Annotated in this window: 52 protein-coding genes and 2 pseudogenes (2 of these 54 cut by a window edge); 14 read left to right on the top strand and 40 right to left on the bottom strand. The window is 57.8% G+C overall.

The genetic code is table 11. The features are described 5' to 3' along the window. Positions 1–455, top strand: partial view of a Crp/Fnr family transcriptional regulator gene (locus KIN_RS15800; RefSeq protein ID WP_159808798.1) — the 3' portion only. It extends 274 nt beyond the left edge of the window; 455 of the gene's 729 nt are visible here — the last part of the coding sequence; the start codon falls outside the window, past its left edge; the stop codon is at positions 453–455. Further along, a complete protein-coding gene (locus tag KIN_RS15795) occupies positions 456–1,838 on the top strand; it encodes an MATE family efflux transporter (protein WP_159808796.1) in 1,383 nt (460 codons plus the stop codon). Here KIN_RS15795 and KIN_RS15790 read toward each other — a convergent pair. Then, the gene (locus KIN_RS15790; protein WP_373281671.1) at positions 1,819–2,766 is read right to left on the bottom strand and encodes a DNA topoisomerase IB; all 948 of its coding nucleotides are present in this window, start codon (positions 2,764–2,766) and stop codon (positions 1,819–1,821) included. The two genes, KIN_RS15795 and KIN_RS15790, sit on opposite strands and share 20 nt — an antisense overlap. Before the next feature lie 50 nt (positions 2,767–2,816). Then, a complete protein-coding gene (locus KIN_RS15785; protein WP_159808794.1) occupies positions 2,817–3,032 on the bottom strand; it encodes a hypervirulence associated TUDOR domain-containing protein in 216 nt (71 codons plus the stop codon). A 325-nt stretch (positions 3,033–3,357) separates the two neighbouring features. Here KIN_RS15785 and KIN_RS15780 point away from each other — a divergent pair, with 325 nt between their 5' ends. After that, entirely contained in the window at positions 3,358–4,275 is a 918-nt protein-coding gene (locus KIN_RS15780; protein ID WP_159808792.1) for a mechanosensitive ion channel family protein, read from the top strand. A 128-nt stretch (positions 4,276–4,403) separates the two neighbouring features. Further along, entirely contained in the window at positions 4,404–4,814 is a 411-nt protein-coding gene (locus KIN_RS15775) for a hypothetical protein (protein WP_159808790.1), read from the top strand. A gap of 93 nt (positions 4,815–4,907) precedes the next feature. On the opposite strand, the gene KIN_RS15770 is transcribed toward KIN_RS15775, so the two are convergent. Further along, on the bottom strand, positions 4,908–5,474 hold the full coding sequence (locus tag KIN_RS15770) for a helix-turn-helix domain-containing protein (protein WP_159808788.1): 567 nt from the start codon (positions 5,472–5,474) through the stop codon (positions 4,908–4,910). A 117-nt stretch (positions 5,475–5,591) separates the two neighbouring features. On the opposite strand from KIN_RS15770, the gene KIN_RS15765 reads away from it, so the two are divergent. Together KIN_RS15765 and tdh are read left to right on the top strand one after the other, a co-directional pair. After that, positions 5,592–6,785: a glycine C-acetyltransferase gene (locus KIN_RS15765; RefSeq protein ID WP_159808786.1), complete on the top strand. Its 1,194-nt coding sequence runs from the start codon at positions 5,592–5,594 to the stop codon at positions 6,783–6,785. Further along, on the top strand, positions 6,785–7,813 hold the full coding sequence (tdh, locus tag KIN_RS15760; protein ID WP_159808784.1) for an L-threonine 3-dehydrogenase: 1,029 nt from the start codon (positions 6,785–6,787) through the stop codon (positions 7,811–7,813). The genes KIN_RS15765 and tdh overlap by 1 nt, the downstream gene beginning before the upstream one ends. On the opposite strand, the gene KIN_RS15755 is transcribed toward tdh, so the two are convergent. From KIN_RS15755 to dctP, 3 genes are all read right to left on the bottom strand, one after another. Further along, entirely contained in the window at positions 7,810–9,165 is a 1,356-nt protein-coding gene (locus tag KIN_RS15755; RefSeq protein WP_159808782.1) for a TRAP transporter large permease, read from the bottom strand. The genes tdh and KIN_RS15755 overlap by 4 nt on opposite strands. Before the next feature lie 5 nt (positions 9,166–9,170). Beyond that, positions 9,171–10,463, bottom strand: a complete 1,293-nt coding sequence (locus tag KIN_RS15750; protein ID WP_159808780.1) for a TRAP transporter small permease subunit — start codon at positions 10,461–10,463, stop codon at positions 9,171–9,173. A 75-nt stretch (positions 10,464–10,538) separates the two neighbouring features. Then, a complete protein-coding gene (dctP, locus tag KIN_RS15745) occupies positions 10,539–11,639 on the bottom strand; it encodes a TRAP transporter substrate-binding protein DctP (protein ID WP_159808778.1) in 1,101 nt (366 codons plus the stop codon). A 334-nt stretch (positions 11,640–11,973) separates the two neighbouring features. Between dctP and KIN_RS15740 the strand changes: the two genes are divergently transcribed. Beyond that, complete coding sequence (locus KIN_RS15740; RefSeq protein WP_159808776.1) at positions 11,974–13,761, top strand: ABC transporter ATP-binding protein; 1,788 nt, start codon at positions 11,974–11,976, stop codon at positions 13,759–13,761. A 94-nt stretch (positions 13,762–13,855) separates the two neighbouring features. After that, on the top strand, positions 13,856–14,866 hold the full coding sequence (locus KIN_RS15735) for a hypothetical protein (protein ID WP_159808774.1): 1,011 nt from the start codon (positions 13,856–13,858) through the stop codon (positions 14,864–14,866). Here the strand turns inward: KIN_RS15735 and KIN_RS15730 are convergent. From KIN_RS15730 to KIN_RS15690, 10 genes and pseudogenes are all read right to left on the bottom strand, one after another. Continuing rightward, on the bottom strand, positions 14,851–16,179 hold the full coding sequence (locus KIN_RS15730) for an ABC1 kinase family protein (RefSeq protein ID WP_174239130.1): 1,329 nt from the start codon (positions 16,177–16,179) through the stop codon (positions 14,851–14,853). The genes KIN_RS15735 and KIN_RS15730 overlap by 16 nt on opposite strands. Positions 16,180–16,261: 82 nt before the next feature. Then, on the bottom strand, positions 16,262–17,608 hold the full coding sequence (gdhA, locus tag KIN_RS15725) for an NADP-specific glutamate dehydrogenase (RefSeq protein WP_159808772.1): 1,347 nt from the start codon (positions 17,606–17,608) through the stop codon (positions 16,262–16,264). Positions 17,609–17,632: 24 nt separating this feature from the next. Further along, positions 17,633–19,282, bottom strand: a complete 1,650-nt coding sequence (locus KIN_RS15720; protein ID WP_159808770.1) for an acetolactate synthase large subunit — start codon at positions 19,280–19,282, stop codon at positions 17,633–17,635. 132 nt (positions 19,283–19,414) lie between these two features. Beyond that, the gene (locus KIN_RS15715) at positions 19,415–20,401 is read right to left on the bottom strand and encodes a 2-dehydropantoate 2-reductase (protein ID WP_159808768.1); all 987 of its coding nucleotides are present in this window, start codon (positions 20,399–20,401) and stop codon (positions 19,415–19,417) included. Further along, the gene (locus KIN_RS15710; protein WP_159808766.1) at positions 20,398–22,038 is read right to left on the bottom strand and encodes an FAD-binding dehydrogenase; all 1,641 of its coding nucleotides are present in this window, start codon (positions 22,036–22,038) and stop codon (positions 20,398–20,400) included. The genes KIN_RS15715 and KIN_RS15710 overlap by 4 nt, the downstream gene beginning before the upstream one ends. A gap of 1 nt (position 22,039) precedes the next feature. Next, positions 22,040–22,912 carry a bile acid:sodium symporter family protein gene (locus KIN_RS15705; protein ID WP_159808764.1) on the bottom strand — a complete coding sequence of 291 codons (873 nt, stop codon included), beginning with the start codon at positions 22,910–22,912 and terminating at the stop codon, positions 22,040–22,042. Positions 22,913–23,028: 116 nt separating this feature from the next. Next, positions 23,029–23,229, bottom strand: coding sequence for a TRAP transporter large permease subunit (locus KIN_RS22705; RefSeq protein ID WP_373281669.1), 201 nt, complete (start codon positions 23,227–23,229; stop codon positions 23,029–23,031). Between the two features lie 120 nt (positions 23,230–23,349). Then, positions 23,350–24,070: pseudogene (locus tag KIN_RS22700) on the bottom strand (TRAP transporter large permease); the annotation flags it as partial. A 73-nt stretch (positions 24,071–24,143) separates the two neighbouring features. Next, positions 24,144–24,680, bottom strand: a complete 537-nt coding sequence (locus tag KIN_RS15695) for a TRAP transporter small permease (RefSeq protein ID WP_159808762.1) — start codon at positions 24,678–24,680, stop codon at positions 24,144–24,146. An 86-nt stretch (positions 24,681–24,766) separates the two neighbouring features. After that, positions 24,767–25,777 (bottom strand): TRAP transporter substrate-binding protein, encoded by a 1,011-nt coding sequence (locus KIN_RS15690; RefSeq protein ID WP_159808760.1) that lies wholly within the window; start codon positions 25,775–25,777, stop codon positions 24,767–24,769. A gap of 155 nt (positions 25,778–25,932) precedes the next feature. Here KIN_RS15690 and KIN_RS15685 point away from each other — a divergent pair, with 155 nt between their 5' ends. After that, complete coding sequence (locus KIN_RS15685; protein ID WP_159808758.1) at positions 25,933–26,445, top strand: redoxin domain-containing protein; 513 nt, start codon at positions 25,933–25,935, stop codon at positions 26,443–26,445. A 36-nt stretch (positions 26,446–26,481) separates the two neighbouring features. Here KIN_RS15685 and KIN_RS15680 read toward each other — a convergent pair whose 3' ends face one another. From KIN_RS15680 to KIN_RS15610, 15 genes are all read right to left on the bottom strand, one after another. Next, positions 26,482–27,336, bottom strand: coding sequence for a penicillin-binding transpeptidase domain-containing protein (locus KIN_RS15680; protein WP_159808756.1), 855 nt, complete (start codon positions 27,334–27,336; stop codon positions 26,482–26,484). A 124-nt stretch (positions 27,337–27,460) separates the two neighbouring features. Beyond that, positions 27,461–28,444, bottom strand: a complete 984-nt coding sequence (locus KIN_RS15675; protein ID WP_159808754.1) for a polysaccharide deacetylase family protein — start codon at positions 28,442–28,444, stop codon at positions 27,461–27,463. A gap of 255 nt (positions 28,445–28,699) precedes the next feature. After that, positions 28,700–28,861 carry a hypothetical protein gene (locus tag KIN_RS15670; RefSeq protein WP_159808752.1) on the bottom strand — a complete coding sequence of 54 codons (162 nt, stop codon included), beginning with the start codon at positions 28,859–28,861 and terminating at the stop codon, positions 28,700–28,702. A gap of 218 nt (positions 28,862–29,079) precedes the next feature. Then, positions 29,080–30,357 (bottom strand): amidohydrolase family protein, encoded by a 1,278-nt coding sequence (locus tag KIN_RS15665; protein ID WP_159808750.1) that lies wholly within the window; start codon positions 30,355–30,357, stop codon positions 29,080–29,082. Further along, entirely contained in the window at positions 30,357–31,301 is a 945-nt protein-coding gene (locus KIN_RS15660; protein ID WP_159808748.1) for an ABC transporter permease, read from the bottom strand. Before KIN_RS15660 ends, KIN_RS15665 begins: the two co-directional genes overlap by 1 nt. A gap of 3 nt (positions 31,302–31,304) precedes the next feature. After that, positions 31,305–32,354, bottom strand: a complete 1,050-nt coding sequence (locus tag KIN_RS15655; RefSeq protein WP_159808746.1) for an ABC transporter permease — start codon at positions 32,352–32,354, stop codon at positions 31,305–31,307. Beyond that, entirely contained in the window at positions 32,344–33,885 is a 1,542-nt protein-coding gene (locus KIN_RS15650; protein ID WP_159808744.1) for an ABC transporter ATP-binding protein, read from the bottom strand. The genes KIN_RS15655 and KIN_RS15650 overlap by 11 nt, the downstream gene beginning before the upstream one ends. A gap of 6 nt (positions 33,886–33,891) precedes the next feature. Next, positions 33,892–34,914, bottom strand: a complete 1,023-nt coding sequence (locus KIN_RS15645; RefSeq protein WP_159808742.1) for a BMP family protein — start codon at positions 34,912–34,914, stop codon at positions 33,892–33,894. 180 nt (positions 34,915–35,094) lie between these two features. Next, complete coding sequence (locus KIN_RS15640; protein WP_159808740.1) at positions 35,095–35,661, bottom strand: PqiC family protein; 567 nt, start codon at positions 35,659–35,661, stop codon at positions 35,095–35,097. After that, a complete protein-coding gene (locus tag KIN_RS15635) occupies positions 35,662–37,755 on the bottom strand; it encodes a PqiB family protein (RefSeq protein ID WP_159808738.1) in 2,094 nt (697 codons plus the stop codon). Further along, entirely contained in the window at positions 37,730–38,341 is a 612-nt protein-coding gene (locus KIN_RS15630; RefSeq protein ID WP_159808736.1) for a paraquat-inducible protein A, read from the bottom strand. Before KIN_RS15630 ends, KIN_RS15635 begins: the two co-directional genes overlap by 26 nt. Continuing rightward, a complete protein-coding gene (locus tag KIN_RS15625) occupies positions 38,338–38,967 on the bottom strand; it encodes a paraquat-inducible protein A (protein ID WP_159808734.1) in 630 nt (209 codons plus the stop codon). Before KIN_RS15625 ends, KIN_RS15630 begins: the two co-directional genes overlap by 4 nt. A gap of 102 nt (positions 38,968–39,069) precedes the next feature. Next, positions 39,070–39,738, bottom strand: a complete 669-nt coding sequence (locus tag KIN_RS15620) for a DNA-3-methyladenine glycosylase I (RefSeq protein ID WP_159808732.1) — start codon at positions 39,736–39,738, stop codon at positions 39,070–39,072. A 199-nt stretch (positions 39,739–39,937) separates the two neighbouring features. Next, positions 39,938–40,342, bottom strand: a complete 405-nt coding sequence (locus KIN_RS15615) for a hypothetical protein (protein ID WP_159808730.1) — start codon at positions 40,340–40,342, stop codon at positions 39,938–39,940. 71 nt (positions 40,343–40,413) lie between these two features. Further along, a complete protein-coding gene (locus tag KIN_RS15610) occupies positions 40,414–43,755 on the bottom strand; it encodes a M10 family metallopeptidase C-terminal domain-containing protein (RefSeq protein ID WP_159808728.1) in 3,342 nt (1,113 codons plus the stop codon). Between the two features lie 368 nt (positions 43,756–44,123). On the opposite strand from KIN_RS15610, the gene KIN_RS15605 reads away from it, so the two are divergent. Next, complete coding sequence (locus tag KIN_RS15605) at positions 44,124–44,480, top strand: MerR family transcriptional regulator (RefSeq protein ID WP_159808726.1); 357 nt, start codon at positions 44,124–44,126, stop codon at positions 44,478–44,480. Beyond that, complete coding sequence (locus tag KIN_RS15600) at positions 44,477–45,262, top strand: transporter substrate-binding domain-containing protein (RefSeq protein ID WP_159808724.1); 786 nt, start codon at positions 44,477–44,479, stop codon at positions 45,260–45,262. Before KIN_RS15605 ends, KIN_RS15600 begins: the two co-directional genes overlap by 4 nt. Here the strand turns inward: KIN_RS15600 and KIN_RS15595 are convergent. The 3 genes and pseudogenes from KIN_RS15595 to KIN_RS15585 all read right to left on the bottom strand — a co-directional run bounded on the left by KIN_RS15595 (position 45,197) and on the right by KIN_RS15585 (position 48,467). Then, positions 45,197–46,603, bottom strand: coding sequence for an alpha/beta hydrolase family protein (locus tag KIN_RS15595; protein ID WP_174239129.1), 1,407 nt, complete (start codon positions 46,601–46,603; stop codon positions 45,197–45,199). The two genes, KIN_RS15600 and KIN_RS15595, sit on opposite strands and share 66 nt — an antisense overlap. A 533-nt stretch (positions 46,604–47,136) precedes the next feature. Next, a pseudogene (locus tag KIN_RS15590) lies at positions 47,137–47,247 on the bottom strand (IS110 family RNA-guided transposase); the annotation flags it as partial. A 350-nt stretch (positions 47,248–47,597) separates the two neighbouring features. Beyond that, the gene (locus KIN_RS15585) at positions 47,598–48,467 is read right to left on the bottom strand and encodes a LysR family transcriptional regulator (RefSeq protein WP_159808722.1); all 870 of its coding nucleotides are present in this window, start codon (positions 48,465–48,467) and stop codon (positions 47,598–47,600) included. A gap of 92 nt (positions 48,468–48,559) precedes the next feature. On the opposite strand from KIN_RS15585, the gene KIN_RS15580 reads away from it, so the two are divergent. Further along, on the top strand, positions 48,560–49,477 hold the full coding sequence (locus KIN_RS15580; protein WP_159808720.1) for a DMT family transporter: 918 nt from the start codon (positions 48,560–48,562) through the stop codon (positions 49,475–49,477). Here KIN_RS15580 and KIN_RS15575 read toward each other — a convergent pair. Further along, positions 49,359–50,201, bottom strand: coding sequence for a DUF898 family protein (locus KIN_RS15575; protein ID WP_279285279.1), 843 nt, complete (start codon positions 50,199–50,201; stop codon positions 49,359–49,361). The genes KIN_RS15580 and KIN_RS15575 overlap by 119 nt on opposite strands. 160 nt (positions 50,202–50,361) lie before the next feature. Between KIN_RS15575 and rpiB the strand changes: the two genes are divergently transcribed. Beyond that, positions 50,362–50,811 carry a ribose 5-phosphate isomerase B gene (gene rpiB, locus KIN_RS15570; protein WP_159808716.1) on the top strand — a complete coding sequence of 150 codons (450 nt, stop codon included), beginning with the start codon at positions 50,362–50,364 and terminating at the stop codon, positions 50,809–50,811. Between the two features lie 29 nt (positions 50,812–50,840). Here rpiB and nrtS read toward each other — a convergent pair whose 3' ends face one another. Then, complete coding sequence (gene nrtS, locus KIN_RS15565; protein WP_159808714.1) at positions 50,841–51,131, bottom strand: nitrate/nitrite transporter NrtS; 291 nt, start codon at positions 51,129–51,131, stop codon at positions 50,841–50,843. A gap of 283 nt (positions 51,132–51,414) precedes the next feature. Next, on the bottom strand, positions 51,415–51,561 hold the full coding sequence (locus KIN_RS15560; protein ID WP_159808712.1) for a hypothetical protein: 147 nt from the start codon (positions 51,559–51,561) through the stop codon (positions 51,415–51,417). Between KIN_RS15560 and KIN_RS22695 the strand changes: the two genes are divergently transcribed. Beyond that, positions 51,508–51,753: an aromatic-ring hydroxylase C-terminal domain-containing protein gene (locus KIN_RS22695; RefSeq protein WP_373281670.1), complete on the top strand. Its 246-nt coding sequence runs from the start codon at positions 51,508–51,510 to the stop codon at positions 51,751–51,753. The two genes, KIN_RS15560 and KIN_RS22695, sit on opposite strands and share 54 nt — an antisense overlap. Positions 51,754–52,022: 269 nt before the next feature. Here KIN_RS22695 and glgB read toward each other — a convergent pair whose 3' ends face one another. The 3 genes in view from glgB to KIN_RS15545 are tightly spaced (at most 46 nt apart) and all read right to left on the bottom strand, a layout consistent with a single transcriptional unit that may run on beyond the window. Next, positions 52,023–54,233 carry a 1,4-alpha-glucan branching protein GlgB gene (glgB, locus tag KIN_RS15555; protein WP_373281667.1) on the bottom strand — a complete coding sequence of 737 codons (2,211 nt, stop codon included), beginning with the start codon at positions 54,231–54,233 and terminating at the stop codon, positions 52,023–52,025. Beyond that, positions 54,230–56,635: a glycogen/starch/alpha-glucan phosphorylase gene (locus KIN_RS15550; RefSeq protein WP_159808710.1), complete on the bottom strand. Its 2,406-nt coding sequence runs from the start codon at positions 56,633–56,635 to the stop codon at positions 54,230–54,232. The genes glgB and KIN_RS15550 overlap by 4 nt, the downstream gene beginning before the upstream one ends. A 46-nt stretch (positions 56,636–56,681) precedes the next feature. After that, on the bottom strand, positions 56,682–57,671 hold the 3' portion of the coding sequence (locus tag KIN_RS15545) for an alpha-D-glucose phosphate-specific phosphoglucomutase (protein WP_159808708.1). It continues 642 nt past the right edge of the window; the window shows 990 of its 1,632 coding nt (coding positions 643–1,632); the start codon falls outside the window, past its right edge; the stop codon is at positions 56,682–56,684.

Raw genomic sequence — 57,671 nt, 5'->3', positions numbered from 1 at the left:
GCGAAATGCAGCATTCGGTTGAGGCCACCACACGCATGACGCTGTGTGTGTTTGACCGAAGCGAGTTCTGGAATTTTTTCCGCAATCACCCTGACCGGGCATTCGACATCACGTGGATGGCGGCTGTTGAGGAACACTTTCTGGGAGAGGCCTTAGCCTCTTTGGGACAGCGGTCCGCGCTTGAGGCCGTTGCCTGGTCGCTCTGCCGCATTTTTCTGCGTGGGCAAGCCCTTGGCATGGTCGATCGGGGCACAATGCCCTTGCCCTTCAAGCAACAGGATATGGCTGATGCCCTTGGACTTTCCCTTGTCCATACAAACAAAACGCTCGCCAAGCTTCGTGAACGCCAACTCGCAAGTTGGTCAGATGGCATCCTTCAGGTCAATGACGTAGAGCCGCTGGCAGAGCTCGCCTTGTGCTCGTCCGAGCCGCCCGTCAAAAGGCCGATCATGTAGATGGCAAATCGCAAACTGACGGAAGGGCCGGTGTGGAAAGCGCTAGCCCAGATCAGCGCGCCTATGAGCTTCGGGATCTTTGCTGTCTTGAGTGTAGGCATCGCAGACGCTTACTTTCTCGGACAGCTGGGACAGAACCCGCTGGCTGCCGTTGGCTATATCTACCCGGTAACCACCTCAATCACATCCCTTGCAATCGGCCTTTCGGCGGGCGCGAACACGGTTGTATCACAAAGCCTGGGTCGGGAAGATGAGGACAGCGTGGCCTGCAGGCTAGCACTTCATGCCTTCGGTCTTGGCCTGTGCCTCGCCATCATCGCTGCAATCGCGTTCTGGCTGGCGCATCCCTGGATATTTGGCCTGATCGGGGCGTCCGACGAGGTGATGACAGAGGTATCGGCGTACACAAACTGGTGGGCGCTCTCGTTTCCGTTTCTCGTGATGATGATGATCACCAATTCCATCTTCAGAGCACACGGCGACGGCACAACATCCGCGGCGATCATGATTTTTTCCGCAGTGATCAATGTTTTGATCACGCCGCTTCTGGTGTTCGGCTGGGGACCGATCCCCGGCTTTGAAACAGCGGGCGCTGCCATGGCAACGTTCATCGCGCAACTCACGGCTTGCGTTGCCGCCGTGACCTATGCGGTGAGGCGCGGGATGCTGGCGCTTGGCGACACGCCTTTGAAAGGGATCCGGGACTCTGTGAAGGACATCGCGAATGTCGGCGCGCCCGCAGCCCTATCCAATGCCATCAACCCGGCCGGCATGGCTGCCGTGACGGCGGCGGTCGCGACGCTGGGGGACACAGCTGTGGCAGGGTTCGGGGCCGCAACCCGTGTGCAATCCTTAGCCATCGTTGTCATGCTGGCGCTGTCATCAGGGATTGGCCCTGTCGTCGGCCAAAACTGGGGCGCTAAACGAGAGGATCGTGCCCGGCTCGCAGTGCGTGCGGCGTGGACCTTCTGCCTAGGCTACGGTGCGGCTCTTGCGGTCTTGCTGACGATCTTTGCGGGGCCAATCGCTCAAATGATTGCATCGGATGAAGGCGCCGCTGAATACACCGCGCTCTACCTGCGCGTCGTTGGGTGCAGCCTCTTTGGATATGGTATCCTCGTCACAGCAAACGCGGCGATGAACGCACGGTCCAAGGCTGGATGGTCGATGGGGCTGAGCCTGTCGCGCATCTTTCTGGTATATCTGCCGGGTGCGTGGATCGGCGTAACACTTCTGGGCTATATTGGCATATTGGTTGCCGCTGTCGCGGCGAATGTGTTCGCTGTTCTGGGCGCGATCTATACGGGACGGAAGACAAAGCTGGTGTCAGCCGAGGACGGCTGGGCCACGGGGTTCAAGCCCCTCAAGACGTCTTCTGCTTGAGAAAACTTAACAGTTCGGCCTCCCCTGCGCGCCAGTCGCCACCGGGCGCTGGATCGATGTCGGCGAGCAACGTTTTCCGCTCATCCGTCGGCAGTTCCGTCAAGTCGACAACAGCCGGATGGATGTAACTGTTGCGCGCAATGGTCGGCGTGTTGTGCAACCGATCTGCCGCGGCCTCTGACATTGACTTTATTGTCAGCTCCTCCTGCACCAAGGCTGTGCGAAAAGCCTCATGCGTGCCATTCCACGTGCGAAAGGTCTTCGCCGTCATACCAGATCCGCAGACCTCCTCGATCAGGCCGTTCAGTTGCTCGGAGCGAACGGCATGGGGGGTGCCCTGATCATCAATCCAAGAAATCAATTCGCACCCAGGCAAATCATGCACTTTCTCAAGCGCGCGCTCCAACGCCTTGCCATGCAGGCGTTTTTTTACATCCGTGTGCCCCTTGGCCAGATAGGACAACTCGATCACGCCGCCCTCGAAGGTGATGTGATCGTTGCGCAAAGTCGTTGCGCCATAAGTGCCGTTTTCCCTGGTGTTGGACGGATGCCCCACCCGTAGCGAGCCGCGGTCGATCAGTGCCAGCGTTGCGGCCACAGCCAGTTCGACATCGCCAGCAGGCGCTTCTAACCCCGCTGATATCTTTCGACGCAAGGACGGCAGTGCTTCCCCGAACTCAGCAAGACGGTCGAATTTGAGCCGGGATTTTTCGGCGGACCAGTCCGGGTGGTACCGGTACTGCTTTCGTTTGCGTGCATCGCGCCCGGTGGCTTGCAAATGCCCTGTCGGCAAGGGCGTAATCCAGACATCGTCGTAAGCGGGCGGCACCGCCAGCGCAGCAATGCGAGCGCGCTCTTCCCGGTCTGCAATGGTCGTGCCATCCGGAGCGGAGTAGGAAAACCCCCGTCCGCGCCGAACGCGCCGGATGCCCGGCTGGTTGTCTGGATAATATGTAAGACCAGGTACGATTGCGAGCCTCAGGCCGCGCTCAGTTCGGTCTCGGACTTCAGCACTTCGTCGCCGTCATCCTGCTCAATCTTATAGGCCGGTGTGTCGTCAGACGCGTCGCGCGTGACTTCGGTGCCATCGATCTTCAACGTGATTTTCTGGGTGTAGACCTTGGCAACCTTACCGGTACCGGTCCCATTGCCCCAGTTCCACTCGACTTTGTCGCCTTCCGAATACTTAGACATCGTTCTCTCCGATTGTATGAATACAAAACGAACGCCAAACCCAAGAACGGGTTCCTGATTTTTATCTTGAGAGGGATGCTGGTGAAGCGCCGGGGGACAGGGACATTGGGGCTTGGCGCTTCACCAGTTAAGTTGGACCGACAGCAAGAGGCGGTCACATTCCGTTAACCGCACGCTCAGGATTTGGTTCCAGGCGGTTCCAAAAAAACTTTCACAAATCGAATATTTTTCATCCTTGCCAGAGGTCACGCCACTTTGAGACTGTGGAACAAGCCAACCAGCCCCCGCGTTCAACCATTAAAGCAGAATGGCAGAGGGCACTGTGATGGAAGACGTTTTCAATCTGCAAGAGGCGAGCAGCACACTCTCAAGTCAACTCGACGCCTACATTACCGGCGCGATAGAAGCATCGCCGAAGATTGTTCTGGCCCTCTTCATCATCTTCGTCACATGGGCGGTTGTCGCCGTTGCACGGTTCATTTTGCGTCGGGTCTGCGCCCGGATGCGGCTGCGACGCAATCTGGTGGATGTGCTCAGCATGTTGACCAGTACCACAATCTGGTTGACCGGCTTGCTGATAGCTCTGGCCGTTGTTTTTCCATCCATCACACCGGGCAAGGCACTAACCACTTTAGGCTTGGGCTCCGTGGCGATCGGCTTTGCCTTCAAAGACACATTCGAAAATTTCCTCGCAGGCATTCTGATCCTTCTGCGGGAACCTTTCGCGATTGGCGATCATGTGGAGTGCGAAGACGTCGAAGGTCAAATCGAAGAAATAACGATCCGTGATACCCGCATCAGACAAACTGACGGCCAGTTGGTTGTCACGCCAAACCATCACTTGTTTCAAAATCCGGTCACAGTACGGACCGACAAGGACCTGCGGCGGACGACCATTATTTGCGGCGTGGCATACGGCGAGAATGTCGATGAGGCGCGCAAGGTCATTCAGGATGCTGTGGCCCATGTGGATACGGTCCGCGACGACGTGAAAGATGTGGAGATTTACGCCCAGTCTTTCGGCGCATCCTCTATCGATTTCGAAGTAACGTGGTGGACCGGATCGAAACCCCACGACATTCGCGCCTCGCGCGATCAAGTCATCGCTGCGGTCAAAAGCGCGCTGGATGAGGCGGGCATCGAAATTCCATTCCCCTACCGGACACTCACCTTCAACGAACCTCTTCCCATAAAGAACATGTCAGAAGAAGACAGCAGCGCACCCAAGCGGAAAGCAAGCTAGCTTCAAACTTATTGTTCCCGAAAAGGAAACGGTATTTCCGCGAAACCATCTTCGGGTTTCGACGTTACTCCAACAGACGGACGAAGCGGTGGGTTCTGCCCCACCGGCTCAACGGAAGGAGACGAAGTATGCAACGCGTCGTTCTCAGCACTTTGGCCGCGACTGCCATCGCGACCGGTGCGGTCGCGTACCAGACGATCTCGCAAAGCGTGTTCGAGAACGTGGAGCGTGTTCTTGAGCGGAACAGTTTCGAAAATTCGGTGACATCGCTAACGGACCAACAGATCCTAGAAATACATCTCGCGGCGACGAACACTGACAGCCCGTCGGATGAAAAAGCGTTGGTGCTGGCGGCTTTGGATGGCGATGCGATACCAGAACGTGACTTTGCCACTGTGCGTCGTGACGTGGACGGCTTTGTTATCGCTGATGGTCAAAGCGCCATTCAGAATGATGCGCAGATTTACACCGTCGCCGTCGGATCCGATGCCGTCACCGACGAACCGGTACCAGCAGAGCCTGTCCTCGACGAATCCTAGGGTTCCAACAGATTTTTCAGTGAAGAGTGTTGTGTTACTAAGGGTCGCCTTCGGGCGGCCCTTTATCGTTTCCGTTTATTGTCTTGGCGGTCGCTAAACCTTCGGCTGTACGACAAGCAAGACGGCTTCGCTGATCCCTTTCGCTTCATTGGTTATGGTGTGTTCAGTATCTGCTCTATACCGCAACGTGTCGCCAGAACCGGCAGAAACCGTGTTTTCCCCGATAGTTACCGAAAGCGCACCGGTAAAGCAGGTCAGATGCTCCATGGTTCCACGTGCATGGGCACGGGATTGCAACACACCACCCGTCTTCAAGCTCAGCTTGTGCCACTCCACAGGCAAATTCGCGTTTTTTGGGTTCAGCATTGCGATCTGGCACAGCCCGTCCGCCGTCAAACGGGTTGGTGCAGACTGATTGTGAACGTGCTCGATGACAGGAGCCGTATCGCGGCCACCGTCCAGCGCCGACAGATCCAGCTTCAACGCGGCTGCAAGGGACCAGACAACCGCAAATGTCGGGTTGGCCGCGTTCCGTTCGATCGCAGACAGCATCGAGCGCGACACGCCACTAATCGCCGCCAGTTGTTCAAGGGTCAGCCCGGCCGATTTCCGCGCGTCGCGGATCAGTCCAGCAATATCAAGGGCGTTTTCTCGGCTCATGGGCCAATTCTCTTACATGTGTCGTGCTTGTCAAGAAAATCCAATATATTAGATTGATTCTTATATATTGACATTCTCCGCAATTTATCGCGGAGATGCGTCTGAGGAGAATGCTCTATGCCCATCAGCTTCATCGACCACATATCCCAGACCCTGTCCGAAATTGACGCGGCAGGTCTTTACAAACGGGAGCGTGAAATTCTGTCCCCGCAGGGCGGCCGCATCGCGCTGGCAGATCATGAGAACGTGATAAACCTCTGCGCGAACAACTATCTTGGACTGGCAAACGATGCGCGTCTGATCGACGCGGCCAAGCAAGCCATGGATGATCTGGGGTATGGTATGGCCAGCGTGCGGTTCATCTGCGGAACGCAGGCGCTTCACCGGCAATTGGAACACCGGCTTGCTGAGTACCTGCGCAAGGACGACGCGATCCTTTTTGCCGCATGCTTTGATGCGAATGGCGGGTTGTTCGAGCCACTGCTTGGTCCGGAGGACGCGATCATCTCGGATGCGCTCAACCATGCGTCGATTATCGATGGCATCAGGTTGTGCAAGGCCAAGCGCTACCGCTACGCGAACTCAGATATGGACGATCTGGAAACGCAACTGAAGGCGGCGAAAGCCGACGGTGCGCGGTTCATCATGATCGCAACAGACGGTGTGTTCTCAATGGATGGCTATCTGGCGAAGCTACCAGAAATCACGACACTGGCAGATCGCTACGGCGCGCTGGTGATGGTTGATGACTGCCACGCTACAGGCTTCATGGGGCCACAAGGGCGTGGGATGCACGCGCATTTCGGGGTTGAGGGCAAAGTTGATATCCTGACCGGCACGCTGGGGAAGGCACTGGGCGGCGCAATCGGCGGCTACATCGCCGGTCCGCAGCAGATGATCGATCTACTCAGACAGCGTGCGCGGCCATACCTCTTCTCAAACGCCTTGCCCCCATCTGTCGTTGCCGCGTCACTTGTCGCGCTTGATCTGGCGGAGGACGGCGACACCCTGCGCAAGGACCTGTTCGACAATGCCCGCTACTGGCGCGAGGGACTTGATCGGCTCGGGTTTGATCTGCTGGAGGGGGAGCATCCCATTATACCGGTCATGCTGGGTGATGCGCGGTTGGCCCAGGATATGGCGCGTGACCTCTTCGAACGTGGCGTGCACGTCTCGGGCTTCTTCTTTCCTGTGGTGCCAAAGGGACAGGCCCGCATCCGCACGCAAATGAGCGCGGCGCTGACGCGGAACGATCTGGATCAATCTCTTGAAGCCTTTGAGGCGGCGGGCAAAGCCGTAGGCGCGATCTGATGCGGGCGTTAGTCAAAACCCGCGACGCGCCGGGTCTGGAAATGCAAGATCAGCCGGTTCCCGAAATAGGTCCGGATGACGTGCTGATACGGATCGCAAAAACAGGCATCTGCGGGACCGATATTCACATCTGGAACTGGGACGACTGGGCCGCAAAAACCGTTCCGGTGCCGCTGATCACCGGTCATGAGTTTGCAGGCGAGATCATCGAGATGGGTCGCAACGTGACAGATCTTGAAATCGGCCAACGGGTCAGCGGCGAAGGGCACTTGATCGGGAAGACATCTCGCCAGTCCCGCTCCGGGAAATTCCATCTGGACCCAGCGACCCGGGGCATCGGGGTGAACGAGCCGGGTGCCTTTGCCGAGTATCTCAAACTGCCCGCCTTTAATGCCGTTCCCCTACCCGACGAGATTGACGACGACATCGGCGCGATCCTCGATCCGCTGGGCAATGCTGTCCACACAGCGCTCAGCTTCGATCTGATCGGCGAGGACGTTCTGGTCACGGGTGCCGGGCCCATCGGCATCATGGCTGCAGCCGTCGTGCGCCATGCGGGCGCGCGAAACGTGGTGATCACAGATATCAATCCAGACCGCCTTGCGCTGGCCGAAAGTGTGGCGGACGTGGTCCCGGTCAATGTTGCCCACGAGGACCTGAAGTCCCTGATGCCGCGTCTTGGCATGCAGGAAGGTTTCGACGTGGGACTGGAGATGTCCGGCAATCAGGCGGCCCTTGATCAGATGGTCGACGCGCTGGTGATGGGTGGGCGGATTGCGCTTTTGGGTATCCCGCCCGGCAAGAGCCCCGTGGACTGGTCGCAGATTGTCTTCAAGGCGATCACACTCAAGGGCGTCTACGGCCGCGAGATTTTTGAGACGTGGTACAAGATGATCGCGATGATCCAGAACGGCCTCGACGTGCGTAAGGTGATCACGCACAGGTTTCCTGCCACAGAGTATGCGACAGGGTTCGAAACGATGCGTGGCGGGGCCAGCGGGAAAGTGATCCTCGACTGGCGGGGCTAGCCGTAGACGATGTTGGGCAACCACGTGATGATCTCGGGGAACATCATGCACATCACCAAACCCACGATCTGCAGGAACAGGAATGGCAGGGCGGACTTGAAGATGTCCGTCATCGGAATGTAGTCCGGCGCGACCCCTCGCAAATAGAACAGCGCGTAACCAAAGGGCGGTGACAGGAAGCTCATCTGCATATTGACGAGGTACAGCACCCCGAACCACAGGACCAGATCATTGGGATCGTCCAGCCCGAACGCCGCGGCCCCAAGCGCCTTGATAATTGGCACAAAGATCGGCACGCAGAGCAGCAGGATACCGACCCAGTCGAGAAACATGCCCAGAACGACCAGTAAGACCTGCATCAGGATCAGGATGCCCCATGGCCCAAGACCCGTTGCCGCAAGGCTGTCCTGAACGAATTGCTGCCCCCCTTCGAGCACGTAGAGCCCCACAAAGATCGTCGCCCCAAACATGATCCAGATCACCATGGCGCTGGCCTTTAGCGTCGTCAGACAGGCCTCCCGGATTGTCAGCCAATCCAGTTTGCGGTGGATGGCCGCCACGATGAAGGCGCCAAATGTCCCGATGCCCGCAGCCTCCACCGGGGTCGCGACGCCCGTGAAAATCACACCCAATACGATAACGATCAGCGCGATGGGCGCGGACATATTCCCCATCAATTTGACCTTCTCGCCTGTCGTAATCCGCTCTTCCATCGGGATCGGCGGTCCCAGCTGCGGATTGATGTAACAGCGCAGCGTGACGTAGAGGATATAGAGCCCCGACAGCATCAGGCCGGGAATAACGGCACCGATGAACAATTCACCCACAGATTGCTCGGCCACAACGGCGTAGATGATGGCAAGGATCGATGGCGGGATCAGGATGCCTAAGGTGCCGCCTGCCATGATAGAGCCCATGGCGATCTTCGGATCATAGCCCCGTTTGAGCATCGCGGGCAGAGCGATGATCCCCATCGTCACCACCGCGGCGCCAATCACACCCACCATCGCCGCGAGGATCGTAGACGCGATGATGGTGGCCGACGCCAGACCGCCTTTGACGCTGCCGAGAACCTTGTAGATGACGTCAAACATCTCGTTAATGATGCCTGCACGTTCCAGCATTGCTGCCATGAAGATGAACAAAGGGATGGCGGACAGCTGATAGTTCGTCATCAGCGGAAATATCCGGGACGGTACGATGTTCAATGCGCGCGCGTCGCCCAGAATGAACAGGAACACGCAGGCCAGACCACCCGTCACAAAGGCCAGCGGCAGCCCCGCCATCAGCAGAGCCAAAAGCGAGCCGAACATGATGAGCGTCAGAAGCTCAATACCGATATCAATGCCCATATGCCCTACTCCCCGCGTGCGATGGCGCGGATGTCCTTGCCAAGTTTGGATATGCCCTGAAGGACCAGAAGAATGCCGCCCATCACCATGACCCACTTCATCGGCCAAAGCGGAACCTCCCATTCGTTGAAGCTGATTTCACCCCAGCGGATATTCGGGTTGGTCCATTGCTCGGTTCCAAACCCGGCCACTAGTTCAGCCAGCGTCAGGTCCCCCCGCGCCCAGTCTGAGACAACCGAATTTCCGGACGGCACTGCAATGGCATCCATCGCGAAGATCCAGCTGGTCACCAGCAACGTGCCCGCGAAAATAAAGAAGAAAATCGAGGTCAGCAGATCGACCCATGCCTTGTTTTTGCGGCGCATGGGGGCGTAGAAGATGTCGACGCGCACATGGCTTTCGGTGAGCATGGCGTAGGATCCCGCGATCAGGTACTGCATCCCAAACATCAGGTACATCGCCTCATGCGCCCAGTTCGTCGGACTGCCGAACACGTAGCGTGCAATCACCTCATAATAATAAACGATGACTGCAATGGCGGCCCAATAGGATACGAACTCGCCGCAGAACAGGGACAGACGGTCGATCCAGTTCTCCGCGTAATCGGCGTCTTTCTTTTGCTCTTCCTCCACCGGCACTTCGACCAGATGCGGCACGTCGGTCATGGACGCGTTTGCGCGCCTGACCATTGACGGGATCAGGAGCGCATCAATGACCATGAAGGCCAGAATGACGTAGAGCGCGTAGAGCGCCGCGTTCTCCCAAAACACGCGATCCGCGCGGGCCGTTTCCAGCAGAGGCCCGCGTTCCTTTAGGTCCGTGCGGGCCTGTTCCAGATTGGTCCGGCTCTTTTCCAGACCGTCTTCCGCCCGCTGTAATCGTCGCTCCGCGCTGCGTTCCGCGAAGGAACCCTTCTCCGCCTCTGCAAGCGCCGTCCTATAGCGCTCGATGTCCGCGGCCCCCGTTTCGAGCCGTGGTTCTTCGCGGGTGATTATGCGCTCGGCGATGCGAACCTGATTGGCTGCATTCGACTGAACGGTCCGCGCGGTCTGTTCCGCGCTGTTGGCATAGAGAATGGCCAGAAAGACAGGGATATAGAGCAGCCCCAGAAGGCTCTTGAGATAGAACCGGTGCAGCCCGATGATGCCGCCGGACACCCAAATCATGTAGGCCAGCGGAACGGAGTATTTCTTGACCCCGCTGGTTTGTCGGCGAGACAAGACCATTGCGACAAGCGGAAAGACGATCAGGCCAACCCAGTACAACCAATGGGGCAGCGTGAAACTGAGGCTGGGCATGGATGCACCCTGTTCTGTGTATGGAAAGGCCACCCGATATTCGCAAAAATCAGGTGGCCAAATGGTCTGAAGCGATCAGAGGTCCAGTTCGAGACCTTCGATCTGCTCTGGCGTGACGTAGCCGAGTGAGCCTGACATCATATAATCAAGCTGGATCTTGAACACACGCGCCGCATCCTTGTCGCGGTTGGCGTAGTTGAACCAGATCGGCACCGCGACCTCGGTCATCAGTTCCACGTCATCTTGGGTCAGGCGCGTGACTTCCGTCCCATCGGCCTCGAACTTTTTCCAGGCTTCCTGATCCGCGGCCTGAATGGCGGCGTGGTGCATGTCGGAATAGGTGTGTGTTTCCATTTCGACGAATTGCTTCATCTCAGGGCTGAGCGCATCCCAAGCCGCTTGTCCGACGGTGATATCCATCAGGTCGACCGGCTGATAGAGCGACATGAAGCCTGGAGGGCCCATGGAGATGTATTGCGTGACCTGGCTGAATCCGAGCGCATAGTTCACGGCAGGTCCGACGTAGTCCGCCACATCAATCGTACCTTTTTCAAGCGCCGGGAAAATCTCGGAGCCCGGCAGAACGGTGGTTTCAGCACCAATCTCGGCAAACACCTCCGCGACCATCCCGCCCGGAACGCGCATCTTACGCCCCGCAAAATCATCAATCGACCGGATCGGAACCTTAGAGTGGATGATGTTCGGTCCGTGATGAACCGGCCCCACGTAATGCAGTCCTTGGGCGGAATAGAGTTCCCGCGCAATTTCAAGACCACCCAGCCCATAAAAGAACGTGTCCCACTCATGGGGATTGCGCAGACCCAAAGGATATGAAGTCAGAAAGGTGGCCGCAGGGATGATGCCTTGGGCGTAGATGGTGAACGGATTGACCGCATCGAGAACGCCATTTTTCACCGCATCATAAAGCTGGAAGTCACCGACAACGTCATTCGCGCCAAAAGGCTGAAAGGTAAGCTGGCCGCCGGTCTTTTCCGCGATTGTTCCGCACCAGTCTTTGAAAATCTGCAGCCCTGCACCGCCCGGCCAAGATGTCTGAATTTTCCAGGTTGTACCGTGGGCATCTGCGCTGGCGATATGCGGCGCGGCGAGGGTCGCGGCGCCCCCGAGGGCAATACTGCGAAGCGCGTCGCGGCGGGTCTTTGTTGTCGGTGTCATGTTTATCCTCCCAGATACTGATCCCAGCTTTGGAAACAGGCCTTCCGCAGTGGGACACTCGAAGGCTAGATCAATTTTTTTCAGATTGGTAACATTATTTATCCAATCCGCTGGTTTCGAATGATGAGCGTGCGAGCCACGCGGCCTTTGATGTTTCAAAATCGCCACGTCACATCGCAAAGCACTTGTCTGCGCGGCCACATTATCCATATGTGATCGGCGCGCATTCGGGGCATCCCGCGCCACGGACAGCGCGCGCTGGACAACAGAGGTCCTTTCCGGTCTAACCATCGGAAGCGAAGACGATTTGGCAAGCGGGTTCTATCGAGACAGCATGGCTTTAGATCAATCGACGCGGACGCCTACGGCGCCACAAGACCCAAAGGCACTCTTGAAGCGCCTTCTGATGGAGAATGTGCCGAAGCATAAAAGGCTGTTTCTCCTCTCTTTTCTATGCATTTTCGCCGTTGCCATCGCGCAGGGCGCATTCGCCTTTTCCATGCGTTTCATGGTCGACGACGTGTTTGTTGCAAAGAACGTGACAGCGGTCTGGCTTGTGGGCGGCGGGATCATCGCGATCTCGGTGATCAAGGGCATCGCAGTTTTCCTGCGCATGATCATATCATCGAAGGTAAAGCGGTCCATCCTGTCCTCACTTCAACGCAGGCAGTTCGACAAACTCATCCGTACGGAGATGTCGTATTTCGCAGGGCGTCACCCCTCAGAATTCATATCTGACATTTTCTACAACGCACGCGGCTCTGTCGGTGCGGTCATGACGTTGACAATCAAGGTGACCCAAGACGCGGTGATGCTGATCGTATTGTCGGCTGTGATGATATTCCAAGATCCGCTTATGTCGATCGGGGCGTTTGTCGCCGTACCGTTCGTGTTTTGGATTTTTAGGAAGATCACCAAGCGGATCAAAGAATTGGCTAAAGTGCAGGCCCAGCTTCAGGCGTCTCTCACATCCTCCGGGGTTGAAGCGGTTCAGGGAGTCCAAACAGTCAAATCCTTCGGGCTTGAAGAAAAGCTGTCCCGCCGCTTCGCCAAGGCTATTCAAACCTTGGAACGGCGCGTTTTGAAGATCGCCCGGACGCAAGCTCTGTCATCCCCCTTGATGGAGATCGTTGGTGGCATCCTGATCGGATCGTTTCTGATGTATGGCGGCTGGCAATCCGTCAGCTCTGGCACCACACCCGGTGAATTCATGGCGTTTTTGACCGCCTTCCTTTTGGCTTATGAGCCCGCCAAACGGCTCGCGGCCATCACTGTGAAATTACAAAGCCAGATGATCGCTATCGAACGGCTTTATGCGTTTCTCGACATGCCCGAGACGACGGGTATGGAAAAGCGGACCGCAGTGTTAAAGTCGCCGAGGGGCGAGATCGAGTTCAACGACGTCAACTTCTCCTATCCGGAAAACGGCCCGGCGCTTCATGACGTAAGCTTCACCGTGTCGCCGGGGGAATTCTTGGCCATCGTCGGTCGATCAGGCGCGGGTAAGACCACGATTGCAAATCTTTTACTGGGGTTCCTGACGGCAAAATCCGGCACGATCACATTGGACGGTATCGACATAAGCACAGTCGATCCCAAGGAACTATCCAAGAATATCGCGCTTATCTCGCAGGATGTCTTCCTGTTTGACGGTACGATCCGCGACAACATTCGGGACGGCAATCCCAATGCAAGCAATGAGCAGATCGAAGAAGCGGCAAAGGCGGCGGAGATCCTTGGGTTTCTCGAAAAGACAGACGCAGGTCTCGACACTGAGGTCGGCACAAACGGATCAAACCTCTCAGGGGGGCAACGCCAGCGGGTCGCGATCGCGCGGGCACTGGTCAAGGACGCACCTGCGATCATCTATGACGAGGCCACATCCGCGCTGGACGGAGAAGTGGAACGGTCCATCGTTGCGAACACGCTGCACGGCAATCAAGATCGGGCCATCATTGCCATCGCCCACCGGCTGTCGACCATCCAGGGTGCCGACCGGATCATCGTGATGGACGCCGGCAAGGTCATTTCCGTCGGTACGCATGACAGCCTGAAGGACAGCTGCGACGTCTACCGTTCGATCTTCAACCTCGACACCCTAGACGAAAGCGCCGTCGCCTGACGGATCCCTGATGTCGAAGCCCAAACCCTCGAAACTGTCGCCTGAGCACATCCAAAGAAAACTCGCGCAGATCCTTTGGCGCGCGAGCCACCGCATGAGGCATCGGCGCCATCTGCGGAAGCATTCGGCGTCGGCGGAAGCCCAACGGTATCGTGCGGGCCGTGATACCTTCGTGCTCTACCGGATTATCGGAAACGATCTACCACCCCGCCATCAGGACGGGCAGTCACGCCAGAACATCGAGTTTATTCTGCAGAACGAGCCGCCGCTGGAAGACTGCGAAACATGGTGGGTGATCAATCGTATTTTTGATGAAGCCAACCGAACTCAGTTGATCGAGTTACTTGACCGCCACAAGCAGCGCTACATCGAGATCCCATTTGACTGGGATGCATATCGTGGGGTGAAGATGGACACCTCCCTCTTTCCGACGCCGGATTTTCTGACCAGCGATGCCCACGCCGCACTGGACGCCGACGCGCAGGAACGGGCCGTGCTGGCGCATAATCGCCGCAAAAACCTCTATATCATGAACAACAACGGGGCGCGGAATACGGCTCTGGATCACGGTCGGAACTTGGCGAAATGGGTTCTTCCGTGGGACGGGAACTGCTTTTTAACTGAAGACGGTTGGCGGAAAATTCGCCAAGGCGTGATAGACTCAAACGATGTGCCCTACCATCTCGTGCCCATGGCGCGGGTCGACAGCAATTCGGAGTACCTGAACGAGGAGACCGCACCGAACGCGACTGAAGAACCGCAGATCATCTTCCACGCGAAATCCAGGGAACGCTTCAACGATGCGATCCCCTATGGGCGGCGCCCCAAGGTCGACCTGATGCGACGGCTGCAATCGAAAGGTCCGTGGTCATTTCGAAAAAACGATCCATGGGACGTTCCCGCCGCAGAGACCTGTCCCGACGCTTGGCGGTTCGTGCTGTCTCCGGGATGGGTCGGTCGCTTGAGTTCCGGCGATGTCCGGCAAGAGAAGGGCCGGAATTCCGCCGAAACGCGCATGCAGCGGCGCAATCAGGCGATATTGGCTGCAATCGCGATGGTCGACGCTGAGCTTGAAGCACGCAGCACGGTTCAGTCCGAGACGTAAGGCTCAAGCAACTCTCGGACATTTACACGCGCCCGCAATCTGTGTGCGAGCAAGTAGAGACCGGCAAACTTGCGTTGCATATAGAAAGCGTCAACCGGCGGCACATGAACAAATTCCTGATCCATACCCAAGGCTTGCCCCGCTTCGTGCAACTGGTCCGCAATGTCCGTATTGGCGAAATCAAATGGCCCATCATGGCGCAGCGCGGAAAACGCGATATCGATCATCTCGACGATTGTATCCCGATGATGGGGCGCTGTGTCATCGTCGAAAAAGCCGATTGCGCGAGCGGCCGCATGGATATCCGCGCGTGACCCGCTCAAGCCTGCCAAAAGAAGCGTATGGTAACTGTTCGCGACGTCAGAGGGGAATCTGCGGGCCGCCCCGAAATCAAGCAGGACCACACGTCCCGAGGCCGGATCATAGCGATAGTTGGCGAAATTCGGATCGGTCTGCATAAAGTGAAACTCGAAAAGCTCGCGCAAAAGTAAGTTGATGAGGATCGCCATAACCCGATCCCGCTCGGCCTGCGGGGCGTCTGCGACCTGTTCGATGGGAACGCCGTCGACATAGGACATCGCAAGCACGTTCGGTGTTGTGAGTTCTTGGTGAAGCTCAGGCAGCACAAGGTCGCCATCCGCTGAAAGCAATTCTCGAAATGCCTCGAGATAGCGCCCCTCTTGCTCGTAATCTGCCTCTTCATGCAACTGCCGCTTTGCCTCAGCCAGCAACGGCGCCACGTCAATCTTTCGGGTGAGCAAACCAGACATTCGGATTAATGCAGCCACATTGTCGACGTCGCTGTCGATGCTTTTGCGAACGCCGGGATATTGAACCTTGATCGCAAGATCGCGCTGGTCCTTTGTCTTGGCGCGATGAACCTGACCGATAGAAGCCGCAGCGATGGGGTGCACGTCAAAGGTTTCAAACTGGCGCAGCCAGCCCTTTCCCCAATTCTCGTTGAGCACAGTCTTGAGTTGCGCGGGCGGCATGTGATCAGCATCGGCACGCAGACGTGCCATAATGTCTGCAAGCTCTGGCGGAAGCATGTCGCCCGCATCCATGGACATGAGCTGACCGACTTTCATCGCCGCACCGCGCATGCGCGCGAGTTGATCGGCAACGCGGGTGACATTGGACGGGGTCAGTAAAAGATCTCGCAATTCCGGTCTACGCCCTTGGGCGAACTGCCGCGCCCCGTCCACAGCCATGCCGCCCATGACGCCGGATGCCATGCCCCCCAACCGGGCGAGACGCGCCAATCTGCTGCTTGGCACGGCCACGGGTCTGCTTTTTTTCTGAGAGGTGCTCACGCTAAGACCGATCTTCTGACTGAGGGTTGGGCTGAGATGTAGCCCACTGGTCAGGTCCGGAAAGCTGCTCTGAAGCAAATCGCTAGAACACACCCTGCGCCATCATTGCGTCGGCGACCTTCTTGAACCCGGCGACGTTAGCGCCCTTGGCATAGTCGACCTTGTCCCCGTCAGTGCCCGCATCCGCACATTTGTCATGGATGTCTTTCATGATCGTCTGAAGCTCATCCGCCAGTTCGTCTCGGCTCAGATCCCGCCGCATCTTGTTTTGACTGATCTCTAGGCCCGACACCGCAACACCGCCGGCATTGGCCGCCTTCCCCGGCGCAAAAAGCAGATCGCTGTCCGCGACAACTTTCTTGCCCTCGGACGTCGTTGGCATGTTGGCACCCTCGATCAATGCGATGCAGCCATTGTCGATCAGCGCCTTCACACCGTCAGCATCCAGTTCGTTCTGCGTGGCACATGGCAGGGCGATCTCGCAGGTCACCCCCCACGGGGCCTCGTCTGAGTGCCATGTCGCATCGAACTCATCTGCGTAGGCCTCGAGGCTTGTACCGGACTTCGCTTTGTGGTCCCGAACCCAGTCGATCTTTTCTTGGGTCAAGCCTTCTTCGTCGTGGATGTATCCGCCGCTGTCAGACAGGGTCACGACCTTTCCACCCCGTTCAACCGCAAGCTCGGCGGCATATGTGGCAACGTTGCCCGCGCCTGAAATAACAATCGTCTTATCCTCAATGCTGTCGTCTTTGTGGTCCAGCACGTGCCCCAAGAACTGCACGACGCCATACCCGGTCGCCTCTGTCCGCATGGCACTACCCCCATAAGACAAGCCTTTCCCGGTCAGGACACCTTCGAACTGATTGCGAATGCGCTTATACGCACCGAAGAGCCACCCGATTTCCCGCGCGCCGACATTGATGTCCCCTGCAGGCACATCAACATCAGGTCCAATATGGCGGTAAAGCTCAAGCATGAAAGACTGGCAAAATCGCATGATCTCAGCATCCGAGCGCCCGCTGGGATCGAAATCCGCGCCACCCTTCCCGCCGCCCATGGGCAGGCCAGTCAGCGCGTTCTTAAACGTCTGTTCGAAGCCCAGAAATTTCAGCATGGAAAGGTCGACGGTTGGATGAAACCGTAGCCCACCCTTGTAAGGACCTATGGCCGAATTGAACTGCACCCGGTGGCCGCGATTGACCTGAACGATATTGTCGTCATCGCGCCACTCCACCCGGAAACTGATCACCCGATCCGGTTCCGTGAGGCGATGCAAAAGCCCCGCGGTACGGTAATCCTCGTTGTCGTTGATGAGCGGCAAAAGGTCCGGCACCACCTCGCTGACAGCCTGATGAAACGCATCTTCATGTGGCGTGCGGTCTTTCAGATCGGACATGAAATCGTCCAGATCAATCTTCGATTGGCTCATTGGAAGGCTTTCTTTGGGGAAGGGTCAGAGGCTGGCAGTCACATGCCCAAGCCGCTCGGTCAGTTTCATGTTTTCAGAGTAATCCACCGGCATCACGACAAGCGCAGGCCCGTCATGATCGAGGGCTGCGCGCAGGTGGCCCTGCAGCTCGTCCGCACTGTCACACCGCGACGCTTTCCACCCGAAACTTTCGGACATCTTGATCCAGTCCGGGTTGGTAAAAGTCAGGTCGGTGTGGGTGCCGAACTCCTGCTCCTGCTTCCATTCGATGAGACCATAGGCGTTGTCTTCCCAGACCAGCATCGCGATATCGGATCCCAGCCGTGCTGCTGTCTCCATCTCTTGCATGTTCATCAGAAAATCCGCGTCACCTGCGAGACCTAGAATTTTGCGACCCGGACAAGACAACGCGGCGCCGATCGCACCCGGCAAAGGCATCCCCATGGAGCAAAACCCATTGGAGATGAGGCAGGTCCCAGGCTCATGTGCCTGATAATGTCGGGCCACCCACATCTTATGGGCGCCCACACCAGACAGGAGTATATCTTCTGGTCCAAGACAAGCACGTACATCGGCAATCGCCTTCTGCGGTGTGATCGGGCCCGCACCGGTTTCATCGGCATGGGCCGCAAACTCGTCCTGCATCTTCTCGCGCAGGGCCTTTTGCTTTGAGAAATCGTAACTCAGTTCAGCGGAACCGGCGCGGACGCAAAGCTCTTCGATCGCGTGGGCCAGATCGCCAATGACTTCGACCTCGGGAATGTAGTGCTTGTCGACCTCAGCCGGGATGAAATCGATATGGACGATCTTCGCTGTGTCTTTCGAGTTCCAGCTTTCCGGCGGATACTCGACCATATCGTAGCCCATGGTGATGATGACGTCCGCATCCTCGACCACGGGCATCGGGAAGTCGCGCTGGCCCATTCCGATGGTAAAGAGACATCGCGAATCTTCCAGATCCAACGCGCCTTTGGCCATAAAAGTCATCAGAACGCCGATCCCCGTGCTTTCGCAGAATGACCGTAAGGCCTTGCTGGCGCGGGTACGGATTGTGCCGTTGCCTGCAATGATCAGCGGGCGTTTGGCCTGAGAGATAAGCGCCCACGCATCATCCAGCGCCAGTTGGTCTGGCGCTGGTCTGCGAACGTCCACGCGCTTAAGGGGCACCGCATCGGTTTCCATCGCCGCGATATCTTCTGCAATTTCGATGTGAACGGCCCCGGGCTTTTCAGTTTGTGCCACCTTGACGGCCTTACGGACAATCTCGGGGATGGCATCGGGGTGAAGCACCGCCTGAGACCACTTCGTGACCGACCGGAACATATCGACGACATCCATCACCTGATGGCTTTCCTTATGCAGCCGGGTCGTGGCCCCCTGCCCTGTAATGACCAGCATAGGTGCGCGGTCCATGTTGCCATCGGCCACACCGGTCATCAGGTTGGTGGCGCCCGGACCAAGCGTGCCAAGGCAAACACCGACAGTTCCTGTAAGACGCCCGTGAACCGCCGCCATAAAGGCCGCGCCCTGTTCGTGCCGGGTCAGAACGAACTCGATCGAAGAACTTTGCAGGGACATCATGAAATCGGCGTTTTCTTCGCCGGGAACACCAAAAATACGCTTGATGCCTTCCGCCTCCAGGCATTTCACAAACAGATCAGACGCTTTTGTCATGGTGTGGTCTCCCCTCTTTTCACACGCGGCCAAAGACGCGCAGTGTGCCGCCGTCTCAAAGCAACCAACGTAGCGCAGGTTTGTTTCTAATCTCGGGAAAAAACTTGTTATGCCGCAGGGTCGCCTAGGCGATTATTGCAGCAGCTGACCGGCGGATAAGTTCAGATCTACGCGATCCTCAGCCGCAAAAGCGGAATTCACCAATTGGCAGATCTTTGTGTTGACCGGCGCATGCAACCCGTGTTCAGCCGCCCGGTCCACAATAAAGCCGTTGAGCCACGCGATCTCCGACGGGCGACCCGCATGATAGTCGGCCACCATGGAACTGCGCGCTGCCGGGTCAATGCGCAACATCGCATTGGCAACACGAGAGAAAAGAATGTCCGGCAACCGTAAGAGTGAGGGCAAAAGCTTGGGATGCACCTTGCCTACACGTTCAAGCCGCACGCCGTCAGCGCGGGCGACGGCGATCCCCTCGGACATCGCAACAGACAGTACGCGGCGCCATTGGCGATCCTGAAGCTGCGTCTTCAAACCGATCCCGGACAGAAGGTTGAGGGCGTTGTTCAGGTTCATCAAAAGCTTCGTCCATTGGATGCCTTCGATGTTGGGATTCGTTGCTGCATGGATTTCGGTGGGCTGGAAAGTCTTCACAAGATCAGCGCCCGTCTCGCCAAGAACAACTTCGCCTTCCGTTACCTGGGAAAACGAACCGGCCGGCGACTGGATGACATTGAAGCCGAACATGCCCGCCGTGACCCGTTCGGCCCCAAGGGCCCCTGCCAAGGTTGTCGCATTGGTCACGCCGTTTTGCAGACTGATCACGCGTGCGTTCTGTGGGGCGCAGGCCGTGATAGCGCGGGCGGCATCTTTGGTGTCACCCGATTTCACGCAGACCAGTACGGTTGAGGCCTGCGCCAAGGCTCCCGGCTCTGTGGCCCGTGTCACGTGCATGGCGGGAACGGCCATCGGTTGACCGCCTAGGGCGCACACAGTGAAGTTGCCTTCAAGCGGTGCCATCGCTTTGGCGCGTCCGATCAGGGTCACAGGAGTCCCAGATGCGGCCAGCATTCCCCCGACAAAGCAGCCGATCGCGCCCGCACCGAAAACAACAATCATCCCGCCGCGCGCCCGACCCGCCGCCCGGAATGAATGCAGCCACCCAGAAAAGTTCCTTCCAACGCATTGTTGCCGTGGTATCCGCCACCGCCAAATCCCGAAGCCTCCCCGGCCGCGTAGAGCCCTGCGATGGTAGCCCCGCCGGGTGCGAAAACACGTCCGTCCAGATCGGTGTGAAGCCCGCCTAAGGTTTTTCGCGTTACGACATGCAATTTGACCGCGATCAGCGGCCCGTTTGCCGCATCAAGGATCTTGTGGGGCTTCGCGGTTCGGATCAAACGGTCCCCAAGATAGTTGCGCGCCGTTCGAATAGCCGAGACCTGCGCGTCCTTGGTAAAGCTATGATCGATCTGGGCGTCGCGTGCCTCTATCTGGGTCTTTAAGCGATGCGGATCTATCAGGTTGCCGCCCAACTGGTTCATACCCGCAACCATTGCGTCGAAATCCTTCGCAACAACGAAATCCTCCCCTTTCTCTTTGAAGGCTTCAACTGCAGGCGTGGCCCCTTTGCCCAACCGGGATTTCAGGACCTCACCCCATTTGGCGCTCGTCAGATCAGGGTTCTGTTCCGAGCCGGATAGGGCAAACTCTTTCTCGATAATCTTCTGGGTCAGCACAAACCACGTATGATCATGGCCGCGCCTGCAGATTTCTCGCAATGTGGACAGTGTGTCGAACCCCGGCAGGCACGGCGCAGGCAGACGGTCCCCAGTCGCATCAAACCACAGCGAGGACGGTCCAGGCAGAATGCGAATACCGTGATGCGGCCAGATCGGATCCCAGTTCTGCACGCCCTCGCAGTAATGCCACATGCGGTCGGTGTTGATCAGTTCCGCCCCGGCAGTGCCCGCGATGTCCAGCATCAACCCGTCGACATGATCCGGGACGCCTGACACCATTTTGGCTGGCAAGGATCCGTATTTCTCATCGGGCCAGTTGCGCCTCACCAAATCAAAATTTCCGCCGATCCCGCCCGATGTCACGACCACCTGATCCGCGCGAATATCGAATGTGTCGATCACATCCCGGTTTGTTTTGGCACCCCGGACCGCATCGTCTGGGGCAAGCACTTCACCGGTGACGCCGGTAACCGCACCGGCCGTGATTTCGAGTCCCGTCACGCGGTGACGGAATCCGAACGTGATCTTTCCCTGCTCCTCCGCTGCCAACACGTCATCAACGAAAGGCTTCAACACACCCGGCCCTGTGCCCCACGTGATGTGAAACCGCGGTACAGAGTTTCCGTGTCCGCTCGCATGTGACCCCCCGCGCTCGGCCCAGCCAACCACAGGAAACCAGCGCATCCCTTTTTTGTGCAACCAACTGCGCATCTCACCGGATGCAAACTCGAGGTAGGCCTCGGCCCAGGCCCGCGGCCAATGATCTTCGGGACGGTCGAACTGTGCCGATCCAAACCAATCGCCAGAGGCCAAAGCAGGGGTATCGCGCACACGCATCCGCCGCTGTTCGGGCGTGTCGATCATGAAAAGCCCGCCCAGGGACCAGAACGCCTGACCGCCCAGGTTCTGGCGACCTTCCTGATCCAAAATGGTAACGGTCTTGTCGCGCCGGACCAATTCGCTTGCGGCGACCAGACCAGCGAGACCCGCGCCGATGATGACGACATCGCTCTGCATATCAGGCCACCCCTTTCAATCTGTAGCGCATCGCAAAGACCGCGGGCAGAGCGCCCAGATACATCAGCACGCCGTAGATTGCGGCAGGCAAGGCAATGGCGGGCAAGACCTCGGCCCCGCCGGTCAAGAGACCCGCCAACGTGATCCCAAGCGTCGAATTCTGAATGCCGGTTTCGATCGAAATGGCCGCCCGGTCCCTTGGGGGCAAACCGAGACCTTTTGCAACGATCCAACCCAAGGCCAGCAAGGACACGACCATAGCGCACGTGATCCCGCCGAGTGTCGCAAGATTGTCCATCAAGACGTCCCAAGACGCCGCTAGTGCGCCAATGACGACGAGCACGAAAAGCAACGCCGCAAGGGCAGACACCGACCGTTCAATCCGGTCCGCCAACGCGGGGGCCAGCTTTCGGAAAACCATGCCCAACATGACGGGGACGGCGGTGATCGCAAACATCACCAGCGCAAGCCCGGTTATGCTTACCGAAAGCGCGCCCTCGTCCAGAAACACTGAGGCCCAGAACACCACGAGCGCCGGAACCGTGACCACGGACAGCAAACTGATCAGGCCTGTGAGCGAAATGGAAAGCGCCAGCGTGCCACCCGCCAGCTTCGTCAGCATGTTCGAGGTCACACCGCCGGGGCATACCGAGAGGATCATGACACCAAAGGCCAGTTCGCCGGATAAACCGAACGCCTTGACGAACCCGAACGCCACGACCGGCAGCAAAATCACCTGAGCGCACAGACCTGCGATTAGCGCACGACCTTGGCGAAACACTCGGACGAAGTCCGCGACCGTCAACCCAAGCCCCAACGAAAACATGATAATCGCAAGCGATATCGGCAAAAACACCGAAATAAGCAAATCCATCCAGACCTCCCTCAGCCCATGACCTTCCCAACCGCCATCCTTGCGGGAACAGCGAGGTTGTCAAATGAAGTCGGTCGCCCCGGAAAACTCCGTTACGTCGCGCGAACGCTTGGATGTCAGTCGAGAAGCGATGGAAGTGTCAGCGACACTGCAGGCACATAGGTCACCAGCATCAAGGCCCCGAAGATCGCCAGATGAAACGGCCAGATCGTTTTAAGCGCGTCTTCGATCGGAACCTTGCCGACGGCGCAGCCCACAAACAGGCAGGTTCCCACCGTTGGCGTACAGAGACCCAACCCGAGGTTCATCAGCATCATGATGCCAAACTGCGTCGGATCCATACCCAGAGACTTCGCAATCGGCAGGAAGATCGGCGCAACCGATGAGGATCATGACCATGGCTGTTGTCCGGACAGAGGTCTGGATCGCAAGTTTGAACGCTGGCCAGTCAAGGGATCTGTAGACAAGCCCCGTCAGGACCAGCGCATAGATCGCTCCGAACGCCCCGGACCGGTGACGGTGAAGACGCCAGACAACACCGCCGACGATGATGACGGCGGTGATGAAACCGGGCAGCGCCGCGACCGCGGACACCAGAACCGCGCGCCATCCGGGAAACGCCTCGGACGGGTAGTTGTGTTTGACGGCCAGCACATAGGCGGCAATCGCGAGGCATACGCACATCAAGATACCCGGCACGACTCCCGCCAGAAACAGCTTGGAAATCGAGATGCCCCCGCCTGCCGCCATCGAGAAGATGATCATGTTATGGCTGGGTGGAATAACGACACCTGCGATGGACGACGTAGCGGTCACATTCACCGCGTAGTCCGGGCGGTAACCCTTTTCCTTCATCACCGGGATCAGCAACGACCCAAGCGCCGAGATATCGGCAATCGCAGAACCTGATATGCCGCCGAACAGCATGCTGGAGAAGATGTTCACAGAAGCAAGGCCGCCGCGGACATGCCCCACCAACGTGGACGCGAACCGAACCAACGGCCGCGCGATTCCGCCGCGCAGCATCAATTCGCCTGCGAAGATGAAAAACGGGATCGCGAGCAGTGAGAAGACCGAGATGCCCGAAATGATCCGCTGGAACGTAATCAGAAGGGGGAAGCCCTCATAGGCGAATATCAGCGTCGCAGAAATCCCCATTGCAAAAGCCACCGGCATGCCGACGGCGATGCATAGGCCGAACACCCCAAGGAGAATTGTCAGGCCCATCCGGTCAGTCGCCTATGCCAGAACGCGGTGCAATACCGGCATCCTCACTGGCTTCTTTCCGCTCTAGTCGACCCAGCACACGTGCGGCAGCGAAAAGACAGATCAGTGCACCGCAGATCGCGACCGGAAGGGTTCGGACAGACTCAGGCACCTGCAGCATTGGAAGCTTCGTGTCCCAGCCAAATGCCATCAATTCCAGACAGGCAAAGAACATGACGACACCGAATGCACAAACTGCCAGATCGACCGCCAACCGCAAGACCCACTGCACCTTTGCCGGCATCGCCTGACAGATGAAGCTGACCTTGAGATGAGTGTTCTCCCGCACCCCGGCCGCGGCACCCAGAAACACGATGTAGCAAATGAGAACGAGCGACAGTTGCTCGACCCACGTGGGCGTGTTGTTCAGCACATAGCGGCCGAACACCAGCCATCCGAATGCGGCGAGCATGAAGGCCATGAGACAACTTCCGACAAAAATACACAGACCGCTCAACCCGTTCAGTGCCGTACTGAGCCATCCGCAAATTTTGCGTGTCATCGCATGTCACCTGCCGCCTGCAAATCTGCCTCAGTGCAAAACCGGACTGCCGGACAGACCGTCAGCCCGAAAGTCATTCTACCTTGTCAGTCCGCTTCGCGGATGAGGTCCACCAATTCGGTCAGGTCAGGGTTCTCATCTAGGAATTTATCATAGACCGAAGACATCGCATCCTGAAACGGCGCCTTGTCGGCGATCGTATTCACGACGGTTCCGCCTGCTTTCACAGCATCCATGCTTTGCGTTTCGCGCGCACGCCAGAGTTCGCGCTGGTATTCCGCGCTGGCTTTGCCCGCCGCCTTCACAATCGCCTGATCATCTGCAGACAGGGTGTCCCATGTCTTTTTGCTCATGCAGAGGCATTCGGGAATGATCAAATGCTCCGAAAGCGAATAGTACTTGGCGACCTCGAAATGGTTGGTCGACTCGTACGAGGGCGGGTTGTTTTCCGCTCCATCGACCACACCGGTTTTGAGGGATTGGAACACCTCGGCAAACGCCATCGGGGTTGCATTGCCCCCCATGCTTTCGATCATGACAACGAAGAGATCATTGTTCATCACCCGAACCTTCATGCCCCCGAGATCGGCAGGTGTGTTGATCGGCTTGATAGAATTGTAGAACGACCGGGCGCCAGCATCATACCAACCAAGCGCAACCAAGCCCTTGTTCTGGAGATCTCCATCAATCGCAGCACCGGCTTCACCATCCATAAGGCGGTACATCTGATCCATGCTTTTGAAGATGAACTGCAGGGAGACAACGTTGGTCTCCGGCACCACCTGCCCCATCGGACCAAGGCTGAACACACCAAAATCTATCGCGCCGAGGCGCACCTGTTCGATGGCATCGGGCTGCGATCCCAACACGCCGCCATGAAATATCTTGCCGCCAACACGTCCGTCTGCCTGTTGGCTCACGTCTTTCAGAAATTGTTCCACCCCATGCGAGACCGGGTAATCCTCAACGTGGATATTCCATCCCCGCATGCTGTCTTTCGCCACCGCAGGCCCCACGCTGGACAATGCCAGAACTCCGGATGCCATCACGGCGGTGCCTAGGCCGATGGCCCTGCACGTTTTCAAAACACTTCTCATTTCTCCTCCCAACGGTCCGATCGGACCTGTCCTGTGCCAGCAGCTTTCTCGGATGAGCGGTTCGTTGACAGCACTGGGACGCGAACATACCAGTTGGATGGAGCAAAGAGTTTCAGCGACGCCTTGCAGCGCTGACCAGCAGGAAAGATTGTCCGATGACCAAACCGGAAGCAGGCGGGCCGGTGCCGCATCTCACGTTTCCGAAACTTGGCGGGGGCGAGATCGCAATCGGCGGTGCGCGAGACAGATGGACGCTGTTTGTCGTCTATCGCGGCAAACACTGCGGCAGGTGCAAGAGATACCTGACGGGTTTGGAGAAAATGAAGTCCGACTGGGAAAATGCTGGCTTCGAGATCGCCGTCGTCTCGGCAGACCCGAAAGGAAAGGCACAAGCGGACAAAGACGCATTTGGTTGGAGCTTCGACATCGGGTTCGACCTGTCCGAGGCGCAGATGCAGGATCTCGGTCTTTATATTTCAGACCCTCTGTCACCGGACGAGACAGATCGCAGGTTTGCCGAGCCCGGTGTGTTTTGCATTCGTCCCGACGGGACCTATCAGATCGTGGCCCTGTCAAACGGGCCGTCCGCGCGCCCTGATTTGACGGAATTGCTGGATGGCATGATCTTCACAATCGAAAACGACAAACCAGCACGCGGAACGGCGTAGGCACCATTCTGATCAGATCAGCCTTTCGCGCGTGGATCAGCCGCCAGCCGCAGGGGCGATATCGAGCGCATCTAGAACGAACCGCACTGTACTCACCCGCAGCCGCACATAGTCGGAACTTGGCATATCCATATTAAGCGCGAATGCATATCGGTCCCCTGCCCGGTCCACCCAGCCAACATACCATCCAATGTCCATACCGGTCTCATCGTAGTGCCAACCAGTCTTGGCGTAGAGCGTCCAATCCGCCCCGTTGTCCGCCATCATGATCTCGAGCGCCTTCGCGTAGGTTTGATTGGAAAGCGGCAGGCTTTGCTCGGCCAGCTTACTCAGGAAGTCGATCTGTTCGGACGCCGAAATCTCAAGTGGTCCTCGAAGCCAATAGGTCGTGAGGTTCTCATCGCTGCCTATATCGTGATTGCCGTAGTCAAACCGCGTGATCCAAGCAGCCATGGTCTGGTGCCCGATTTGACGCGCGAAGTGCTGATAGGCCCAAACGGCGGAATTGCGATATGCACTTGGGAGCGTTTGATCCTTGTTCCAACTGTCCAACCATCGCCTCTTTCCATCCCATTCGATGATTGTGTCGGTATCCACCACACCTATTTCCAGCGCGATCAGCGTGTGCGGAATTTTTGAGGTCGATGCCGGAATGAAGCGTGTCGTCGCGCGGCCCACATTACTGATCCAATGTCGCCCGTCCGACAAACGCACAACCACCATGGTCGAGGTCTCCGGATCAACCCCTGCTTCCGCGACAAGCGCCGAGATATCTCGCATCTCGGCGCGTGCCACATGCGGCAGAAGCGTCGCGAGGGCAGTCACGAGGAGCCAGTTCAGCGCGGTCCATGTCTGACGGCAGCTGGTCGCTTGGGAAACGGTGGCGGTCATAAGTATCTCCGGTAAAACATTCATATTTCAGCCGCGCGGACTGGTAAGCGCGCAAAAACCAGCCGCGATCCAGAGCGGGCGCCGATCAAACACCCAGTCGTCCGGATCGCAGTACCCTTCGTGATCATCCAGGCGGAATGAGGCCGCGTTCCGCAAAGAGCGCACGAAGGTATTCTTCTCCCGAGACTGGGGCGACAAGATCCGCGGGGGACTTCCCGCTTAGATGGGCCAATGCCGCGACACGGCCCTGACCATTGAATTCTGTGTCCGGTATCATCGAGGCGATGTCGTCTTCATAGGCATCCGGCGCGGGTATGATCGACCAGCCATCGGCCCGCAGCGCCGCCACCAGATCATCAACAAAGAGCGCGGCAAGATCGTTTTCATTGAGCAACAACACATGCCGTGGCGAACGGCCCAAGATCTCTTGGGCGATGCTGTTATAGAAAGTAACGGCATCCATCAGTACCTCGACATAGGTTTCGCGTAGCACATCAATATTCATAGGGTGCTTTGCCGCAATGGCTTCTCCAACCAATGCCTGAAGATACCAGTCGTGATTGTCGATGGTCACATATCCATTCGCCAGATTGCGGGCCTTCAGGCCGTCCCGCACCGCAAGACGCTTTTGGCGCGTATCGCCTTCGTCCAGATAGGGGTAACGGAAGTAGGGCAAAACGCCCTCGAACGCATCAAGCTTGCCAGCGGCGGTGTCGACATCCGCGAGATAGTCTTCCGGCGTTGAAGACCTGAGCCACGGGTGATTGTGGGAATGATTGGCAATATGGTGCCCCGCAGCAAGATACGCATTCAGTCTGGCCTTGCCCGCAGGCGCTTCGTCTAAATGTTTGGTGGTCACGAAGAATAGCGCACCTTCGACCCGCGCCGCTTCCAATGCGTTGATCAATGTCTGCGTCCGGGCCGAGCCGCTCATCAGCGGACCGTCCCCACGCGGCGCATCGTCAAACGTCAAAGCGATCTCTTTGCGCCACTCGATCAGCGATTGCGCTTCGGCTTCATCGGAAAAGAAGATGACCGCAAAGAGGAAACCTGCTGCCGCCGCCAGTATCTTCTGTTGAAGATTTAAAGAAAGGCTACCTGTTAACACGTCTCATGCTCCAATTGAGTGGGAATAAGATGGGGTCATCCATCGACCGCGAAAACCGAGATATGGACACTGAAAATCAGGATAAACCAGCGCAGCCAGTATAAAGCCTGATCATAATGGGTGCGAACGCGCGGCGGGCTTTGCTGAGTTGGGATCTGTGTTTAGAGAAGGATCAGAGGGACAATGCCGAATGCAAAGGTCAGGCTCAAGACCTTGCCGATCGATTCTGCCGCTGGCGACAAATCCGCCCCGCGCTCACATGCCACGAAGTTCAGCATATGGGGGCACGGAGGTCAGAAAAAGGATCATCGCCAGCACATAGGAGGCCCGCATATCTTTCGGACCCAATTTCAGTACGCTCACGCACAGAAAAAGCGCGAGCACGCAGCGAATGGCTGAAACAGTATCCGCGAGCATCTCGCGGGTCCCGGCAATTGAGATGGCACGTCTATTGCACGTCGGATCTGTTCGACTTTGATCCAGATCTTGTCGCCAATAAAAAAGAGACGCCGCCGAGCGCAGCCCAAAAGGGTGCCATATTCGTTTGCGTAGACCCGCGGTTAAGGGTCACAAGATTTAAGTGGCGTCGGACTGCGGACCCGGCGACGAGCTGCCGTGGTTAGCAAACCTAGATATCAAGAGATGCAGTGACGCCTGCGAATGCGGTCGGGACGGCCTTTCAGTGTCAGGGCGGCATCTCCGCGCGGCGACCTGCTGATGATCCGCCCGTTCGCGATCACACAGAGCCGGTTCGCCCTAAGCCTTAGCGCCTCGATCGGATCGCCTGCATCCAAAATGGCCAGGGATGCTTTTGCGCCGATCTTCAGCCCGTAGTCGCTCAGACCCAGTGTTTTGGCGTTGTCGACCGTCACCATATCAAAGCATTTCCGCATCTCGTCCGGGCTTGTCATCTGTGCCACGTGCAACCCCATGAAGGCGACATCCAGCATATCGCCCGTCCCGAGGGAATACCAAGGGTCAAGCACGCAATCCTGCCCCCAGCCTACATTGATCCCCATCGCCAGCATCTCTTTCACGCGGGTCAGCCCGCGCCGTTTTGGATAGGTGTCGTGGCGCCCCTGCAGAACGATGTTGATCAACGGATTGGGGATGGCCGAAATCTCGGCCTCCGCGATCAGCGGCAACAGCTTCGACACGTAGTAATTGTCCATCGAATGCATAGAGGTCAGATGCGAGCCCGCGACCCGGCCCTGCAGTCCCAGACGTTGAGTCTCATAGGCCAGCGTCTCGATGTGGCGCGACAGGGGATCATCAGTCTCATCGCAATGCATGTCGACCTGCAAACCCCGGTTTGCGGCGATCTCACACAGTTCTTTGACCGAGGCGGCGCCATCGGCCATGGTCCGTTCGAAATGCGGGATACCGCCGACCACATCGACGCCCATATCAAGGGCGCGGATCGTATTCTCCCGAGCAGTTGGGTCTCGATAGAAACCGTCCTGCGGAAAGGCCACCAGCTGTAAATCAATGTAGTCTTTCACGGTGTCGCGGACCGCCAGCAACGCCTCAACCCCCAAAAGACGATCATCACAAGTGTCCACGTGGCTGCGGATCGCCAACAGCCCCAAGCTTGCGGCCCAGTCGCAATAGTCAAGCGCCCGCGCGACGACGTCCTCCTGCGTCATAATCTGCTTCAACTCACCCCACAGCCCGATGCCTTCAAGTAAAGTCCCTGACGCGTTGATCCGCGGCAGGCCATAGGACAGCGTTGCATCCATGTGAAAATGCGGATCGACAAAAGGCGGGCTGACCAGATCGCCGGTCGCATCGATGGTCTCACCTGCTTCGGCATCGTTCAGGATCTCGATTGCGGTGATCCGTCCTGCCGCTATGCCGATATCCGTAACAGTCCCATCCGGAAGCGTGCCGCCTTTCACAATGAGATCAAACATCAGCGTTCTCCTTTGTTGAAAGGCACCATCAGCGCTGCGGGCACCTCGGCCCTGCGTGACATGACGACAAGCGCGAGGATCGATAGAATGTAGGGCATCATCAGGAAGATTTGGTACGGAACGTCGGCGCCAAGGCTTGTTTGCTGCATCCGGATTTGCAACGCATCAAATGCCGCGAACAGAACAGCCCCCAATAGGGCTTTGCCCGGCCTCCAAGATCCGAAGACCACCAACGCGATACAAATCCATCCGCGCCCGTTGACCATTTCGAAAAAGAAGCTGTCAAAAGCCGACATCGTCAGAAATGCGCCCCCCATTGCCATGAACCCGCTGCCCACTGTGACGGCCCCCATGCGGATCGCAGTCACGGAAAGTCCTTGGGCTGCGACAGCCGCCGGATTTTCCCCCGCGGCGCGGACGGCAAGACCCAGCGGCGTGCGGTAAAGTACAAGGCTGACCACAAGCACCAAGCCGAAAGCGAGATAGGTCAGCGGTGTCTGCGAGAAAAGCGCGGGGCCGATGCCCGGAATGTCGGACAAAAACGGGATCTCGAACGGTTGGAATGCCTCGATCTTGGGCGGGCTCGTGACCTCGGGCAGCGCGAGCCGATATGCGTAATAAGTGCCCGACGTGGCAAGCAGGGTGACACCCAGACCGACCACGTGTTGCGATAGGCCAAAAGGCACCGTTAGCACGCTGTGCAGCAAACCGAATGACATCCCTACACACATTGCGACGCCTACACCGGTCCACAATCCCGTGCCCGAATAGACTGCCATCCAGCCCGCGAAGGCCCCGGAGACCATGATCCCCTCGATCCCAAGGTTGAGCACCCCTGCCCGTTCACAGATCAACTCCCCCAACGTGCCGAGGATCAGCGGGCTGGCAATCCGGATCGCGGCGGCCCAGAAACTGACGGACATGAGAATTTCAAAAATCTCCATGGCCTACCCCCGCACGATCCGGAACCGCATCAGCAGGATGGCCAGAACCATCAGCAACAGCGCCGTGGCCAGCATGATATCTGCCAGATAGGTGGGCACGCCTGCTGCCCGGCTCATACTGTCGGCACCCACGAATATCCCGGCGACAAACAGCGCCGCAAACACCACTCCGATCGGATGAAGCAACGCCAGCATCGCCACGATGATCCCGGTGTATCCAAAACCCGGCGATAGATCGAGCGTCAGGCTACCCTTCACCCCGGCGACCTCTGAAAATCCGGCAAGCGCAGCCAGACCACCGGACAAAAGGGCCGTTTTGATCAGTACGCGATTGACCGGGATACCGGCGAAGGCTGCGGCATTCTTGTTCAATCCGACCGCGCGCATCTCATAGCCCAGCGTGCTGCGCGACTGGATGATCCAGACTGCACCGGCCGAGATCAACGCCAGTCCAAATCCCCAATGCAGGCGCAGCCCGTCGACCATGCGCGGTAGGCGGGCCTCGGGCAGCAACCGTGCTGATTTGGGCCAGCCCATACCCATCGGATCCTTCAGAGGCCCTTCCAGAAGCATCGAAATGAACAGAAGAAAGATGAAGTTGAAAAGCAATGTCGTGACGACCTCATCTACACCGAACCGGGTTTTCAGGACCGCTGGCACCAGCAGAAGACAAGCCCCGGCCAGTACTGCGAGAACCGCAAGCAGCGGGAGCAACGCCAATGATGGCCACTGCAAGACCCCCGTTCCAAGCACCACCGTGACGAGCGCCCCGGCATAAAGCTGTGCCTCCGCGCCGATGTTCCAAAACTTCGCCCGGAACGCCACAGCGACGGCCAGCCCGGTGAAGATAAGCGGCGTGGCGCGGTTCAAGGTCTCGAGGATCGCGAATTGCGATCCGAACGCCCCTTGCAAGATAAGCCCAAGAACTGAGAACGGATTGGCCCCCGCCAGCATCGCAAGACCGGATGCGATCACGACAGTCACGGACAACGCGATCAGCGGGGGCAGCAGTCTGCGCGGCCATGTCTGATCTTCGATGGCTTCAAGACGCATGGGGCATATCCTCGTCGAAGCCCTGCCCGGCCATCCAGATGCCAAGCTCGGTCGGGCTCATCTGGCCACGCGCAAAGGCAGGAGACAGCCGCCCGCCTGCGATTACATGGATAACATCCGACAGCGCCATGACCTCGTCCAAGTCCTCGGATATCAGCAGCACCGCAGCCCCCCGATCCCGCGCTGCAAGGAGCTGTTCATGCACATAGGTGACCGCACCGATGTCGAGACCCCGCACCGGCTGGTTGGCCAGAATGATCTGCGGGTTGGTTTCCAACACCCGTCCCAAGATCAGTTTCTGCATATTGCCCCCAGACAAAAGCCTGATCCGCGTGTCAGGTCCGGGACACCGCACGTCATATTTGTCGATGACGTCTTGGGCAAACTCCCGTGAAGCGCGCCAACTGAGCCAGCCGCCCTTGCTGAAAGGGTGCGACGCATAGCGTTCCAGAATAGCGTTCTCGGTCAGGTCGAAATCCGCGATGGTTCCAACCTTGTGTCGATCCTCTGGGATGCGGGCGATCCCGTTCCTGATCGCCTCTTGCGGGCTCCATCGACGCGGCACCACATCGTTCACATCTATGCGGCCCTCAGAAGGCCCCCGCATCCCGCCTATCAAATCGGCCAGCGCGGCCTGCCCATTTCCCGATACCCCCGCAAGGCCCGTGATCTGGCCGGCTCGAAGCGACAGGGAAACCGATTTGAGACCCGGCGCGTTTCCTACGTCGGGCGTTGTGACCTTGTGCAGCTCCAGCAAGGTCGCACCGGGTGTCGCCGCCACCACGTCGGTTGCGGGTATGTCCCCGCCCATCATCATGGAGGCAAGGGCTGCCCTGTCGGTCTGATCCGTCTGCACTTCACCCACCAGTTTACCGTGACGCAAGACAACAACCCGATCCGAGATTGCCATCACCTCATGCAGTTTGTGAGAGATGAAGATCACAGACAGTTCGTTTTCCACCGCCGTCTTCAGCGTCGCGAACAAATCGTCGGCTTCCTGAGGCGTCAAAACGGCTGTCGGCTCGTCAAGGATCAGAATGCGCACATCCCGGTAAAGCGCCTTAAGAATTTCGACGCGCTGGCGTTCGCCAACGGTCAGATCCCCGACACGCGCATTGGGCGAAACTGCCAAATGAAACCGTTCGGATAACGCCTCAATACGCGACCGCGCGGCAGACTTGTCCAGCATCGGGCGAAACAGAGGCTGGACGCCCAGCGTGATGTTTTCCTGAACGGTCATGTTGTCGGCCAGCGTGAAATGCTGATGCACCATGCCCACACCGGCATCCAGCGCCGCGCGGGAATTTCCGGGCGGCAGCGTCTGGCCGAACACTTCGACAGTTCCGCTGTCGGCCATGTACTGGCCGAAGAGGATGTTCATCAACGTGGTCTTGCCTGCGCCGTTCTCGCCCAGAAGGGCCAGAACTTCACCGGCGCCAAGCGAGAAGCTGACGCGGTCATTTGCCGTCAGCGTCCCGAAGCGTTTGGTAATGGCGTTGAGACGAAGAACCGTCCCAGTGTCCTTGCCCATGGCGAGCTAGGACGATTTCGGCTCTTCGTCGTTGATCTCGACCGTGAACGCGCCGGATTTGATCTCCGCCGTGCGCTGTTCGACCAATTCCATAGCCGCTGCAGGCACCTTTCCTTCGAACGTCCCCAAGGGCGCCAGCGATGTGCCGCCCTCGTTCATGAACGAGTAGACGCCGTAGTCAGCTGCCGTAAACGTACCGGCGGCGACTTCCGCGATGGCTTTGTCCAATGTTGGCTCAAAGTGCCAGATCGCTGAAGCGACAACGGTGTCAGGATAGTCGGCCTGTGTATCAATGACGTTCCCGATCGCCAAAATGCCTTTTTCCTGCGCCGCGTCGGATACGCCAAACCGCTCGGCATAAAGAACGTCCGCGCCGTTCTCGATCATCGCAAATGCAGTTTCCTTGGCTTTCGGCGGATCGAACCAGCTGCCGATGAAGCTGACCTGAAACGTGATGTCTGGGTTCATTTCCCGCGCGCCCGCCATAAAGGCGTGCATAAGCCGGTTGACCTCAGGGATAGGGAAGCCACCGACCATGCCGATATTGCCAGCCTCCGTCATCGCGCCCGCAATGATGCCGGACAGATAAGACGCATCCTGAATGTAGTTGTCGAACACCGCAAAATTCGGCAGCGCGGGGTCTTCCTTGAAGCTGGAGCCCATCAGGAACGCCACATCCGGGTAGTCCGCCGCCACTTCGCGGGCTTCCTGCTCGGCGCCGAACACCTCGCCGATGATCAGTTTGTTGCCCTGCTCGGCGTATTCGCGCAGCACGCGGGCGTAATCCGTGTTGCTGACATTTTCCGAGAACGTATAAGCAATATCGCCCCGATCTTGCGCCGTCAGCGCGGCCTTGTGAATGCGGCTGACCCATTGCTGTTCCACCGGAACCGTATAAATGCCGGCCGTTTTGATTGGATCAGCAGCCGCGACACGGGACGTGCCGATCAGCAGTGATGTGGCCGCAGTCGTGGCCATGAAATGACGGCGTGTGAGTTGAGTGTGGCGTTTGTTTTTCTGGATTTGCATCCGAACGATCCCCCTGTCGCTTGGTTTTTTTTGAAAGTAGCAACCAATCCGACACCAAGGTCAAGCCCGCGCATGGACTGCCTGCACCCGCGGCCCATCCACAAAACAGCAAACGGCCAAACCGCCGAATTTATAGTCAGCCGCGAAAAATGTGGGGGCGTCGAACCACCGCAAATGGGATTAGCGCAGGGCGCGCTTGGCCATCTCTTCCGACAATTGCCGCCATGCGCGGGCGTGGGCATCGGCAATCGACTGATAGCTGGCGGCATTCACGCTTTCCGTAATCGCGAAGGGTGTGACTGTCTCGCGGATCGCGCGGTCTGGCGCCGCGACCGCGTACTGCCCTACGAAATCAAGCCGCCCATCGGCAGACACGAGCATGGTCGCGATCCGTACTGTCAGTTCGACCTGTGCGGGATCGGCCAGCGGCCAGGGATCTGCCGCGACCCTGGCGCCGGTGATTTGGGACAGGTTCGTCACCAAGGACTGGACCAAGGCACTTTCGGGATCTTCCGCCCACAAGATATCCGTGCTCGACCGAATGGCCCCATCGACGCCGCGGACGCTGATCTCTTCGGACGCGGCATAGCTGGGCAATGTGACCTCAATGATCTCAACCGTGGAAACCCGGGCGCTGGCGCGTACCTCTGACGGTGTCGCGTCCGGCAGATAACGCGCCGTGCCCGGCCCAAAACCGCATCCCGCCAGTGTAAGGGCGCCTAGCAAGAGAGCAAATCGGGTCTGCATCTATCGTCCAATCAAAAGAGAATTCGGGTTGCGTTCAATGGCACGTGCGAGAGACGAGACCGCCTCCGCGGCCTCCTGCACCTCGCGTAGCGTCGCGAGGGTGTCATCGTTGAAACGAGACCGCCCGCCATAGGCGGCGGCCAGCGCGTTTAGGCTGGCAAGTGTCTGATTCAACTGGCTGGAGAGCGCAGGCAAATCTGCGGCCGCCTGCGAGATCGCTGCAGCCGCCTGATCGGCATTCGCCAGCGTGGTGTTTAGGTTGGAAACGGCATCGCCTTCGCGCAAAGCGGCAAGGACCTGTCGCACCTCTTCCAGCGCCCCGGATAGGGCAACGGGCACGTCCTTGGCCTCGTCCGCGCCAAAAAACGCGTCGGCGGTCTGGACGAAATCGGTGGCGCTTGCGACGAGGGCGTCCAGCGGAAGCGCGTCGGCCTTAGCCACCAGATCAGACAAGCCTTGCGTCAAGTCAGGCAGACGGGTGGACGTATCTTCGAGCCCCGATGCAATCTGGTCGGCCCGTTCGAGCGCGCTTACCAAGTTTTCGACCGCCTGACTGTTTGCAACGTCACCCACGATCTTTTGGATGTCCGCGCTGGTTCGGCGTAAATCACCGACGGCCAGCCGCAAATCGTCTGACGCGATAATGGCGCGCGTGTCATCCAAGAGGGCGACGGTTCGGTCCGGCAAGGTCTGCATAGCCTCCGCCCCGACGACGCGATTCACGTTGTCCAGAAGCGCGATCACGCTTTCCAGCATCTCTTCGACAGGCAGCGCATTGATCCGTTCAAATACCCCTTCGGCGCTGGCCGCAAAGCTGCTCGTCTGTGCAGGCGCGTCGGGCAAAATAGGCGTCCCGTCCTCATCGCGCCTCAGCACCACCGTGTTCATATCGGGCAGCTCGGCGAGCTCAATCACCAGATTGCCACCCAGCAACCCATCGCTTGCCACCCGCGCCCGCAACCCTTCGGCGACACGGGCGGATAGAAATTCGATGATCTGCGCATCGTCTGTTCCCGGTGGAAGACCCAGCTTATTTGGCCGCAGGGACAGCGTCGTGCGAAGCCGCACATCACTTACCTGCTCGTCATCCTCAACAATCACCGAAAGATTTTCGACCTCGCCCACCCGAATGCCCCGGTATCGCACGGTCGCACCTTCGCTCAGGCCCGCGACCGAGCCTTCAAAGAAAGTCACAGCCTGAAATGTCCGCTCGGCAGCATCTTCAAACAGGCTGTCGCGGGCGGTTGCCTCGTCGGGGAAAAGCTCGAACACGTGCCCCGGACTGACCGGTGTGCCACCTGCGAGCATCGTTTGGAAACTAACGCCGCCCTGAATGAGGGAGGCCAGCCGATCCACGTCCAGCGTCACACCCCCCGTCCCAAGGCTGAGAGAAAACCCGGATACATCCCAGAACCGGGTGGAGCTTGTGATGCGACTGTCATGGGGCTCCGAGATGAACGCGGGCACTGTGATCGTGTTTCCGCTTGCCGACAGACGCGGGCGCCCGACGCGCCCCACTTCGATGCCGCGTAAAAGAATGGGCGCCCCTTCGACAAGCTCTACATCCTCACGGGCGCGCAACATGATCCGCAGGCCAGCTTCGCTGGGTCGGATCAATGGCGCACTTTCAAGACCGGCAAACCGTTCCTGCGGATTGCCCGTGCTGGCATCCCACGTGCCCTCAATATAGACACCGGACAAGACAGTTCCCAAGCCGCTTACGCCCTGGGTTGTCACCTCGGGCTTCACGATCCAGAACTGCGCGCCGCCATCAATGAAAGGCGCAATCTGCTTGCCGACCCGGACCGAGATGATGACTTCGCTCAGATCATCAGAAAACTTAGCATCCTCAACCACGCCGACCGAAACGTCGCGGTATCGCAACTGCGTCTGCCCAACCTCGACACCATCCGCGCTGGAAAACGCAATTTCGATAAGCGGTCCGCGGCTCTGATAGTTCTGCCACGCAATGCCAAGCGCAATGACAACAGCCAAAAGAGGCAAGAGCCAGACCCGGGATAGACGCGGGCGCGGGCGATCCTCGATCTTCAGGTCGGCCAGATCTTTTTCAGGTTCCAGCGGAGGTCTCCTCAACCCTGTCCCAGATATCGCGTGTATCGAAACTTTGCGCAGACACCATGGTGAACACAACGGACAACGCAAAGCAAACCGCGGCGATCCCGGGATTGATCGTTGCGATCAGATCGAATTGCACCAGCGCCGCGAGGATCGCAACGACGAACACGTCAATCATGGACCAGCGACCAATGAATTCAACGACCTCGTGCAGATGCAACAGACTGTGCGGGTTTTGCATCCGGCGCGGAATGCAGAAGGCAAGATACCCGATGGCGATGAATTTCCCGACGGGAACCAGAATACTGGCCACGAAGACAATCAATGCGACACCGTAGGAGCCGTGTTCGACCAGATCGATGATCCCGCCCATGATGGTACTTTCCTGCCGGTCGCCCACTGTCGAGGTGATCAGCATCGGATAAGTGTTCGCGGGAACGTAGGCGATCAAACCCACCGCCATCCATGCCCAGACATGCTGGAGGCTGCGGGGGGTTCTGCTGTCAATCCGGGAGCCGCATCTGACGCACCGGGTCTGGCCTTGGGAATTGGCGCGACCACAGGATTGACAGCCCACGAGCCCTGCGGCGCGCGCCGTGATCATGCCCCCGCCCGATCAAGCAGCGACCAAAGCGAATACCGGCACATCAGCGTGTCCTTCAGCGCCACGACCAGAACAATCGCCGCGAAGGACCAGAACGCTGGCCCCACACTCAGCGTCGCAAGGCTGGAGAGTTTCACAAGCGCGACAGCCACCCCCACCATGAAAATCTCGGCCATAGCCCAGGGCCGCAAACGCTCTGCAAGGGCAAAGCTGACCTTAGCGTAGGGCAACGCAGATCTGCCGAAAAACAGCGGCAAGAACGCGTAAATCAGCGCCAGAAGCCGTGTCAGCGGCAGCACCACAATCGAAACGGCAACAGCAAAAGAGAGAGGCAGCATAATGCCTTCGGAAAACGTCATGACCGTATCAAAGACCGAGGCGCGGCTGACGAACTGACCCGATTGCAGCTGCAGGAACGGCGTGAAGACGACGACAGTCATGAGAACCGCTGCAGTCAGGGCCAATGCAAGGACCTGACCAATGGCGCGCGGGCGCGATACCAGCAGCACCGTCCCGCATCTGGCACATTTGGCCCGCGCCGCGACGGAGAGCGTGGCTTTGCGATGCAGAAGATCGCATTTTGAGCAGACGATCAAATCCTCCAGATCGACTGGTAACGATGCCATATGATTTGCTCGCGTGACTGTGCTGGTCGGAAAAGGATAACGCGCAGCGCTTGAGGGCGCTATGGCAAAGACACCCGATCAGCTTTCTATATACCGCACCGGTCAGCCACAGCTCGTGGCAAGAACCCGGCTGATTGCCTTGAGAGAGCGATCCGATTGACCGCTCCATGTGTTGACTGCGTTTTGGACCGCCGCTAGGGCGGCCTTCGACGTGGGCGGCTTGTCGATGACACCCTCGGCAATCAACCGCGCGGTGACGTCTTTTGACAGGATGTAGCCATCGGCACCCATGAACCGCAGAAAGTATTGCCCGGTGGTTCCGCCAAGGCGGGTTCCGTCTTTTTTGAGACGCTCCAGCAACCCGGAGAACTCGGCCTGAGGCCAGTTGCCGATGAAGGCGCCGAAGCTGCCATGTTCTTTCGCGACGTCCTGAATGAAAACGGCGTTTTGCTGAACAGATTGGATCTTTTGAGGATAGCGGACGATGGAGGTGTCCTTGCATAGCTCGTCGAAGCGGTCCTCGCTCATCAGCGCGTTTCGACCAATGTCAAACTGCGCGAAGGCCGCCTCAAACCCCGGCCACATGCGATCGACGACTTTCCAGTTGAACCCGGCTTGGAAGATCGCACGGGTCATTCCCGCCAGCCAACGGTCATCCGGGACTAACGCCAACTCTGCGGGGGGTTTCGGCGGTTCGAACCCGTCAAAGATGCTGACCTCGTCACCTTTGCGGCCCACACTGATTGCGAGAATTTCATCAAATGTCCGCATAGCAACCAACCTCTCGTATCACGCGGATAGCCACAGGGCGCAGCCCAACGCACCCTCGCCAAGCTAATGCAGTGCGTGTCGGTTTGAAATGTCCAATGCTGAGACAGCGTCGGTTCACCAATGCACCACGCGGATCCGATAAATGATCTCTTCGGCGAATAAAGCAGTCTTATCTCACTGTCGAAGAAGCGGCAGCTTCTCAATACATAGCGGTGTTGAGCGTGATAGTGACGGACGATCCCTTCTCAACCTGTGCGCTGCCACGCGCAAGCAGCCAACCGTCTTCCCGCTCCAAACGTGCAATGATCTGTAGCGTCGGCGATGCGGCAGAGCTTTCCGGCAAGGGAACGGAAAAAACTATCGCTTGCTCTCCGCCATCGCTTTTGATCAGCGTTGATGTGACGCTGTGCTTCGGGGTGGTGTCCGGAATTGCCGGGTCATCGATGTAAATCGCGATCTGACCTTCCGGTATCTTTGCACCGCCCTCGAAATTGACTGTCCCGCGAAGATTGCTTGGCTGAGCCATAGCCTGTGCCGCAACCGCCAGAGCGGCAACAGCCCCGGCGGCCAGAACGATTTTCCAACGATTGATGAGATGCTTCATCGCAAACTCTGCCCCTGTCTTCTTTGGTGACGGATGGGGAAAGGTACCGTAAGGCCCCTTCCCCCAACTCATCAGATCACGATGAAGTTGTTCGCCGACAGATCCAGATCTGCGCTCAATTGCGCGAACTGTATTGCCTCAACCTCGCCGGCCCCGTCGGCGTCATAAGACAGCGCGCCATCGTCTGTGTCGTAGATGATGCGGTTGTCCATATCTTCGCTGACGCCTGTGGCGCTTTGATAGAACGCGCCGAACGACAGGGCGCCGACCTCGCCGATTTCCGTGAAGATGAGGCTGTCCAGAAGGATCAGGTCATCCTCGACGTTGAAATCCGTGATCCGGTCGACGTTGTCCTCGCCAAGTGCTGTCGAGAACCGGAAGGAATCCTCGCCCCGGCCGCCCGTCATCACGTCAGCGGCCAGCCCACCATCCAACAGATCGCTCCCATTGCCACCATGAAGCCTGTCCTCGCCGGACTCCCCCGGTTGGGCCGGTGCGGGTGGTGCCTCGACAGAGACGTTCAACTCGTAGGTGGACCCTTCCGGAATGGCTTCGGTCCAGCCGCCTTCTTCAGATTCCGGCGTCCAGCTGCCTTCCAGAATGTAGTAAGTCCCGGTTTCCTCAACGACGAAGACGGTGCTTGAGTCCCGGATGCTGGTGGAGCCAGGGTCGCCGCCGCCATCGTCATTCTCGGCCACGATATCACCGTTGCTGTCCAGCAGCCTGACCCAGCTGTCATGGACATTGGGATCAGCAATGCCATCAATATCGATTGAGATGACAGTCCCGGCGGCCAGATCAATGCTGTAATATCCGCCCAAACCATTGCCTGTGGCATTAACGGTGGTGTGCGGCACCGTCGTTGAGTCGAAAATGTCCGGATCTTCCGTCAGAGAGAAGTTGTCCGAGATGTCGAAGGCCGTTGCGATCGAATTGTTCGTCGCGTCAGGCCCAAGCGTAGTGTAGCCGCTGCCCATGCCGATTGTGGGTGGCGCATCGCCTTGATACGCGAAATCACCAAGCAGCGTATCATCGCCACCGCCGCCTCTGATCCGGTCGTCACCGCCCTGACCCGTCAAAACGTTGGCGGCGCTGTCACCTCTCAACCGGTCGTCAAATCCCGAACCGGCGAGATTTTCGATTGATTTATAGGTGTCGCCTTCGGACCCATCGCGCCGCAGGTTCAGTCGAACCCCACTGATCGCATCTGCATAATCCGCCGTATCGCTGCCAGCGCCACCATTCAGAATGTCAGCGCCGCCGCCGCCCGTCATGATGTCGTCACCTGACCCGCCGGACAATTCGTTGATACCATCATCGCCGATAAGATGGTCGTCAAAATACGAGCCAACGGCGTTTTCCAAATCGACAAGGATGTCGTGGCGGATCGTTGTGCCGCGCCCGACGATCTGGACGGGGCCATCCGCGTCGCCGCCTGTGGCTGTGCCACTCGCAAGATCGACCGTCACCCCGCTGGAGCTTCCGGCGTAGACAACCGTGTCAGTGCCCTCACCGCCATCAATATAATCCTGGCCAGAGCCGCCGATCATCGTATCGTCGCCACCCTCGCCATAGAGAATATCGCCGTCATTGCCGCCATCGAGGGTGTCATCGCCATCGCCGCCGGTGAAGTAGTCACCGCCACCCTGGCCCCAGAAATGGTTCGCCGCGGATGTGCCGACGAAACGGTCTATCCGGTCGTCAGAGCCGATCAGGTTCTCGATGCTGTAAAACGTATCGCCCGATGCCGTGCCACCGCTGGCAAAATTCATTTCGAGGTTTACGAGCAGTTGGAACGGGCTTTCGCCGCTGTAGTCAACGGTGTCGATGCCATCACCGCCCCGGAAGATGTCGATGCCTTCCTGCCCGCGCAACATGTCGTCGCCGTCGCCACCATCAAGGATATCATTGCCTTGTCCGCCGAGGATGGTGTCGTTTCCGGCCCCGCCGTAAAGGGTATCATTCCCATCATCACTCTCGGTCTGGTCCTCAAGATCCTCGATGGCGATCGTGTTGTTGATGTCGCGGCTGGCAAGGGAGTCGCGGCCACCTATGATAAGATCGTCACCGCCCATGCCAAAGATCGTGTCGTCCCCTGCGCCGCCATCGAGCGTTTCGCTGCTGTCGTCGCCGAAGATGATGCTGGTCAGGGTGTTGTCGCCGACACTTGGGAGTTCCTCTCCACCATTGTCATCTGGCTGCGGCGTCGTTCCGTCGACATAAATGATATTCTCGACGTTGGCGATTTCCTCAATGTCGAGATCGCGCGACATCAAAACGACCGTGTCGTTGCCGCCGTTCTCTTCCTCCCGCACGATGTCGTCGAGGGAGTCCACAAAGTAGACATCGTCGCCACCGTAACCTGCCATTCGGTCGCCACCACCACGGCCGTCGAGAACGTTGGCGCTGTCATTGCCGATCAGAATATCGTCATGGTCACTGCCGATACCGTTTTCGATGTAATACTCGGTCTCATCGGTGTTGTGTCCGTCGAAGATCGATACGTTGTTGTTGTGACCATTGACGCTTGAGAACTGCCCGGCCCGCAGATCAAGAATTGTGCCTGCCGTCGAGCCAGAGAAATCGACCGTATCGGTTCCGCCCGTGTCATGAATAACAAATCCGATGTCGCGCTGCATTCCCGATGACGTCAGTTCGTATCCATATTCCGTGCTGTTGAAACCATAGACGTTGTCGCCAGTATTGAGGTCGATGGTTTCATATGTCCGCACGCCGTCCTCATCAACGGTCGAGAAATAGCGCCGAATGACGGCTTCGATATCCGCGATAAGCGGCGTTGACGCCGACCAGCGGGTTTCTTCGCCCACGTCAATCCCGTCGAAATAGGACATGACACTGTATTGCTGCCTGTCGTAGGTCCACGTCGCATTGTTCAGATAGTTGATCTGAACGCCGCCGGGACCGCTGTAATTGTAGAGGCCCGGGTGATTCAGACCGAACTCATGACCGAATTCGTGAACAAAGGTATCAAAGACGTAGCCACCGATATCCGTCAGATTGGGTTCAGTATCATGGAAGCGCTGACCGACACTGACATACCGGTTGCTCGAAAAGGCGCTGCCATCACTCGGCTCGCCAATCTCGGGGCTAACAATCTGCATCCAGTCGGTTTCGGGATCGAAAGGCGCATCGTCCACAATCTCGAACTCCAGAGGTGTGACGGAGGCCCACATTTCAAGGGCACCAACCGCTGCGGCTTGATAGTCGGGATGATTGTTGAGTTCTTCTACATTGATCACCAGCGGTTCCGCGGCAAGATCCGGCGACAGGCTGCGGGGCAGCGCGCCGAGGTAGTCGAGATAAGCATCGTAATCTTCGCTTTTCCCATAGGGGTTGTCTGGGGTCTGATCGTTAATCCACCATTGGTCATTAATTTGGGTTTGAGACGGCATTTTCCGCACTCCCTGTGTCAATAATTAAGGCCCGTTGAAGGCCAATATGTTTTTGGGGATCGCCAACTCTGAAAAGTGCCCTGCAGCGCATGTGCAGGACTTGGCATCGCGTTAATAATGGCTTGGTATGGTAAAGGAGACTAATATCTTACCCGTGAAGTGTTTTTCATATTCGCATTGAATTCAACATGGTAAACGAGCATTCCGGCCCATCAGCGGAAATTAGCCCGCCGCGACACCCGCTTCGAAAGGCTGAGATACGAGCATCCCTGCCACTAAGGGCTTAACCGCACATTTCTGATCAACGCGCATTGACTTAGAGTTCCTCGAACACGCTACGAAGGACTGCAAGAGGAGGCTTGATTAAGATGAAAATTGCAGAGGCCGCGAAGTCCAGCGGGCTGTCGGCGCATACCATTCGATATTATGAAAGCTCCGGTATGCTCCCGGATATTCCGCGCGGTTCTAGTGGACACCGCGAGTTTACGCAGCGTCATATTGAATGGATGACATTACTCTACTGGCTGCGCGAGACGGGAATGTCGTTGAGGCAAATGCGCCGTTTCACAACGCTCGCAAAATCAGGCGATGCCGGGATCACCGAGCGACGGCAAATTCTGCTGGAGCATGCAGACACGCTGAAAGCCAAGCGCGCAAATCTTGAAAAATGTGAGCGTATTCTGGCCGTGAAAATTGCCAGCTATGACGACGGAAAGATCCCATGAAATTCGCCTATCTCATCGAACCACCATTCAATTACGTTGACGCCAGAGGTCACGTCACCGGATGCGATGTCGAATTGGCGAGATATATTTGCAAAGACCTGAACGTGAAATTCGAGCCTGTCGAGACCGAATTTGCGCAACTCTTACTAGGTATTTCAGCGGGGCTCTGGCATATGACCACCGGGCTTTTTGCAACGGACGAGCGTCGGGAAACCGCGAGCTTCAGTCGTCCGATCTGGGCTTTGTCAGATGGACTGCTCGTCCGCGAAGGCAATCCTTTGGACCTTGGCGGATACCGTTCGGTGGCTGGACATGGTGACGCTCGTATCGCTGTTGTCCGAGATCAGGTTCAGCATCGTTCCGCGATCCATCTTGGTGTTGCCGAACACCAGGTCGCAGTGTTTGAAACATACACGGAGGCGGCGAAAGCGGTACTGCAGGGAGATGTCGACGCCTATGCCAGCGTAGCGCGGGCGCATAGCGGTTTTCTCAATCAGAACCCCGATTGGCCGGTGGAATTGGTTCGGGTGCCGCCGTCAGAAAAACCTCCAGCTTTTGGCTGTTTTGCGTTCGCCTTGCAGGACGATGAGTTAAGACGTGACGTCGATGCCGTACTGGAAGCGTTTTTGGGAACATCCGCACACCGGGATATGATCGCACCCTTTGGATTTTCGGATGCAGAGGTGGAGCTTATCTGCCCACCCCTGCAATCGCAATCAGACGCCGCGCTTGCGCCGCACAAAGCCGAGGCCACCAAGAGCGAGCCCCAGCATCCAGACTGACGCAGGCAGCGGAACCGGAGCCAGCGTTGCACCCAGAACCTCGTAGCGCAGGCCATCAGCCGTGCCTTCCCCGAAGCCCGTCCAATAGCTGTGATCTTCCCCAAAGGTGCCGTCCTCGTTCACAGACCAGACGCCATCGCTGCCAATCTCCAGCAGGTCCAGATAGGCCACCTTATCGGCATCACCTTTCAGTTCGACGTCCAGCCAAGATGTCACAAAATGCTGCGCGACATTGTTCATGAAGACCGAGTCCCACACTGCATCCGTGTAGTGTTCCGAGACGTTGAACCCGAGACTTTCATTGAAATAGAAGCTCTCTTCCGGGGCGGGGATCGGGGCGGCGGTGTTATGGCCGCCTCCGTCAAATGTCAGCAACGCGCGGTCTACGCTTGTGGCGCCTTCCCAGATCGCGCGCACGCCCTCTTCATAGAGCGAGGTCTCGTCCTCCGAGCCTGCGATGAACAGCATCGGAACCTCGATCCCTGCCAGCCCTTCGGCGTCCCAGAACCCGGTGTTCATGCCCCATGGCCCGATCGCAACGGCTGTCTTGATGCGGGGATCAGGAAGCGCCTCGTGGGTCTCGCTGCCCGCCTGATGGATGCCCAGCGTGCCTTGTGGCGCACCCCATGGATAACCAACCGAGGTTTCCGTCACACCGCCGCCAGCGGTGATGATCGCACCATAGCCCCCCATGGAATAGCCAAGCAGACCGGTGTTTTCCGCATCGATAAGTCCAGACAGGTCCGAGGTCGGATCGTCATTGATCCGAGCCATCTCGTCCAGAACGAACAACTGATCCAGCGACCGGTTCACCAGCGTTGATCCAAACGCGGCCTGCGTGCGGTAGGTCGAATCCGTATGATCAATGGACGCCACGACATACCCCTTGGAGGCGATGTTTTCTGCAAGATGAGACATCAGGAAACGGTTTCCGGGATAGCCATGGCTCATGATCAGCAGCGGAAGCGGCTCGCTTGTGTCCGCCGGGGCCGCATCACGCATTGCCCGACCTTCAAGGGTCACTTCCGTCGTTCCGTCCCGCAGATAGGCTTTGAGAGATGTGTCACCCGTCGCCCCCTCGGCTGCAGGGTACCACATCTCAACCGTCAGGGGGCGATCGTATCTCGGAAACTCTGTGGGCGTCTCGCCGGTTGGATCAACAGCCAGAATGTCGATCTGATCCTGATTAACCAACTCAATCTGTCGGACCCCCACAGGCAGGTCGCCATAAGCGGCAAGTTCGGGCGCATCCCGCGATTGACCGTCGATCCGGTTCTCAGCTGTTAGAGGGGCTGCGGTTGCGACGGCTATGACGGCGGTTGTCAGGGCGATCTGCTTCATTCAGTTTTCTCCTCGGAGCTTCGTTGATTTCAGAGAATGTGCACCGTTTAAAAACCAGCTCGCTGCTTGGGGGTCTTCCAAAGCAGGCGTTCGCAACAGTTGCATGACTGATCGTGATATCCCACCCGCGAACTTACGGGGTTCTTGTCACCGGCGTCGACTGAATTCAGCGGCCCGTCTCACCACCAACACGGAAGCTGCCATTGGCGCAACCGCAGCGAAAGCCCGCTTCTCTAATCGGGCGTTTGGGTCAAGTTCATTTCATCTTTTCATTTCCGTGCTGTAGGGATCGTTGTCTCTCATCCGGGTCACACTTCTCTTCGCAGTCATTGATGGTCCGGTTCGGTTGGACCGCTGCATGCATGTGTCGGATTGGGTGTGGAGCGCCCCACTTAGTCTCGCGCTTCAAGTTGCGCAGTGAGCTTTTTCGGCGTCATCTATTACCAGGCAGGGCATGTTCAGATGCCCGAGAGGGCACAGACCTCGTCCGGTGAGGGACGATCCCGTCTTTGGCTTCAGGAAGGGGTATCAGGTCATGCAATTCCCTCCATTTTCCCATGACGGAACTCGGTGTTGTCAGCCCACATGCGGTGCATGATGACGGCCAGCTTTCTGGCAACGGCGACCAGAGCACGGCGGCGGCCTTTGCGGCGCATCAGGCGTAGGCCCCAGCTCTTGATTTCGGAACTCGCAACAGAGCGCTCAAAGATGTGTTTGCCGTCAGCGCCAATCACGCAGACAGCCACCGACCGCAACGACACATCCAAACCCGCATAGTAATCCATTTCGTTCTCCTCAAATTGCAGAAACATCCTGCAACTCTATCAAGAGCCTGACCCATCAACCCGGTCAGCCCGATTACCCATGCTTCGTCCCGCACTTCTGTCATCTCCAGGAGTTTTGGCTCCGCTGCATCGCCGCAGGTCCCCTCTGAACCCCAAAGTGCATAATGCTGCACCATGCAACAATGTCCGCAATACAGAGAGCGAATGGACTATAGCGATTTCTGCCAGTCCGCAAAATCATGCGCTTGATCCTTCAACCACCCAGCAAACGCCTGTGCTGGCACGGAAACGTTCGATCGAGACATAAGGAAGTAGTCCTGGCTGTCCAAACGCGGTCCATCAACGCCGACCAACGCCCCCGTTTTCAGTTCATATTCTGCAATGACATCATCGGCCACAGCCATTCCCAGCCCCAAACGCGCCGCCTCAACAGGCAAGTCGCATCTGTTCAAGGTGATCGTCGGCGTGGCGTCAGGATAGGGTAGCCCCGCTTCCGAAAACACGAGCCTCCACCAGTGATCATCCGCTTCGTGTATCAATGTACCGCCCGCAGCCTCAGCCAACGTAGAGATGCCCAAACTTGGCGTTGACACAAGAATGGTTCTTGGCGAGACCAGACGCTGGCGTTTAAAGCCCCAGTAGTCCGCAAACCCCCAGACAATGGCCATATCGGCAGTGGGTGAGATAACCCTTGGTGGATCGTGATGGGTTCGGATGTTCAGCGAAAGCTGGAGGTCTCTGAAAGAGTCTTCACACAATCGCGGCAAAATCCACTGCCGCAGAAACGTGGCTTCAACGTCCAGCGTCACGGTGGGTCTGCCGGGCGTTTGCTCTGCTTTTTCCGTTGTAAGGTGCCTGAAACCCTCTGTCACCCTTTGCGCATATCGCGTGCCTGCCTCTGTCAGAGACACCGCGCGGTGCGACCGGTCAAACAGATCAAACCCAAGATCATCTTCAAGCCGTCGAATAGCCCGGCTGATCGCAGCAGGGGTCACGCCGAGGGCGTTGGCGGTTTTGGAAAAGCTCTGGTGCCGTGCAGCTGCTTCAAAGGCGCGAAGGGCGGTGAGATTGGGGAGCATACCCCAACATTACAAAAAGTAATGCAAAAGGGAAGAATGATCGTTTGAGAAATCAGATAGCAACATTGAGGTTGAGGAAAACAGGACCTGCCATGCCGCTTTCACATCTTCTTTTTGTTGCATCCGCCTTCCTACTCGCACTTGGCTCCGTTTTGGCAAAATATCTGCTTTCCTTGGATAGCAGCCCAACTTCTGCAATCGACCCTCTGCCATTCTTAACGCTGCAACTGATCGGAGGTGTTGTCTTCTTGGTCACCGTTCGGCTCGCAAAAGGATGGAGAATGGAGCCCTTTGCGCATTTGGTTCGCCCTGCCTTTGCAGGAATCATTCTTGGCGCTGGCTCAGTTGGGACAATCATGGCGCTCGCTCTGGTTTCGGCCAGCGAGGCATCTGTGGTCTTTGCAACGCAGCCGGTTTTGATGCTGGGGCTGGCATGGGTGCTTTTGGGTGAGCGGTTCAGTCCGGCGGTGGCCATATTGTGCTTCGCAGCCGTCGGTGGGGTTATCGTCATTGTCGTGGGTGGCTCGACGGAGGCGTCTCCCTTTCGGTTCGCCGGGCTTGCGTTTGCGCTGATGTCGACTGTCTGTGCCGCGATCTACACAGTCTGGATGCGAGGCCTGAGCGGTAAACTTGATTTCCTTACTGCCCTGATCGTGGTTCAGGCGACAGCTTTCATTCTTTCCGCTGTAATCTGGGGAGGTGCGGCTTGGGCCGGGCTTGCCCCTACTCGGATCGGAACCCCATTCCTCGTTGGATCAGCCCTTGGAACCGGAGCAATTTACTATGGCGCGGCTTTCTACGTTTATCTGATCGGCTTGCAGAAAACCGAAGCGTCAAAAGCAGGCATCTACCTTAGCCTTGTGCCCGTCTTCGCCATTGGGCTTGCCTGGGTCATACTCGCGGAGCGTCTGGGTGTCTTGCAATGGATAGGTGCCGTGATCGTCGTCGTCGCGGTCGCACGGATTTCAGCGATTTCCAGCACAGATAAAAACACGACAGGCAGTACATAGCAGGACCACACAAAAAGCGGACATCTAGCCGCGAACGGCAGATGGCCGCTTTGTCCCGCTTTGGAGTCCATGAACGCCCTGCAGCTGCAGGTCCGCTTTGAGACCAGATCACGTAAACGGCGGCTGAACACCCCAAGATAAGCGCCAATAGAACGATCTGCGCGGTACTGTCTGTCATCAGCGCCATGAGGGCGCTCATATCCATGTTGGCTAAACCGTCGCGGAAGATGGTGGTGATCCCATAGGTCGCCGCCCCCCAAAACAGCCCGACCACCAACAATCCGAAGACGAATGTCTTGACGATCTTCGTCTCGGCGGGACGCGCGACAAGCGTCATTCCACCGACCGTTTTCTGGTTTGTCAGACGGCGAAAACTGATTGCGCGGAAATAGGCCCAGCCTGCAATCATCGAAGGTACCGTGAGATAAAGACCGTAGAGCAAATTTTGCTCTAAGCTGCAGCCCAGCACAATTAGAAGAACCGACAGCACCGCCCCGCCGTTCTCAGAATAGAGAAACCGGAAGCTCAGGAACATCAAGACGCTGTTCACAACGGCGATGTAGAAGCCCAAAAAGGCGATGACCACGAGGAAGCCAAGAAATTTTTCGGAGCCGCGCCCTGCATATTCCAGCGGGTCACCCCCAATTTTGATCGATGACCAATACCAACGGCGCAGCCGCGTCTTCATCCAGGGCCGGTACACACCGAATGTTGCGAGCGTCAGCGGGGCCGTCTTGAGCGACAGTAAAACACGGCAGTATGCGATCCCGGGTTGATATGCCGCTCATGTTATTGCTCGAAGGATACTGGAAATACCGTTACACAAAGCGCCAAACCAAACACGGCCAGACCGCGACATGTCTTCGGGAAACGGGAAGATCTCTATGACTGCAAAGAACCGCGTTGTTTTGTCCAGTGATCACGCTGCCATTGAACTTAGGCAGAGCGTGGTCACGCATATCAAGGCCCAAGGATGGGATGTGGTCGATATCGGACCAACAACCCCTGAAAGCACACATTATCCCACCCATGGCGAGGCCGCCGCGCGACGGGTTGCGTCCGGCGATTGCCAGCTCGGCATTATTCTGTGCGGCACAGGTCAGGGCATTATGCTCGCGGCAAACAAGGTCAAAGGCATCCGGTGCGGTGTCTGCGCGGATACCTTCTCTGCCCGTATGATCCGACAGCACAACGATGCGAACATGCTCTCGCTTGGGGCACGCGTGGTGGGTGAAGGACTGGCCTTGGATATAGTGGATGCGTTTTTGACCGCTGATTTCGAAGGAGGCCGACATGCGACGCGGGTCGAAATGATCGAAGCGCTCGAAAACTAGCGGTTGTTCGGCCGCCTGATCGACAGGGATCATGGCGGCGACCATGCGTCTTTGTTCAAAAATGGCGAGAACCGACGGATCGTCGAAACAGTGTAGGGCATAAGGAAGGTCAGAAGCACTCGTGCCCAATCGCCCGGCGACATGCTGCCCGTTACAATGCTGCCGTCATGATTTATCGCAGCCAAGACATGCCCGACGATGCGCGGCATAAATGCCGCGCGGCGAACCACGGACCGGCGGATCGCCAAAACGCAGGACGCCGGTGGTTTCCACGCATTGGGCTCATCCCCGTGCCACGCGTTGTTGAGCAGGTTTTCCAATGCGTCGCGCTCTTGGGCACGCTGGTTGAAGTGCGGGTTCTCTAGCGTGATTTCGATCGCGTGGGCTATGGCATACCCAAATCTTTGAGAGAGGTCGGAACACCAGCAAATTTCGCGATCTGAAAAACACTCTGGCTGGTTTGTCCGACTTGGTCGCACGTCGCAGGGCATCCATCGCGTGCGGGGTCGCTGGCGCGTTGTACGCAAGTGCGTCGGGCAGGACGAACATGTGTGTGTCAGCGTGCGGCAGATCAAAAGACCCGCGCAACACATGGCAAAGCTTTTAGTGCAAGGCCACGCCACCGTCCCCAAGACACAATGCGCACAGCCATGCGCCATAGAGCGCATCGGACCGCACATCGATGTCCGTAGGGCAATTCCGCACGCGACTAAGTGTGCTGGCCATCTTCGCGATGCTGTCTTCCGCCATCAGCGACAGAACCGGGTTCGCCTCTTGCGCATAAGCGGCACGACCGACAGCGGCGCGCTTCTGGTCCGGCCTGACTTACACGTCGCGTATCGTGCGGATGCATACTGCAAAAGCGCGTCAACGGATTTGGTACAGGCCATGTCCGTTATTCTGGGTCGGACATCTGGACAGCAGGTCCAGGCAGCTGAGTAAGGCCACCTCTTGCAAAGCAATGCCTCCAAAGGCGGGCACGCCTTGGGTAGAAACGGTCTTTCAGTTTTCCGGGGTTACGGATGCGTGCCTCGTTTTCTGAAAAACTGTATTTCGTCGTAAACGTCTTCATATTGGTGAAGCTCTGTTTCTATGAGCCTACCTGATCTTTCAGCGTTCTCGTCGAGCCGAGGAAACGCACCGCAACGGGCGACCTTAAATTAAAGCGGTGCGCATAGGTCCTCTCGCAGTTCCGGTTGCGATGGTGAAACTCAGATATTCCGCTTGAGAAACAGCGTCGCATTCCCGGGAAGATCGAAGGAAATCGAATGCTCTTGGCCGCTCCACGCAACTTGTTCGGCTTCGTGGGATCGCGCGCCTTCGCCCGCCCCGCCAAACTCCTCGGCATTGCTGTTCAAAACGATGTCCCACGTTCCGTCATTGGGCACGCCCAATCGGTAGCCGTTACGCTGGGTGGGGGTCATATTGCAGACTACAATCACCGCGTCTTCGCCGTGCGTGCCTTGCCGCACCCAGGCATAAACGGAGAGCTCCGATTGATTGACCTCAAGCCAATAAAACCCGGACGGATCGCAGTCATTGGCAAAGAGGGAAGGCGTCGCCACATAGAGCGCATTCAACGCCCTAACCCATTTTTGCATACCGCTGTGCCAATGGTTTTCTAGCAAGTGCCAATCCAGCGATTGGTCATGGTTCCATTCGGCGCCTTGTGCAAACTCCTGCCCCATGAACAAAAGCTTCTTGCCGGGATGGCCCCACATGAAGCCGTAATAGGCACGCAGTCCAGCGAACTTGTCGAAGCCATCACCGGGCATCTTGCCCAGCATCGAACCTTTGCCATGCACAACCTCGTCATGACTGATCGGCAGCACGAAGTTTTCGGAAAACGCGTAGGTCAGGCCGAAGGTCATCTCATGGTGGTGGTGTGAGCGATGAATCGGATCGCGCGACATATATTCCAGCGTGTCGTTCATCCAACCCATGTTCCATTTAAAGCCGAAGCCAAGCCCGCCCTGATCCACAGGTTTGCTGACCCCGGGAAACGATGTACTTTCCTCGGCGGCCATGATGATGCCAGCATCCGCGTCATAGACCAGCGCATTCGTCCGTTGGAGGAAAGCGATCGCCTCAAGGTTTTCGCGGCCGCCATCCTTGTTGGGGATCCATTCCCCTTCCTTGCGCGAGTAATCACGGTAGAGCATTGATGCGACGGCATCCACGCGCAGGCCATCGATGTGAAATTCCTTGATCCAGTAAAGCGCGTTGGCGCAGAGGAAGTTTTGCACTTCTCGGCGGCCATAATTGTAGATCAGCGTGTTCCAGTCTTGATGAAATCCTTCCTTCGGATCCGCATGCTCGTAGAGCGCAGATCCGTCAAATTGACCAAGGCCATGAGCATCCGTGGGGAAATGCCCGGGGACCCAATCCAAAAGAACACCCAAGCCCGCAACGTGGCATGCATTCACGAACGTGCGGAACTCATCGGGCGTGCCGTACCGGATGGTCGGCGCAAAAAGACCGATGGGTTGATAGCCCCATGACCCGTCAAACGGATGCTCCGACACCGGCATCAGCTCGATATGCGTGAAGCCCATGTCGCGCGTGTAGCTTACCAGTTCAGTGGCAAATTCCAGATAGCTGAGCGGGCGGTTGCCGTCTTCAACCTTGCGGCGCCACGACCCAAGATGGACCTCGTAGATTGAAATTGGTTTATCATGGCGATTGCGGGAGGCACGGGTGTTCATCCACGCGTCGTCGCTCCATTGAAACCTGTTCAAGTCGCGGACAACAGATGCGGTCGCTGGTGGATGCTCTGACCCGAACCCCACCGGATCAGCCTTGAGCGGCAAGATCGCCCCTGCTCCGTCGCGAATTTCGTATTTATAGATGCAACCTTCGCCCAGCTCAGGGATAAAGATTTCCCAAATGCCAGTAGAGCCCCGCGCGCGCATCACATGGCGGCGCCCATCCCATTGGTTAAACGCGCCAACGACTGATACGCGCGACGCAGCTGGCGCCCATACCGCGAAATGTACGCCGGATGCGCCTTCATGGGTCATAGGATGCGCACCCATTCTGTCCCAGAGTCTCAGGTGGGCACCTTCGGCGATCAGATACTCGTCCAGCTCCCCTAGCACGGGGCCAAACCTGTAAGGATCGTCCTGCTCCCACACGGTTTCGCCACTATGCGCGCGCAACCGATACGCGCCAGTGGCGATCGATTTGCGCACGTAGCCGGAAAACAGGCCACGCCCATCCAACCGGTCCAGAGCCGCCTCCACCTTGCCTGTCTTTCCATTCAGAACATCGACGCGGTCTGCACCTGGCAGAAAGGCCGTCACACTCCACCGTCGCCCGTTCTTGTGCGGACCCAGAACGGAGAACGGATCACCCATCGCACCCGTCAACAGCGCCTCTGCGGTGGACGCATCGAAGGTTGGTGTATAGGTCGGCGTGGTCACGTCGTATCCCCCAAGAGCGATTCAACGCCCCAGACATCCCTCGCGTACCCCTTGATGGTGCGATCGGACGAGAACCATCCGGACCGAGCGGTGTTCAGGACCGCCATCCGTGCCCACGCATCCCGGTCGGCAAAGCCTTGGTCGACTTGGCGCTGTGCATCCCAGTAGGCATCAAAATCGGCGGCGACCATGAAGTAGTCATCGCGCAGTAGCTTCTCCAGCACGGGTCGGTGCCGGTTCGGCTCACCCGGTGAGTAAAATCCGGTTTGGATCTGCTCAATGACCTCTTTCAGGACAGGACTGCGGTCAATGTGGGCTTGTGTGACGTAGCCGTCTCGGGCGGCCTGCACCTGATCAGCGGTCATGCCAAAAATATAAATGTTGTCTTCGCCGACGTGGTCGCGAATTTCGACATTCGCCCCGTCGAGAGTGCCAATGGTCACCGCGCCGTTCAACGCAAACTTCATGTTCCCGGTGCCCGATGCCTCCTTCCCGGCGGTTGAAATCTGCTCGGACAGATCTGCCGCTGGTATCAGGATTTCGGCCATGGAAACGTTGTAGTTCGGGGGATAGATTACTTTGAGCCTGTCCCCGATAACCGGATCTTCGTTGACAGATTTGGCAATGTCGTTGATCAGCCAGATGATATTTTTGGCGTCTAGATAAGCAGGGGCTGCCTTACCACCGAAAAACTTGACCCGCGGTGTCCAATCTTCGTCGGGGGCGCGGCGGATCGCGTTTGCAAGTGCTGCGGTTTCAAGCGCGTTCATCAACTGGCGTTTGTATTCGTGAATGCGTTTGATCTGAATGTCGAACATGGCGTCAGGCGAAATCTGCACGCCCATCGTCTCGGCCACCCAATCCACCAGACGCTGCTTGTTTTCCTGTTTTACAGCCATGAACCGGATTCGGAATGCAGCGTCATCGGCCAGTGGGGTAAGTTGTTCCAACTGCTCCAGATCGTTGACCCAACCGGTCCCGATGGTCTCGTTTAACAGGGTGCGCAGGCCCGGGTTGCAGCCATGCACCCACCGACGCGGTGTAACGCCATTGGTCTGGTTCAAGATGCGATCAGGATAGACGGCATGCAGATCGCTGAAGACGGTCTGCTTCATCAGGTCGGTATGGAGTGCCGAGACACCATTGACACGCCGCGCACAGGTGAACGCAAGCGTCCCCATATTGACGGAGCCATTGTCAACGATGCGCGGGGCGACACCTGTTTCGGATTTCTTGACATCGCGGCTCAAGCGATCATCGATCCGCTCAATCAATTGCATATGACGGGGCAAGACCTTGGTCATCAGCCCGACGTCCCACGCTTCCAGCGCTTCGGGTAGCAAGGTGTGGTTTGTGTAGTTCAACGTGCCCTGCGCAATATCGAACGCGTCTTCGAAGGACAGCCCGTGGATGTCGGTCAACTGACGGATCAGTTCCGGTCCAGCAATCGCCGGGTGTGTATCGTTCATCTGGATCGCAACTTTGGACGGCAGGGCGCGCAAATCACCATTATGGGCAAGAAACCGGCGCATCAGGTCCTGAAGGGAGGCTGAGGTGAAGAAGAATTCCTGCTTCAGACGCAACTCCTTCCCGATCTCGGTGCTGTCATCCGGGTAGAGCACACGAGAGATCGTTTCCGCCAAAACCTCGGGCGCGGCCGCCTGCATATAGTCGCCCCGGTTGAACGGATCGAGATCGAAGATCTTTTTCGGTTTCGCAGACCAAAGGCGCAGCGTGTTGGTCCAGCTTGCCTGCCACCCCGGTACGGGCGTGTCATAGGCCTGCGCCATAACGACGTCAGACGGTGTCCACTGCGCACGGCTTCCGGTTTCCGTGACCTGCCCGCCGAACCCGATATCGTAGGTGCATTCCGAGCGCTCGAATTCCCAATTGTGCTGATGGCGCAACCAGTCTTCGGCCATTTCGACCTGCCGGCCGTCTTCAAAGGACTGATGAAACAAACCGTGCGCGTAGCGTATGCCATAACCGTATGCGGGAATTCCCAGACAAGACAGACTGTCGAGAAAACACGCGGCGAGCCTTCCGAGCCCACCATTTCCAAGTGCGGCATCGGGCTCGTCGTTCACAACCTCAGCAAAGTTCACGCCATACGCGGCCAGTGCCTCCTTGGCTTCTTCTTCGAGACCAAGGTTGTTGACGGCATCTTCAAGAATCCGCCCCAGCAGAAACTCCATCGACAAATAGTAGACCCGCTTGCGGTCCTTCGCGTAGGTGCGATGGGTTGCGTCAAACCAAGGGGTCACCAGCTTGTCGCGGACAGCGCGTGACAGGGCGAGCCGCCAGTCCGTGATCGACGCCGCGTCTGGCGTCTTGCCCACGCTGTGTGCGAGGTGAAACTCAATTGCACCCGCAAGCGAGCCCGTGTTTTTTAAATCTTTCATGCTCGTTTCCGTCAGGGTCATGTTCCAGTTCGGCAGATGCAGCGTGTCACGTGATAACGTCTGCGCTGCTCCGGCCAGTGAATTTGGTTATCTGCGCTAGAGTTTCGGCGGCCTGAATGATGGGCGCCAAAGCTTCTTGTACATCGAGGTTGTGATCTCCGCCACGGGCAACGAAGCGTTCGAGATAAACGCGCAAGGTGGCGCCTTGTGTGCCAGTGCCAGACAGCCGCAGCACCAGCCGCGACCCGTCCGTGAATTGGACGCGTACGCCTTGTTGCTCGGTCAAACTCTGATCAACAGGGTCAAGGTAGGCAAACTCATCAGCTTTACTCACCTGCATACCATTTGCGCTGGTCCCTGTAAGCGCAGGCAGTTTGTCCCTAAAGGCGGTCATCAATGCGTTCGCTGCATCAGCCGGGATTTCTTCATAGTCGTGGCGAGAGTAGTAATTCCGGCCAAAGCTGCGCCAATGGTCCTGCCGCAACTGAACGATATCGCGCCCGTCGCGTGCCAGAATGTTGAGCCACAGCAAAACCGCCCAAAGCCCATCCTTTTCGCGAATGTGGTTTGATCCAGTGCCAGCGCTTTCCTCGCCGCACAAAGTGGCCTTGCCTGCATCAAGCAGGTTGCCGAAAAACTTCCAGCCCGTGGGGGTTTCGAAACAGGGTATCGCCAACCGCTCCGCCACCAGATCAACGGCTTGACTGGTGGGCATCGAACGCGCGACCCCCGCCAGCTTGCCCGAATAAGCTGGCGCCAGATGGGCGTAGGCCGTCAGCAATGCGAGACTGTCGGAGGGCGAGACAAATGCCCCCTTCCCCATGATCATGTTGCGGTCCCCGTCCCCGTCGGATGCTGCCCCAAAATCAGGCGCGTCAGAGGCGCCCATGATGGCAACCAGTTCGCTGGCCCAGACCGGATTGGGATCGGGATGGCCGCCGCCGAAATCCGGCGATGGCACAGCGTTAATCACCGACCCTGCCGGTGCGCCAAGCGTGTCCTCAAGGATGCGCTTTGCATAAGGGCCGGTCACAGC

The sequence above is a fragment of the Litoreibacter roseus genome (assembly GCF_009811795.1).
GTDB classification, from domain to species: domain Bacteria; phylum Pseudomonadota; class Alphaproteobacteria; order Rhodobacterales; family Rhodobacteraceae; genus Litoreibacter; species Litoreibacter roseus.
The sequence above is the reverse complement of the archived record's forward strand: the minus strand, read 5'-3'. Positions and strand labels throughout refer to the sequence as shown.

Bases quoted from the DNA above. Each gene is read 5' to 3' on its own strand.
- dctP (WP_159808778.1), bottom strand. From the start codon at position 11,639: ATGACACCGACAACAAAGACCCGCCGCGACGCGCTTCGCAGTATTGCC.
- KIN_RS15695 (WP_159808762.1), bottom strand. From the start codon at position 24,680: ATGACACGCAAAATTTGCGGATGGCTCAGTACGGCACTGAACGGGTTG.
- gdhA (WP_159808772.1), bottom strand. From the start codon at position 17,608: ATGAGCCAATCGAAGATTGATCTGGACGATTTCATGTCCGATCTGAAA.
- KIN_RS15795 (WP_159808796.1), top strand. From the start codon at position 456: ATGGCAAATCGCAAACTGACGGAAGGGCCGGTGTGGAAAGCGCTAGCC.
- KIN_RS15610 (WP_159808728.1), bottom strand. From the start codon at position 43,755: ATGCCGTCTCAAACCCAAATTAATGACCAATGGTGGATTAACGATCAG.
- KIN_RS15665 (WP_159808750.1), bottom strand. From the start codon at position 30,357: ATGTTTGATCTCATTGTGAAAGGCGGCACGCTTCCGGATGGGACTGTT.
- KIN_RS15705 (WP_159808764.1), bottom strand. From the start codon at position 22,912: ATGGATTTGCTTATTTCGGTGTTTTTGCCGATATCGCTTGCGATTATC.
- KIN_RS15780 (WP_159808792.1), top strand. From the start codon at position 3,358: ATGGAAGACGTTTTCAATCTGCAAGAGGCGAGCAGCACACTCTCAAGT.
- KIN_RS15750 (WP_159808780.1), bottom strand. From the start codon at position 10,463: ATGCCCAGCCTCAGTTTCACGCTGCCCCATTGGTTGTACTGGGTTGGC.
- KIN_RS15605 (WP_159808726.1), top strand. From the start codon at position 44,124: ATGAAAATTGCAGAGGCCGCGAAGTCCAGCGGGCTGTCGGCGCATACC.
- rpiB (WP_159808716.1), top strand. From the start codon at position 50,362: ATGACTGCAAAGAACCGCGTTGTTTTGTCCAGTGATCACGCTGCCATT.
- KIN_RS15650 (WP_159808744.1), bottom strand. From the start codon at position 33,885: ATGGGCAAGGACACTGGGACGGTTCTTCGTCTCAACGCCATTACCAAA.
- KIN_RS15595 (WP_174239129.1), bottom strand. From the start codon at position 46,603: ATGAAGCAGATCGCCCTGACAACCGCCGTCATAGCCGTCGCAACCGCA.
- KIN_RS15670 (WP_159808752.1), bottom strand. From the start codon at position 28,861: ATGCTCGCGGATACTGTTTCAGCCATTCGCTGCGTGCTCGCGCTTTTT.
- KIN_RS15755 (WP_159808782.1), bottom strand. From the start codon at position 9,165: ATGGGCATTGATATCGGTATTGAGCTTCTGACGCTCATCATGTTCGGC.
- KIN_RS15630 (WP_159808736.1), bottom strand. From the start codon at position 38,341: ATGATCACGGCGCGCGCCGCAGGGCTCGTGGGCTGTCAATCCTGTGGT.
- KIN_RS15735 (WP_159808774.1), top strand. From the start codon at position 13,856: ATGAGGCATCGGCGCCATCTGCGGAAGCATTCGGCGTCGGCGGAAGCC.
- tdh (WP_159808784.1), top strand. From the start codon at position 6,785: ATGCGGGCGTTAGTCAAAACCCGCGACGCGCCGGGTCTGGAAATGCAA.
- KIN_RS15710 (WP_159808766.1), bottom strand. From the start codon at position 22,038: ATGCAGAGCGATGTCGTCATCATCGGCGCGGGTCTCGCTGGTCTGGTC.
- KIN_RS15655 (WP_159808746.1), bottom strand. From the start codon at position 32,354: ATGCGTCTTGAAGCCATCGAAGATCAGACATGGCCGCGCAGACTGCTG.
- KIN_RS15740 (WP_159808776.1), top strand. From the start codon at position 11,974: ATGGCTTTAGATCAATCGACGCGGACGCCTACGGCGCCACAAGACCCA.
- KIN_RS15625 (WP_159808734.1), bottom strand. From the start codon at position 38,967: ATGGCATCGTTACCAGTCGATCTGGAGGATTTGATCGTCTGCTCAAAA.
- KIN_RS15550 (WP_159808710.1), bottom strand. From the start codon at position 56,635: ATGAAAGATTTAAAAAACACGGGCTCGCTTGCGGGTGCAATTGAGTTT.
- KIN_RS15580 (WP_159808720.1), top strand. From the start codon at position 48,560: ATGCCGCTTTCACATCTTCTTTTTGTTGCATCCGCCTTCCTACTCGCA.
- KIN_RS15775 (WP_159808790.1), top strand. From the start codon at position 4,404: ATGCAACGCGTCGTTCTCAGCACTTTGGCCGCGACTGCCATCGCGACC.
- KIN_RS15600 (WP_159808724.1), top strand. From the start codon at position 44,477: ATGAAATTCGCCTATCTCATCGAACCACCATTCAATTACGTTGACGCC.
- KIN_RS15615 (WP_159808730.1), bottom strand. From the start codon at position 40,342: ATGAAGCATCTCATCAATCGTTGGAAAATCGTTCTGGCCGCCGGGGCT.
- KIN_RS22705 (WP_373281669.1), bottom strand. From the start codon at position 23,229: ATGATGCTGATGAACCTCGGGTTGGGTCTCTGTACGCCAACGGTGGGA.
- KIN_RS15645 (WP_159808742.1), bottom strand. From the start codon at position 34,914: ATGCAAATCCAGAAAAACAAACGCCACACTCAACTCACACGCCGTCAT.
- KIN_RS15690 (WP_159808760.1), bottom strand. From the start codon at position 25,777: ATGAGAAGTGTTTTGAAAACGTGCAGGGCCATCGGCCTAGGCACCGCC.
- KIN_RS15585 (WP_159808722.1), bottom strand. From the start codon at position 48,467: ATGCTCCCCAATCTCACCGCCCTTCGCGCCTTTGAAGCAGCTGCACGG.
- KIN_RS15770 (WP_159808788.1), bottom strand. From the start codon at position 5,474: ATGAGCCGAGAAAACGCCCTTGATATTGCTGGACTGATCCGCGACGCG.
- KIN_RS15560 (WP_159808712.1), bottom strand. From the start codon at position 51,561: ATGGCGGAAGACAGCATCGCGAAGATGGCCAGCACACTTAGTCGCGTG.
- KIN_RS15720 (WP_159808770.1), bottom strand. From the start codon at position 19,282: ATGACAAAAGCGTCTGATCTGTTTGTGAAATGCCTGGAGGCGGAAGGC.
- KIN_RS15660 (WP_159808748.1), bottom strand. From the start codon at position 31,301: ATGGAGATTTTTGAAATTCTCATGTCCGTCAGTTTCTGGGCCGCCGCG.
- KIN_RS15620 (WP_159808732.1), bottom strand. From the start codon at position 39,738: ATGCGGACATTTGATGAAATTCTCGCAATCAGTGTGGGCCGCAAAGGT.
- KIN_RS15680 (WP_159808756.1), bottom strand. From the start codon at position 27,336: ATGACCGCCACCGTTTCCCAAGCGACCAGCTGCCGTCAGACATGGACC.
- KIN_RS15685 (WP_159808758.1), top strand. From the start codon at position 25,933: ATGACCAAACCGGAAGCAGGCGGGCCGGTGCCGCATCTCACGTTTCCG.
- KIN_RS15785 (WP_159808794.1), bottom strand. From the start codon at position 3,032: ATGTCTAAGTATTCGGAAGGCGACAAAGTCGAGTGGAACTGGGGCAAT.
- KIN_RS15715 (WP_159808768.1), bottom strand. From the start codon at position 20,401: ATGATTGTTGTTTTCGGTGCGGGCGCGATCGGCTGCTTTGTCGGGGGA.
- KIN_RS15765 (WP_159808786.1), top strand. From the start codon at position 5,592: ATGCCCATCAGCTTCATCGACCACATATCCCAGACCCTGTCCGAAATT.
- KIN_RS15640 (WP_159808740.1), bottom strand. From the start codon at position 35,661: ATGCAGACCCGATTTGCTCTCTTGCTAGGCGCCCTTACACTGGCGGGA.